52 protein-coding genes (1 of these 52 running past the window's edge) are annotated in these 57,671 nt (G+C 62.9%); 26 read left to right on the forward strand and 26 right to left on the reverse strand.

Translation table 11 applies throughout. The features are described from left to right. Positions 1 to 17: 17 nt before the first annotated feature. Positions 18 to 1,166 carry a porin gene (locus M653_RS0113945; RefSeq protein ID WP_027143901.1) on the forward strand — a complete coding sequence of 383 codons (1,149 nt, stop codon included), beginning with the start codon at positions 18 to 20 and terminating at the stop codon, positions 1,164 to 1,166. A 755-nt stretch (positions 1,167 to 1,921) separates the two neighbouring features. Here the strand turns inward: M653_RS0113945 and M653_RS0113950 are convergent. After that, positions 1,922 to 3,589 carry a sulfotransferase gene (locus M653_RS0113950; protein WP_027143902.1) on the reverse strand — a complete coding sequence of 556 codons (1,668 nt, stop codon included), beginning with the start codon at positions 3,587 to 3,589 and terminating at the stop codon, positions 1,922 to 1,924. Between the two features lie 117 nt (positions 3,590 to 3,706). On the opposite strand from M653_RS0113950, the gene M653_RS0113955 reads away from it, so the two are divergent. Next, a complete protein-coding gene (locus M653_RS0113955) occupies positions 3,707 to 4,819 on the forward strand; it encodes a pyridoxal phosphate-dependent aminotransferase (protein WP_027143903.1) in 1,113 nt (370 codons plus the stop codon). Here the strand turns inward: M653_RS0113955 and M653_RS1000000134410 are convergent. Beyond that, positions 4,816 to 5,340 (reverse strand): MarR family winged helix-turn-helix transcriptional regulator, encoded by a 525-nt coding sequence (locus M653_RS1000000134410; RefSeq protein WP_245262135.1) that lies wholly within the window; start codon positions 5,338 to 5,340, stop codon positions 4,816 to 4,818. The genes M653_RS0113955 and M653_RS1000000134410 overlap by 4 nt on opposite strands. A 184-nt stretch (positions 5,341 to 5,524) precedes the next feature. Here M653_RS1000000134410 and M653_RS0113965 point away from each other — a divergent pair, with 184 nt between their 5' ends. From M653_RS0113965 to M653_RS0113990, 6 genes are all read left to right on the forward strand, one after another. Then, entirely contained in the window at positions 5,525 to 5,809 is a 285-nt protein-coding gene (locus M653_RS0113965; RefSeq protein WP_027143904.1) for an acylphosphatase, read from the forward strand. Positions 5,810 to 5,873: 64 nt separating this feature from the next. Beyond that, entirely contained in the window at positions 5,874 to 6,521 is a 648-nt protein-coding gene (locus tag M653_RS0113970; protein ID WP_027143905.1) for a TetR/AcrR family transcriptional regulator, read from the forward strand. A 75-nt stretch (positions 6,522 to 6,596) separates the two neighbouring features. Then, positions 6,597 to 7,760 (forward strand): isovaleryl-CoA dehydrogenase, encoded by a 1,164-nt coding sequence (locus tag M653_RS0113975; protein WP_027143906.1) that lies wholly within the window; start codon positions 6,597 to 6,599, stop codon positions 7,758 to 7,760. A gap of 1 nt (position 7,761) precedes the next feature. Continuing rightward, on the forward strand, positions 7,762 to 9,369 hold the full coding sequence (locus tag M653_RS0113980; RefSeq protein WP_027143907.1) for a carboxyl transferase domain-containing protein: 1,608 nt from the start codon (positions 7,762 to 7,764) through the stop codon (positions 9,367 to 9,369). Positions 9,370 to 9,371: 2 nt separating this feature from the next. After that, complete coding sequence (locus M653_RS0113985; protein ID WP_027143908.1) at positions 9,372 to 9,902, forward strand: O-acetyl-ADP-ribose deacetylase; 531 nt, start codon at positions 9,372 to 9,374, stop codon at positions 9,900 to 9,902. Positions 9,903 to 9,954: 52 nt separating this feature from the next. After that, the gene (locus M653_RS0113990) at positions 9,955 to 11,937 is read left to right on the forward strand and encodes an acetyl/propionyl/methylcrotonyl-CoA carboxylase subunit alpha (protein WP_027143909.1); all 1,983 of its coding nucleotides are present in this window, start codon (positions 9,955 to 9,957) and stop codon (positions 11,935 to 11,937) included. Between the two features lie 75 nt (positions 11,938 to 12,012). On the opposite strand, the gene M653_RS0113995 is transcribed toward M653_RS0113990, so the two are convergent. Beyond that, complete coding sequence (locus tag M653_RS0113995) at positions 12,013 to 13,134, reverse strand: branched-chain amino acid ABC transporter substrate-binding protein (RefSeq protein ID WP_027143910.1); 1,122 nt, start codon at positions 13,132 to 13,134, stop codon at positions 12,013 to 12,015. A gap of 434 nt (positions 13,135 to 13,568) precedes the next feature. Next, a complete protein-coding gene (locus M653_RS0114000; protein WP_010915070.1) occupies positions 13,569 to 13,835 on the reverse strand; it encodes a sel1 repeat family protein in 267 nt (88 codons plus the stop codon). Positions 13,836 to 14,272: 437 nt separating this feature from the next. On the opposite strand from M653_RS0114000, the gene M653_RS0114005 reads away from it, so the two are divergent. From M653_RS0114005 to M653_RS0114025, 5 genes are all read left to right on the forward strand, one after another. Then, the gene (locus M653_RS0114005) at positions 14,273 to 14,614 is read left to right on the forward strand and encodes a DUF2147 domain-containing protein (protein ID WP_027143911.1); all 342 of its coding nucleotides are present in this window, start codon (positions 14,273 to 14,275) and stop codon (positions 14,612 to 14,614) included. Between the two features lie 210 nt (positions 14,615 to 14,824). Beyond that, complete coding sequence (locus M653_RS1000000137290) at positions 14,825 to 14,980, forward strand: hypothetical protein (protein WP_181169782.1); 156 nt, start codon at positions 14,825 to 14,827, stop codon at positions 14,978 to 14,980. Between the two features lie 41 nt (positions 14,981 to 15,021). Further along, on the forward strand, positions 15,022 to 15,216 hold the full coding sequence (locus M653_RS0114015) for a hypothetical protein (protein ID WP_027143912.1): 195 nt from the start codon (positions 15,022 to 15,024) through the stop codon (positions 15,214 to 15,216). Positions 15,217 to 15,334: 118 nt separating this feature from the next. Further along, positions 15,335 to 16,795, forward strand: a complete 1,461-nt coding sequence (locus M653_RS0114020) for an AMP nucleosidase (protein WP_245262136.1) — start codon at positions 15,335 to 15,337, stop codon at positions 16,793 to 16,795. Between the two features lie 110 nt (positions 16,796 to 16,905). Further along, positions 16,906 to 17,937 (forward strand): endonuclease/exonuclease/phosphatase family protein, encoded by a 1,032-nt coding sequence (locus tag M653_RS0114025; protein ID WP_027143914.1) that lies wholly within the window; start codon positions 16,906 to 16,908, stop codon positions 17,935 to 17,937. A gap of 174 nt (positions 17,938 to 18,111) precedes the next feature. Here M653_RS0114025 and M653_RS0114030 read toward each other — a convergent pair whose 3' ends face one another. Next, positions 18,112 to 18,708 carry a DUF922 domain-containing protein gene (locus M653_RS0114030; protein ID WP_027143915.1) on the reverse strand — a complete coding sequence of 199 codons (597 nt, stop codon included), beginning with the start codon at positions 18,706 to 18,708 and terminating at the stop codon, positions 18,112 to 18,114. A 104-nt stretch (positions 18,709 to 18,812) separates the two neighbouring features. Beyond that, a complete protein-coding gene (locus tag M653_RS0114035) occupies positions 18,813 to 20,492 on the reverse strand; it encodes an electron transfer flavoprotein-ubiquinone oxidoreductase (protein WP_027143916.1) in 1,680 nt (559 codons plus the stop codon). Positions 20,493 to 20,712: 220 nt separating this feature from the next. Here M653_RS0114035 and M653_RS0114040 point away from each other — a divergent pair, with 220 nt between their 5' ends. From M653_RS0114040 to M653_RS0114050, 3 genes are all read left to right on the forward strand, one after another. Next, entirely contained in the window at positions 20,713 to 21,357 is a 645-nt protein-coding gene (locus M653_RS0114040; RefSeq protein WP_027143917.1) for a hypothetical protein, read from the forward strand. 88 nt (positions 21,358 to 21,445) lie between these two features. Further along, entirely contained in the window at positions 21,446 to 22,318 is an 873-nt protein-coding gene (locus M653_RS0114045; RefSeq protein ID WP_027143918.1) for a uracil-DNA glycosylase, read from the forward strand. A gap of 54 nt (positions 22,319 to 22,372) precedes the next feature. Further along, positions 22,373 to 23,185: a helix-turn-helix transcriptional regulator gene (locus M653_RS0114050; RefSeq protein WP_027143919.1), complete on the forward strand. Its 813-nt coding sequence runs from the start codon at positions 22,373 to 22,375 to the stop codon at positions 23,183 to 23,185. Here the strand turns inward: M653_RS0114050 and M653_RS0114055 are convergent, their stop codons facing one another. Beyond that, positions 23,186 to 24,151 carry a DMT family transporter gene (locus tag M653_RS0114055; RefSeq protein ID WP_027143920.1) on the reverse strand — a complete coding sequence of 322 codons (966 nt, stop codon included), beginning with the start codon at positions 24,149 to 24,151 and terminating at the stop codon, positions 23,186 to 23,188. A gap of 271 nt (positions 24,152 to 24,422) precedes the next feature. Between M653_RS0114055 and pepN the strand changes: the two genes are divergently transcribed. Beyond that, positions 24,423 to 27,068, forward strand: coding sequence for an aminopeptidase N (pepN, locus tag M653_RS0114060; RefSeq protein ID WP_027143921.1), 2,646 nt, complete (start codon positions 24,423 to 24,425; stop codon positions 27,066 to 27,068). Between the two features lie 205 nt (positions 27,069 to 27,273). Next, positions 27,274 to 29,595, forward strand: coding sequence for a PAS domain-containing sensor histidine kinase (locus M653_RS0114065; RefSeq protein WP_027143922.1), 2,322 nt, complete (start codon positions 27,274 to 27,276; stop codon positions 29,593 to 29,595). Between the two features lie 44 nt (positions 29,596 to 29,639). Here M653_RS0114065 and M653_RS0114070 read toward each other — a convergent pair whose 3' ends face one another. From M653_RS0114070 to M653_RS0114140, 14 genes are all read right to left on the reverse strand, one after another. Further along, positions 29,640 to 30,113 carry a hypothetical protein gene (locus tag M653_RS0114070; RefSeq protein ID WP_032935320.1) on the reverse strand — a complete coding sequence of 158 codons (474 nt, stop codon included), beginning with the start codon at positions 30,111 to 30,113 and terminating at the stop codon, positions 29,640 to 29,642. Between the two features lie 50 nt (positions 30,114 to 30,163). Continuing rightward, entirely contained in the window at positions 30,164 to 33,124 is a 2,961-nt protein-coding gene (locus M653_RS0114075) for a bifunctional [glutamine synthetase] adenylyltransferase/[glutamine synthetase]-adenylyl-L-tyrosine phosphorylase (protein WP_027143924.1), read from the reverse strand. After that, a complete protein-coding gene (locus M653_RS0114080) occupies positions 33,124 to 34,605 on the reverse strand; it encodes an ATP-binding protein (RefSeq protein WP_027143925.1) in 1,482 nt (493 codons plus the stop codon). The genes M653_RS0114075 and M653_RS0114080 overlap by 1 nt, the downstream gene beginning before the upstream one ends. 8 nt (positions 34,606 to 34,613) lie before the next feature. Further along, positions 34,614 to 35,288, reverse strand: a complete 675-nt coding sequence (locus tag M653_RS0114085) for a response regulator transcription factor (protein ID WP_023771592.1) — start codon at positions 35,286 to 35,288, stop codon at positions 34,614 to 34,616. A gap of 352 nt (positions 35,289 to 35,640) precedes the next feature. After that, positions 35,641 to 37,197 (reverse strand): Do family serine endopeptidase, encoded by a 1,557-nt coding sequence (locus tag M653_RS0114095; protein WP_027143926.1) that lies wholly within the window; start codon positions 37,195 to 37,197, stop codon positions 35,641 to 35,643. A gap of 131 nt (positions 37,198 to 37,328) precedes the next feature. Continuing rightward, the gene (locus M653_RS0114100; protein ID WP_027143927.1) at positions 37,329 to 37,796 is read right to left on the reverse strand and encodes a cytochrome c-type biogenesis protein; all 468 of its coding nucleotides are present in this window, start codon (positions 37,794 to 37,796) and stop codon (positions 37,329 to 37,331) included. Beyond that, on the reverse strand, positions 37,793 to 39,778 hold the full coding sequence (locus M653_RS0114105; protein WP_027143928.1) for a heme lyase CcmF/NrfE family subunit: 1,986 nt from the start codon (positions 39,776 to 39,778) through the stop codon (positions 37,793 to 37,795). Before M653_RS0114105 ends, M653_RS0114100 begins: the two co-directional genes overlap by 4 nt. Before the next feature lie 32 nt (positions 39,779 to 39,810). Beyond that, entirely contained in the window at positions 39,811 to 40,254 is a 444-nt protein-coding gene (gene ccmE / locus M653_RS0114110; RefSeq protein WP_027143929.1) for a cytochrome c maturation protein CcmE, read from the reverse strand. Between the two features lie 7 nt (positions 40,255 to 40,261). Next, positions 40,262 to 41,401 (reverse strand): c-type cytochrome biogenesis protein CcmI, encoded by a 1,140-nt coding sequence (gene ccmI, locus M653_RS0114115; protein WP_027143930.1) that lies wholly within the window; start codon positions 41,399 to 41,401, stop codon positions 40,262 to 40,264. Between the two features lie 124 nt (positions 41,402 to 41,525). Continuing rightward, entirely contained in the window at positions 41,526 to 41,966 is a 441-nt protein-coding gene (locus M653_RS0114120; protein WP_027143931.1) for a hypothetical protein, read from the reverse strand. 184 nt (positions 41,967 to 42,150) lie between these two features. Continuing rightward, complete coding sequence (locus tag M653_RS0114125; RefSeq protein WP_051442678.1) at positions 42,151 to 43,539, reverse strand: ATP-binding protein; 1,389 nt, start codon at positions 43,537 to 43,539, stop codon at positions 42,151 to 42,153. Between the two features lie 28 nt (positions 43,540 to 43,567). Beyond that, entirely contained in the window at positions 43,568 to 44,233 is a 666-nt protein-coding gene (locus M653_RS0114130; RefSeq protein WP_027143933.1) for a response regulator transcription factor, read from the reverse strand. Positions 44,234 to 44,319: 86 nt separating this feature from the next. Beyond that, positions 44,320 to 44,619, reverse strand: a complete 300-nt coding sequence (locus tag M653_RS0114135; protein WP_027143934.1) for a hypothetical protein — start codon at positions 44,617 to 44,619, stop codon at positions 44,320 to 44,322. 170 nt (positions 44,620 to 44,789) lie between these two features. Then, positions 44,790 to 45,197: a DUF3168 domain-containing protein gene (locus M653_RS0114140; RefSeq protein ID WP_027143935.1), complete on the reverse strand. Its 408-nt coding sequence runs from the start codon at positions 45,195 to 45,197 to the stop codon at positions 44,790 to 44,792. Positions 45,198 to 45,503: 306 nt separating this feature from the next. On the opposite strand from M653_RS0114140, the gene M653_RS0114145 reads away from it, so the two are divergent. Beyond that, positions 45,504 to 46,292, forward strand: coding sequence for a fumarylacetoacetate hydrolase family protein (locus M653_RS0114145; protein ID WP_027143936.1), 789 nt, complete (start codon positions 45,504 to 45,506; stop codon positions 46,290 to 46,292). Here the strand turns inward: M653_RS0114145 and M653_RS0114150 are convergent. The 5 genes from M653_RS0114150 to M653_RS0114170 form a co-directional block, all read right to left on the reverse strand. Continuing rightward, the gene (locus M653_RS0114150; RefSeq protein ID WP_027143937.1) at positions 46,289 to 47,104 is read right to left on the reverse strand and encodes an ABC transporter permease; all 816 of its coding nucleotides are present in this window, start codon (positions 47,102 to 47,104) and stop codon (positions 46,289 to 46,291) included. The genes M653_RS0114145 and M653_RS0114150 overlap by 4 nt on opposite strands. Then, a complete protein-coding gene (locus M653_RS0114155; RefSeq protein WP_027143938.1) occupies positions 47,104 to 47,937 on the reverse strand; it encodes an ABC transporter permease in 834 nt (277 codons plus the stop codon). The genes M653_RS0114150 and M653_RS0114155 overlap by 1 nt, the downstream gene beginning before the upstream one ends. A gap of 22 nt (positions 47,938 to 47,959) precedes the next feature. Next, positions 47,960 to 49,072, reverse strand: coding sequence for an ABC transporter substrate-binding protein (locus tag M653_RS0114160; RefSeq protein WP_027143939.1), 1,113 nt, complete (start codon positions 49,070 to 49,072; stop codon positions 47,960 to 47,962). A 76-nt stretch (positions 49,073 to 49,148) separates the two neighbouring features. Continuing rightward, positions 49,149 to 50,243, reverse strand: coding sequence for an ABC transporter ATP-binding protein (locus M653_RS0114165; protein WP_027143940.1), 1,095 nt, complete (start codon positions 50,241 to 50,243; stop codon positions 49,149 to 49,151). A gap of 115 nt (positions 50,244 to 50,358) precedes the next feature. Next, a complete protein-coding gene (locus tag M653_RS0114170) occupies positions 50,359 to 51,255 on the reverse strand; it encodes a LysR substrate-binding domain-containing protein (protein ID WP_027143941.1) in 897 nt (298 codons plus the stop codon). Positions 51,256 to 51,330: 75 nt separating this feature from the next. Between M653_RS0114170 and M653_RS0114175 the strand changes: the two genes are divergently transcribed. The 7 genes from M653_RS0114175 to M653_RS0114205 form a co-directional block, all read left to right on the forward strand. Further along, positions 51,331 to 52,932, forward strand: coding sequence for a peptidase M20 (locus M653_RS0114175; protein WP_027143942.1), 1,602 nt, complete (start codon positions 51,331 to 51,333; stop codon positions 52,930 to 52,932). Between the two features lie 23 nt (positions 52,933 to 52,955). Further along, positions 52,956 to 53,888 (forward strand): dimethylarginine dimethylaminohydrolase family protein, encoded by a 933-nt coding sequence (locus tag M653_RS0114180; protein ID WP_027143943.1) that lies wholly within the window; start codon positions 52,956 to 52,958, stop codon positions 53,886 to 53,888. A gap of 161 nt (positions 53,889 to 54,049) precedes the next feature. Further along, complete coding sequence (locus M653_RS0114185; protein WP_027143944.1) at positions 54,050 to 54,667, forward strand: cupin domain-containing protein; 618 nt, start codon at positions 54,050 to 54,052, stop codon at positions 54,665 to 54,667. Between the two features lie 128 nt (positions 54,668 to 54,795). Continuing rightward, the gene (locus M653_RS0114190) at positions 54,796 to 55,737 is read left to right on the forward strand and encodes a substrate-binding domain-containing protein (protein WP_027143945.1); all 942 of its coding nucleotides are present in this window, start codon (positions 54,796 to 54,798) and stop codon (positions 55,735 to 55,737) included. Between the two features lie 96 nt (positions 55,738 to 55,833). Beyond that, on the forward strand, positions 55,834 to 56,631 hold the full coding sequence (locus M653_RS0114195; protein ID WP_027143946.1) for an ATP-binding cassette domain-containing protein: 798 nt from the start codon (positions 55,834 to 55,836) through the stop codon (positions 56,629 to 56,631). Continuing rightward, positions 56,628 to 57,647 (forward strand): ABC transporter permease, encoded by a 1,020-nt coding sequence (locus M653_RS0114200; RefSeq protein ID WP_027143947.1) that lies wholly within the window; start codon positions 56,628 to 56,630, stop codon positions 57,645 to 57,647. The genes M653_RS0114195 and M653_RS0114200 overlap by 4 nt, the downstream gene beginning before the upstream one ends. A 1-nt stretch (position 57,648) precedes the next feature. Further along, positions 57,649 to 57,671, forward strand: partial view of a phosphotriesterase gene (locus tag M653_RS0114205; RefSeq protein ID WP_027143948.1) — the beginning only. 1,066 nt of this gene lie beyond the right edge of the window; 23 of the gene's 1,089 nt are visible here — the first part of the coding sequence; the start codon lies at positions 57,649 to 57,651; its stop codon lies beyond the right edge, outside the window.

A 57,671-nucleotide genomic window follows, 5' to 3' on the forward strand; every position in this document is an offset into this window, starting at 1 on the left:
TGACTGGAGGTCAGAAAATGAACATCAAGAGCCTTCTTCTCGGCTCCGCTGCGGCCCTGATCGCAGTTTCCGGTGCGCGCGCCGCCGACGCCGTCGTCGTCGCCGAGCCGGAACCCGCTGAATACGTCAAGATTTGCGACGTCTATGGCGCTGGCTACTTCTACATCCCCGGCACCGAAACCTGCCTGCGCATCGGCGGCTATGTCCGCTATGACATCGGCGTGGGCGACCATGGCACCAACGATGGCGTCAACAACGTTCCGGACCACATGGGTGACGGCAATCACGACACCTACTACAAGCAGGCTCGCTTCACGCTGAAGACCTGGACCGGCCAGGAAACCGAGCTCGGCACCTTGAAGACCTACACCGAGACCCGCTTTAATTTCGGCAACAACCCCGGCGACTATACCTACAACCCGAGCGGCAACTGGCAGGGCCACAACAAAGGCACCAGCCTCAACTTCGCCTGGATCCAGCTTGGTGGTCTCCGTGTCGGTAAGGACGAATCGGCTTTCGATACGTTCATCGGCTACGCCGGCAACGTCATCCAGGATACGATTGTCCCTTACGGCGGCTTCGACACCAACGTCGTCCAGTACTACTTCGACGCCGGCAACGGCTTCTCGGCCGTGGTCTCGCTCGAAGAAGGTTACGGCGCCTACTCGATCGACAGCTATGTCCCGCACGTCGTCGGCGGCGTGAAGTGGACGCAGGGCTGGGGCGCGATCACCGGCGTCATCGCCTATGACAGCAACTACGAAGAAGTCTCCGGCAAGGTTCGCCTGGACGTCAACGTCACCAACGAACTGTCGCTGTGGGTCATGGGCGGCTATGGGTCGGACGACAACATTGGCGACTCTCCGACGACCGGGTTCGCTGGTGGCCGCGCCATGTACAAGCAGTGGGGCGGCAACTGGGCAGTGTGGGGCGGTGGCACCTACAAGTTCAACGAGAAGACCTCGTTCAACGCCCAGGTTTCGTATGACGACTGGAAGAACCTCGGCATCGCGGCGAACATTGCCTATGACGTCGTTCCTGGCTTCACGGTCACGGCCGAAGTCGACTACCAGAACGTCGGCAGCGACGACCTTGCAAAGGGTTGGTTCGGCGCTGACAAGAAGAGCAACGTCGGCGGTATCCTCCGCTTCCAGCGCTCGTTCTAATAAGTTTCGACTTGTAGAAATAGAAACCCGGCGGGCAACCGCCGGGTTTTTCATGGGCTGGTCAAAACGCAGCCCGCGCCTAAGCCTGTTCTTTTTTGAAGGTTGCGAGGCCAGATGGGCCAACAAAGCCGATAGGCGCTGCTCTGACAGTTCTGTCTGCTCCAGGACTGCGTGTCTAACTCCACCATAGGCTGCGCAAGCTGGGTTGGGCCCAGCGCATGCAGAGCCGGATGGAAGACCAAGCCCCGGCCAGATCGCCCAGGCATCGATCAGCGGCTGGAGTGTGCAGCCAAAGTTCTTACAGCGACTGACGGACGACGTGGTTGTCGAACCTGCCAACCGCTGAACCTGTTCACCGAACCGCCCTTGTCAAAGAATCGCAGGCAGGGCGTCGCCCTATGGCACTCAGATGGTCGATCAAGCGGCGCGATTGGGCTTCCTGGACCATGCGGGCGGCAGTCAATTGTTCATCGCGTCTGGCCAGACTACAGCATGTCGCGGCGAACTGGATGCGCCGACCTGCTGTAAGCTTCTGATTTTAGGCGTTGTCCCGGAACCGGGTACACTTCCGGGCGACATGCATTAAGAGCGGTTCAGCGTTTGATAGAATTGCCGACCCGCTCCAACTCTCTGTTTCTAGGCGATTCCGGACGGAAAACCGTTCAGCAATTTTCCTGCGATTGCCAAAAATAAAGCCAGTCGGATCCACAAAATCCGGCCTTGTCGGTAGCTATCCGGCGCTGTGCTCCTGACTTTCAAATGTCCGCCAGATCGCCCAACCCCTCGATCAGGGGCTGGATCTCCGTCTCATAATTCTTCCAGCGCTTGACCGACGATTTGTAGATCGGTTGACGCACCTGCCAGCGGCTGGGCGTGTTAACCGAACCATCCCTGTCGAAAAAGCGCAGGCACGCGTCATCCCAAGGCAGCCCAAGATAGTCTATGAGCCGGCGTGACTGTGCTTCCTGATCGTCAACGAGCGTTTCGTACCGATTTTCAAAGATCAAGCCTGGAAAAATCTTGTTCCAATGCTGCATCAGCCGGTCATATTCGCGGTAGTACAGGCCAAGCGTCCTCAGATCGGTGTTGTAGCTGTGCCCCTCCCCGAATCTCAAGACAAAGCAAGAGACGCAATTGTCGATGGCGTCGCGACGGCAATGAATGATCCGCGCATTGGGGAAGAGAAGACCGATCAACCCGATCAGTTCAAAATTGTGTGGCATTTTATCCACGATCCGAGCTGCGTCAGGTGCTCGCTCGCTCAGATAAGCCAGGTGCTCTTGCGCCAATGTTGCCGACAGGTTTTTTGTGATCGACGCGATTGCCTGATTCAAGCTTCCGGCCGACGACTTTCTGAGTCCGATCGCATTCGCGACCCGCCGAAGCTTCATCAGTTCGCCCGCGCCATGAACACTTGGATGACTTGCGCAAATCTGTTCCGTAAGCGTCGTTCCCGAGCGAGGCATGCCGACCACGAACACAGGAACTTCGGAAGGATTGCCAAAGTCGCTCCTGGCAGCCAGCATCTCGGGCGTGAAAGTCTCGATCAGCGCGTCGACCCAGCGACGATATAGGTCGATATTGAAGTTGCGGCCCGAGGCCTGTTTCGACTTCTTGAAATGATCGAACGCCTCCTGATAGCGCTTAAGGTCGTTGAGCACCTTGCCTGCCGCCAGATGGAGCTTCTCCGCGCCATCGGCGTCAAGCTTCGAATTTCCAAGTTCGCCAAGGATGGATTTGAGTTCCTTTGGTTCTTCGGTGAACTTTTGCGTCTGCACAAGGTCGTGGTAAGCCGTCGGCACCGCGATGCGACGTTCGATTGCCTCATGGAGGTAAATGGCGGCTTCATCCATGCGTCCCACACTGGTGAGCGCGCGAGCCAATCCGACCCGCACCTTTGGATGATCCCTGTTGATTTTCAGTGCCTTCTCGTACAACGGCAAGGCCATTTCGGGTTTGTCAAAATCAAGATAAGCATCACCCAATTCGCCAAGTGCCTCGATAAGGTCTGGCTGCAATTCCAAAGCATGCTGTATATGTTTGATTGCTGGCGAATATTCGCTCACCTTCACATAAGCCGAGGCCAGGCCAAGATGGTAGTAAGGGTTGTTAGGCTCCTCGCCGACCGCGCGCGCGAAATATCGTAAGGCCGCCTCATCCTCGTAGCCCAGACAGATGGTCCCCAGGATATAAAGAGCGAGGGGGTGGTTTGGCGTGCGCGACAGGACTTGAAGGCACAGGTCCTGAGCCTCGTTGAGGCGTTTGGCTTGCTGAAGGGCATATGCCTGTTTCAGCAGCGCCTCGTCGGCCTGCGCACGTGAAAGCGAATTCGCCGTCTGCGGATTGGCTTGTGGCGATCTTGGCTTCGGCGCGGGGCCAGGCTTGACGTGTTTGGACCAGGCGGGCGGGAGACGATTGTTCATGGAGCCTCGCTATCAAAAAAGAGCGAAGGAATCCAGTGTCGCGGTGCGGACGTGGCGACCTTGCGCCAACCATCCGGTCACGCTAGCAAGAAGGCTCCTTCCAAGCGAGCTTTCGACATGCCAACGCGCCCTGCCCTCTCGCCGCTCATCGCCGCACTCCCGTCGACGGTGCCATTTGTCGGCCCCGAAGCGCAGGAACGTGAGCGCGGGCGCGCTTTCCGTGCCCGCATCGGTGCCAATGAAAGCAGCTTTGGCCCCTCGCCGCGCGTCATCGCCCGCATGGAGAGTGTCGCGCGCGACCAGTGGATGTATTGTGACCCGGACAATTACGATTTGAAAGTCGCGGCGGCCGCTCATCACAATGTGGCGGTCGAGAACGTCGTTGTCGGCGAAGGCATCGACGGCCTGCTCAGCCTGGTGGCGCGCATGTATGTGGCGCCTGGCGATGCCGTGGTCACCTCGCTCGGTGCCTATCCGACCTTCAACTTCCACATTGCCGGTGTCGGCGGCCGGCTGGTGACCGTCCCTTACGAGAACGATCGCGAAAGCCTGGACGGTCTGCTTGCGGCGGTCATCAGGGAGAAAGCGCCGCTGGTCTATCTGTCCAACCCGGACAATCCGATGGGCAGCTGGTGGGAAGCGGACGAGGTCACCGGCTTCATACAAGCCTTGCCGGAAACCACCATGCTGGTGCTCGACGAGGCCTATGGCGAACTGGGACCGGCCTCGGCCCTGCCGCCGATCGACATCTCGCGGCCAAACGTCATCCGCATGCGAACCTTTTCGAAGGCCTACGGACTTGCCGGCATACGGTGCGGCTATGCGTTGGCCGAGACGCAAGTGATCAGCGACTTCGAGAAGATCCGCAACCACTACGGCGTCAGCCGCATGGCGCAGATCGCCGGCGTCGAGGCGCTCGCCGATCAGGCCTATCTCGAGACGGTGGTGGCCCGGGTGGCCGCCGGACGGCGGCGCATCGCTGATATTGCCGAACAGAATGGGTTGAAGCCGCTCACCTCGGCGACCAATTTCGTCACCATCGATTGCGGCCATGACGGCGCTTTCGCTCTGAAAGTGCTGCAGGGATTGTTGTCGCGCGACGTCTTCATCCGCAAGCCGATGGCGCCAGGGCTCGACCGCTGCATCCGCGTCAGTGTCGGTCTCGACCACGAACTGGATATCTTCGCCGAGGAATTGCCCGGCGCATTGGCAGCGGTGCGCGGAAACTAGGGCGCTTCACGGCGCTCGGGAGGCATTGCTGCGCCGAGCAGATGCCTGACACGCGTCAGCACATCAGACAACTCCGCGGCTTCCCTGTCATTCAGCCCCGCGGTCAGGCGGGCAAGATCACGATCCGTGGCCGCATGAAGGGCTGCAAGCGCGGTCTGGCCGCGCGCGGTGAGCGATAGGACGCGCGGCCGCAGGGGCGCGGGACCGGTGCACATTTCAGTCAGGCCGACGGCAGAGAATTTGCGAAGGATTCTCGCGACATAGGCAGGATCCACCTGGAGGTCCCGGGCGACCGCGGAGGCCACCGGTTCGACATCGAGCCGAAACGCTCGCGCCAGAAAACCTGTCTTGCCGTCGGGATTGGTGGCGCTATGGCGAGGGCGGTGGCCGAGCTCGAACAGCACCCGCGCCTCGGTCAGGGTATAGGCGCTGTGCATCAACGTCTCGGCGAGCAACCCGATCAGGCCGGTATAGAACCGGTGAAGTGGCGGATATCGCGGACCAAGCCATTCCGATCGCACATGCCAGCTGCCTCCCGTTAAATTACCAGGCCACAGAGATGATCGCTATCAAATTGACTTAGTCAACTATTTACTAGATCTAGTCATCCATTTTCCGCAAAGAATCCAGGTTCTCGACTGGATAGACCTCAAGCCAGTTGCCTTCGTTCGGCGCTGCGCCAGACTCTATGCAAGGGAGCGAGCCATGAGTGACCGGAAAAGGGCAGTGCAGGCGCGCGTATATGGGAAGGTCCAAGGCGTCGGCTACAGGATCTGGGCGCGAGGCGAAGCGACAAGGCTCGAGCTGCTGGGCTGGGTGCGCAACGAAAGAGACGGCTCGGTTACGGCATGGCTTACCGGCGCCGACACGGCTGTCGCGGCCATGATCGAACGGCTTCGGCAAGGCCCGCCCGGCGCCGCGGTCTCACGGATCGATCTGGACGAGTTGGAGACCTGGACCCCGCCTGGAGATTTCAGCATCATGACGTAGACGGATTTCTCCGCCCTTGAATTAATTGAACGTTCGTTTTATTATTGCCGTCAACGAGGCGATGGTGGCACGCACCACAGGATCAGACGGCGAGCGAACCGAAGCGGCAGTCCGCGAGGCGGCGGTCAACCTGATTGCGCGCTGTGGCTATGAGGCAATGTCGATGCGCCAATTGGCCGCCGAGGTCGGCGTGCAGGCAGCCGCGCTCTACCGCTATTTCCCGACCAAGGAAGACCTGCTGTTCACGCTGATGCGCGACCATATGCAAGGGCTTCGCGAAGCGTGGGAGCACTCCAGGCCGGCCGGCGCGGATCCGGCGCGGCAGCTTGCCGCCTACGTGCGCAACCACATCGCCTTTCATATCGGGCGCCGCCACGCCACGCATGTGTCGAACATGGAATTGCGCAGCCTGTCGCCCGACAGACTGACACAGATCCTGCGCATGCGCACGGCCTACGAAAAGGAACTGCGTTCGATCCTGCGCGATGGCGCAGAGGCTGGTATTTTCAGCATCGAGGATACCGGCCTGACAGCCATGGCGCTGATCCAGATGATGACCGGCGTCATTGTCTGGTTCCGGCCCGGCGAGCGATTGTCCATCGCCGAGGTCACCGAGACATACCTTTCGATGACAATGCGCCTGGTCGGCGCGAGGATGGCTACCGATACTACAGCGCCGCGCGTCCCTTCGGATGCGCAAAGTATGCTGTAGCACTTTAATTTCGCGCATGATCCTTGCCGAAAGTCGAAGTCGATTTTCGGGGGGGCATGCGGCAGGAGGAACGGCATGTACACGAACACGCTCAGCTTCGGACATGACGAGGACGTCGAGGCCCTGCGCGACCTTGTCCGGCGCTTCGCGCAGGACAGGATCGCGCCGATCGCCGCCGACATCGACCGGGAGAACGAATTCCCGGCGCATCTGTGGCGAGAACTCGGCGCGCTCGGCCTGCTCGGCATAACCGCCGATCCCGATTTCGGCGGCAGCGGCATGGGCTATCTCGCCCATGTGATCGCGGTCGAGGAAATTTCGCGGGCCTCGGCATCGGTCGGCCTCTCCTATGGCGCCCACTCCAATCTCTGCGTCAACCAGATCAACCGCTGGGCAACGCCGGCACAGAAGGAAAAATACCTCCCGCCGCTGTGTTCGGGCGAGCACGTCGGCGCGCTCGCCATGTCGGAGCCCGGCGCCGGCTCCGACGTGGTGTCGCTCAAATTGCGCGCCGAAAAGCGCAATGACCGCTATGTGCTCAACGGCACCAAGATGTGGATCACCAACGGCCCGGACGCCGAAACGCTGGTTGTCTACACCAAGACCGACCCGGAAAGGGAATCGCGCGGCATCACCGCCTTCATCGTCGAAAAGGCGATGCCGGGATTTTCGGTGGCGCAGAAACTCGACAAGCTCGGCATGCGGGGATCCAACACCGGCGAACTGGTTTTCTCGGATGTCGAGGTGCCGTTCGACAATGTGCTGCACGAGGAAGGACGCGGCGTCGAGGTGCTGATGTCTGGCCTCGACTATGAACGCACCGTGCTTGCCGGCGGCCCGATCGGCTTGATGGCGGCGTGCCTCGACGTGGCGATCCCCTATGTTCACGAGCGCAAGCAGTTCGGGCAGCCGATTGGGGAATTCCAACTGGTACAAGGCAAGCTTGCCGACATGTATACGGCGCTGAATGCCGCGCGCGCCTACGTCTACGCCGTCGCCGCCGCTTGCGACCGCGGCCAGACCACCCGCAAGGATGCCGCCGGCTGCGTGCTGTTTGCCGCCGAGAGAGCGACGCAGATGGCGCTCGACGCCATCCAACTGCTTGGTGGCAACGGCTATATCAACGACTATCCGACCGGCCGGCTTTTGCGCGACGCCAAGCTGTACGAGATCGGCGCCGGCACCAGCGAAATCCGCCGCTGGCTGATCGGCCGCGAGATCATGGCGGAGGGGGTGTAGCGTGGCTGTCCTCCAGACCCAGATTTCGCCCTCCTCCGAAACCTTCCGCGCCAATGCCGAGCGCATGCGGGCGCTGGTTGCCGACATCGCTGAAAAGGCCGCGGCCGTCGAGCGCGGCGGCTCGGACGAGGCGCGCGAGCGCCATATCGGTCGTGGCAAGCTGCTGCCGCGCGAACGCCTGGCGCAATTGCTCGACACCGGCTCGCCCTTCCTCGAGATCGGCCAGTTCGCGGCGTGGTCCATGTATGGCGAGGAGATTTCGTCGGCCGGCCTGATCGCCGGCATCGGCCGTGTCGAGGGCACAGAGGTGATGGTCGTCGTCAACGACGCCACGGTGAAGGGGGGCACCTATTATCCGCTGACGGTGAAAAAGCATCTGCGCGCGCAGGAGATCGCGCTGCAGAACAACCTGCCTTGCGTCTATCTGGTCGACAGCGGCGGCGCCAATCTGCCCAACCAGGACGAAGTCTTTCCCGACCGCGAGCATTTCGGCCGCATCTTTTACAACCAGGCCAACATGTCGGCTGCCGGCATCCCGCAGATCGCCTGCGTCATGGGTTCCTGCACGGCTGGCGGCGCCTATGTGCCGGCGATGTCGGATGAGACGATCATGGTGCACAACCAGGCGACCATCTTCCTCGGCGGACCGCCGCTGGTGAAGGCGGCCACCGGCGAGGACGTCAGCGCCGAAGAGTTGGGCGGCGCGGATGTTCACACCAGGCTTTCCGGTGTCGCCGATCACTACGCGCTGGACGACGAACACGCGCTCGCCATTTGCCGGCGCATCATCAAGAACCTGAATCGGAACAAGGCTGTAAGCCTGAACTTACAGAAAGCTCATCCGCCGCTTCATCCGGCAGATGAGCTCTACGGCATCGTCCCGACCGATCTGCGCCAACCCTATGACGCGCGCGAAGTGATCGCGCGCGTTGTCGACGGCTCCGAATTCGATGAGTTCAAGCAGAACTACGGCACGACGCTGATCACCGGCTTTGCCCATCTCCACGGCATGCCGGTCGGCATCATCGCCAACAATGGCGTGCTGTTTTCCGAGAGCGCGCTGAAAGGCGCGCACTTCATCGAATTGTGCTGCCAGCGCAAGATCCCGCTGGTCTTCCTGCAGAACATCACCGGCTTCATGGTCGGCAGGAAATACGAGGCCGGCGGCATCGCCAAGGACGGCGCCAAGCTGGTGATGGCGGTGGCGACAGCCAGGGTGCCCAAGGTGACCGTCATCATCGGCGGTTCGTTCGGGGCCGGCAATTACGGCATGTGCGGCCGCGCCTACTCACCTCGCTTCCTGTGGATGTGGCCCAACGCCCGCATCTCGGTGATGGGCGGCGAGCAGGCGGCAACCGTACTCGCCATGGTCAAGCGCGAGGGCATCGAGCGCAAGGGCGGGGAATGGAGCGCCGAGGAGGAGGCGAAATTCAAGAAGCCGATCCTGATGAAATACGAGCATGAAGGCCATCCGCTCTATTCCTCGGCAAGGCTCTGGGATGACGGCATCATCGATCCGGCCAGGACACGCGAGGTGCTGGCGCTCAGCCTGTCGGCCGCGCTCAACGCCGAGATCGAGGAGACACGCTTCGGCGTGTTCAGGATGTGATGATGAGCGCCATGGGCGACCGGATCAGCGTTCACACCGGCGACATCACCAAGCTGGCGGTCGATGCCATCGTTAATGCTGCCAACTCCTCGCTGCTCGGTGGCGGCGGGGTCGACGGAGCCATTCACCGCGCCGCTGGGCCGGAGCTCGAATTCGAATGTCGCATGCTCAATGGCTGCAAGACCGGCGATGCCAAGATCACCAAGGGTTATAAACTGCCGGCTCGACACATCATCCATACTGTCGGGCCCGTCTGGCAGGGCGGCGGCAAGGGCGAAGCCGAATTGCTGGCCTCCTGTTACCGGCGTTCGCTTGAACTAGCAGTCGCCAATGACTGCCGCTCGGTGGCATTCCCGGCCATTTCGACCGGTGTGTACCACTATCCGAAAGATGAAGCGACCAATGTCGCCGCTACTGAGGTCAATGACTTCATCAAGCAGAACGCACTTCCCGAAACTGTCGTTTTCTGCTGCTTCGACGAAGCCATGGCGGAATTATACCGACGTATTCTTGCAACATTGGGTGAAGAATGAATTTCAGGTGCCTGCCGGAATGGCGCCGCCCGACCCTAATCCGGGAGGCTCCATGTTCACGAAAATCCTGATCGCCAATCGGGGCGAGATCGCTTGCCGTGTCATCCGCACAGCGCGCAAGCTCGGCGTGCACACCGTCGCAGTCTATTCGGATGCCGATGCGAGATCCCTGCATGTCGAGATGGCCGACGAGGCGGTCCATATCGGCCCCTCGCCCGTCGGCGAGAGTTATCTGCGCGGTGACAGGATCGTTGCGGCGGCTCTTGCAACGGGCGCGCAGGCCATCCATCCCGGTTACGGATTCCTGTCGGAAAACCCCGATTTCGTCGACCAGGTGGTGACTGCCGGCCTCATTTTCATCGGCCCGTCGGCGGCCTCGATCCGCGCCATGGGGCTGAAGGACGCCGCCAAGCGGCTGATGGAGAAGGCCGGCGTTCCGGTCGTTCCGGGTTATCATGGCGAGGCGCAGGAAATCGTGCTGCTGGCCTCAAAGGCCCGCGAGATCGGCTATCCCGTGCTGATCAAGGCGCGTGCCGGCGGCGGCGGCAAGGGTATGCGGCGCGTCGAGCATCCCGATGACTTTTCCGAGGCGCTGTCCAGCGCCCGGCGCGAGGCCAAGGCCGCCTTCGGCGACGACCGTGTGCTGGTCGAAAAATATGTCGACAAGCCACGGCATATCGAAGTGCAGGTGTTCGGCGACAATTTCGGCGACGCGGTGCATCTCTACGAACGCGACTGCTCGGCGCAACGCCGCCACCAGAAGGTGATCGAGGAGGCCCCCGCCCCCGGCATGACGCCGGCTTTGCGCAAGGCGATGACGGAAGCGGCGGTGAAGGCGGCCAAGGCAATCAACTATTCCGGCGCCGGCACCATCGAGTTCATCGTCGACGCCTCGCAAGGCCTCAAGGCCGACCGCTTCTGGTTCATGGAAATGAACACCCGCCTGCAGGTCGAGCATCCAGTCACCGAGATGGTCACCGGCACCGATCTGGTCGAGTGGCAGTTGCGGGTCGCCAGCGGCGAAAAACTGCCGAAGACACAAAGCGAGATCGCGCTTTCCGGTCATGCTTTCGAGGCGCGCCTCTATGCCGAGGACGCGGCCAAGGGCTTTCTGCCGGCGACGGGCACGCTGCACCACCTGAAATTCCCGGGCGTTGCCCCAGAAGGAGCCGCGATGCGCATTGAAACCGGCGTGCGGGCTGGCGATGCCATCTCGCCCTATTACGACCCCATGATCGCGAAGCTGGTCGTCCATGCCGGGGACAGACAGGCGGCGCTGGAAGCGCTCCGCACAGCGCTCGCGCAAACCGAGATTGCCGGCTCCACCGTCAACACCGCTTTTCTTGCCGCTCTTGCGGCCGATCCGGATTTTGCAGCCGGCGACGTCGATACCGGCCTGATCGGCCGACACCAGGAAGCGCTGACGGCGGTCGCGCCGCCGACCGGCGAAATCATCTCGGCCGCCGTCCTGGCGGCCTCGGGTGCCGGAGCATTGCCGTCGTCGGACGACCCGTGGTCGTCGCTTGCCGGCTATGCGCATTTCCACGGCGTGGTGCGGCGCATGCGGCTGAAGTTCGGCGACGAGCAAATTCAGGGAAAGGTTTCAATGCGGCCGGACGGACGCTTTCAGGTGGCGCTCGATGCGCCTTACGACAGCACCAATTCGCATGATCTTCGCGCCGTTCCCCGCCTCGCCCGCTGGCCCGGCCACATCACGGTGTTCGAAGGCGCTGCCGGATATGCTTTCACCGTGCCGGATCCCCTGGCCAGGAGCGATGAAGCAGCTGCCGCCTCCGGCAGCCTGCGCGCGCCGATGCCGGGTCTCGTCAAGCTTGTGCGCGTGGCGAAAGGCGACGCTGTGATCAAGGGGCAAATTCTGCTGATCCTCGAAGCGATGAAGATGGAGCACACCATCGCCGCCCCGCATGATGGCGTGATCGCCGAGATCGCCGGGGAAGGGGCGCAGGTCACTGACGGGACGGTGCTGGTGCGGTTCGTCGAGGAACAGAGCGCGTCGAACTCAGCCACCCGCTGATAGCCGGAGCGCATCGCGGGCCGCAAACAGAAATGGCCGGGACGAACCCGGCCATTTCCTGGGCTATCAGAGCGACTACTGCGCGATCGGCGCGTACTTGCCGTCGTGCCACTGGTTGATGTCGTAGCTGGCATTCTTGAGGTCGCCCTTCTCGTCGAAGGTGACGTCGCCGACAACGGTGCTGATCGGCGTGCCGTTCTTCAACGCTTCGGCAACCTTGGCCGGATCGTCGCCGCCGGCACGCTTGATGCCTTCGGCGAAAGCCTGGACCACGGCGTAGGAGAACAGCGTGAAGCCTTCCGGCACGAAGCCGCCCGCCTTAATCTTCTCGACGGCCGCCTTGGCTTCCGGCTTTGCCTGCGGATCCGACGGGAACACGAACATGGTGCCCTCGCCGGCCGGGCCGGCAACCTGCCAGAACTCCGGCGAGGCGATCGAATCCGGCATGATCAGCTGGAACTTCAGGTTCTGCTCCGCCGACTGACGCAGGATCAGGCCGGCCTCAGGATGGTAGCCGCCGAAATAGACGACATCGGCCTTGAGATCCTTCAGCTTGGTGACTAGCGCCGAATAGTCCTTCTCGCCGGGGTTGATGGCGTCATAGTAGACTTCCTTGAGGCCACCAGTATTCATGGTTGCCCTGACGGCGTCAGCCACGCCCTGACCGTAGGCGCTCTTGTCGTGCAGGATGACGACTTTCTTGCCGGCATACTTCTTGGCGATCCAGGGGCCGATGAAGGCGCCCTGCGCGTCGTCACGCGTATAGAGACGCATGATGGTCGGCCAGCCGGCCTTGGCCGCGGCATCGGTCAGCACCGGGTTCGAGGACGCCGGGCTCATCATCAGCGCACCGGCTTCGGCGTAGACCGCCGAGGCCGGGATGCTCGACCCCGAGCAGGCATGACCGTCGATGAACTTGACGCCGTTGGCAACGATGCGGTTGGCGACCGACACGGCCTGCTTTGGATCGCACTGGTCGTCCTCGATATCGAGCTTGATCATCGAGCCGTTGACGCCGCCCGCGGCGTTGATGGCATCGGCGGCGGCCTGTGCGCCCTGCTTGAACTGGTCGCCGATGGTCGCGAGCTGTCCGGTCATCGGGCCGACCACCGAGACGGTGATGTCGTCGGCGAATGCGACCGGCGCGCTCATCATTAGGCCGAAAATGGCCGCGCTCAAAATGCTCATTTTTTTCATGACAATAGAACTCCTCCACTCACGCGCGGCCGCCCCGGCCGCGCTTCTTCCAGAGAGGCGGGACAATTTCATCCTTCATCGGACCTGTCTAGGCGCATTGGCGCCACTCGATTGGGCCTGCCTGGCCTCATCCAAGCAAAAAAGCCACGCCAGCCTTGTTCCGGCTGGTCGTGGCTTTTTTTGCCTGTCAGGCCGTTTCCCCGGCGCCCCCGCGCTGTGAACCCAACCCACCTTCCCTGTCTTCCTGTTGGCCATGATCTTGCCGAAGCCCCGATTCCACTTTTCGGGATCATGGTCCGTCGCGCGACTTGGACCTGTCGGCCTGCCGCATCCTTTTTGTTGTTGGCCTGTGGCCTGGCTGTCTGCGCAGCCTATCCCTGTTGGCCCGACCGTCTTTCAGCGGTCTTGGCCGGAGCGTTCCCGTCTGGCGGAACTCAGTGCATAGTCATCCATTCGCGGGCTTCGCGCAGCGCCTTGGCGATCTCGACCTTCGACATGGCCGCCGAGAGTTCCGAGCGCAGCTCGGCGGCGCGGGCCGAACCCTTGATGGCGGCGATGTTGAACCATTTGTGGGCGGCAACGACGTCGGTCTCGCAATCGCGGCCGGTCGCATACATCATGCCCAGTTCGAAAAGAATGTCGGCCTGGGCAGTTGCCCCCATGGCGCCGAAGCCTGCTTCAAGCATTTCAAAACGTGCCATTTTAGTCCCCTGTCTGGCTCCCGAGAGCTGCCTCCGTTGTCTTGTCCGGGCCGCTCTTTCGATGCTTTCGAGAATGCCGCGCAGGCTTGAATCCGTCGTTAAATGGCGTGCTTAATTTGAGGAAAACAAAGCTAAAACAAGAGGTAAACACAGAAATTCGTTAAGGATACGGAGCCAGCAATTCGGCTGGTTTTCGCCAAATTTGACGAAAATTTTCACGGCCACAATCAACACTCCGCTAACCACGGGAAACAAACGCGACGAGCCGATCGTTCTCATTTCCGCGCCGACAGAGCGAATTCAGGCGCTTTCAAAATGCCAAAGTCTTCCGTGGCGGCACCGCTTTTGTTTTGACGGAAGCTGGATTAGCTTACGTTTGCGTAAGCGGCAGACCGGCGAGGCGGAGCATCCGGCCGGCTATCCAAAGGGAGGAAGACATGTTTCGAAAAGTGAGCCTGGCCCTGGCGGCCACTTTGATCCTGAGCGGCGCGGCGTGGGCGGATCCGATAGAGGGCAACTGGAAAACGCAGGCAGGCGACACGGCGGCCATTTCAGGCGGCGGTTCATTTTCCATCACGCTCAAGTCCGGCAAATATGCCGGCAAGACCATCGGCTCGCTCAAGGCGGCCGGCGACAACAAATATACCGGCAACATCACCGACCCGGCAAACGACAAGACCTATTCGGGCAAGGCGACATTGTCGGGCGCCTCGCTCAAGATGAGCGGCTGCGTGCTCGGCGGACTGATCTGCAAGAGCCAGACCTGGCATAAGCTCTGATCGACCATTTCCCAGTGATCTCAAAACGGGGCCCGGCGGGCCCCGTTTTCGTTTTACCGATGCGCTGACTGTGGCACCCGATCGCCGTCCGGGGCCGGTGACCCAGCCAACGTCGCGTCAATCAATTTGAACCGCAGATGAACGCCGGCATCAGAGCCGGTTCAGCGGCGTCAGGGCATTCTCATGCGTGTTGAAGGAGACACGGACCCAATGCTTGCTCGCCGTTTCACCATCGTCTGCCTGCTGATGAGCCTGTTTGGGATGTTCTTCGCCATCCTCGTCGCTGAAGCGGGCCGTTCCCCCCGCTCCTGGGACGAAGCCACCAGGCTCTGCCATCTCGCCTGCCCGACCAACCTTCGCCACTGAAACCAAATAGCCCGGACCTCGAAAAGAAAAGCACAGACATCATGAACCGCATCGCCGCCAACACTCTCAAGACCCTCCGGCTCCTGCCGCGGGCGGCGCTTATCCTGATCGTTCTGGCCGCCCCGGTCCTGGCGGTGCCGATGATGCGCGCCGATGCCGGCTCGACGATCGAGGCACCGGCGCTCAGAAAGTCTGGCGTCGGGTTCGTTCTGCTGGTCAGCCTGCAGCGGGGTTGAAGAAAAAAGGGGCGCTTTGGGCGCCTTCGGCGGCGACACCCCTCCCAACCGGCCGCCCAAGTCTCTATATTGGGCCATGGAAAAGCGAATCTATCCCCAAGCCATCGAATCTGTCGTCATGCCCGAGCCTTTTGGCCGGCAGAGCTTCGACAACGCCGAAAAGGCCGTTGCCGCGCTGCAGGTGCTCTACGACCGCAACACCAAGTTCCTGCGCGATTCCTTCGCGGCCCTTGCCGCCGGCGGCGACAGCAGCAAGCGCTACCGGGCCTTCTACCCCGAGATTGGCGTCACCACGAGTTCGTTCACCCAGGTCGACTCTCGCCAGGCCTATGGCCACATGCCGACGCCCGGTCATTTCGCTACCACGGTTACCCAGCCGGACCTGTTCGAGACCTACCTCATCGAGCAGCTTCGGCTGATCATGCGCAATCACGGCGTGTCGGTGACCGTCTCGGAATCGACCACGCCGATCCCGCTGCATTTCGCTTTCCTGGAAGGCACCTATGTCGACGGCGCTGATGCCGAACGTATCAAGCGGCCGATCCGCGACCTGTTCGACGTGCCGGATCTCGACGGCACCGACGATCAGATCGCCAACGGTACGTTCGAGGTCGCCTTCGGCGAGCCCCGGCCGCTGGCGCCGTTCACGGCGCAGCGCATCGACTATTCACTGCACCGCATGACGCACTACACCGCAACCAGCCCGCAGCATTTCCAGAATTTCGTGCTGTTCACCAACTATCAGTTCTATATCGACGAGTTCGTCGCCCGCGCCCGCGCCCTGATGGAAAACGGTGGTGAAGGCTACACGGAATTTGTCGAACCTGGCAACGTCATCACCCGGTCCGGGCAGAGCGCTCCCAGTGAAGGCGTAGCGCCACAGCGCCTGCCGCAGATGCCGGCCTACCATCTGAAGAAGCCGAACCATGGTGGCATCACCATGGTCAATATCGGCGTGGGTCCTTCCAACGCCAAGACCATCACCGACCATATCGCGGTGCTTCGGCCACATGCCTGGGTGATGCTTGGTCACTGCGCCGGGCTGCGCAACACCCAGGCGCTGGGCGATTATGTGCTCGCGCATGCCTATGTGCGCGAAGACCACGTGCTGGACGACGATCTGCCGGTGTGGGTGCCGATCCCGCCGTTGGCCGAGATCCAGGTTGCGCTACAGGAAGCAGTAGCCGAGGTTACCGGCCTGTCGGGCTATGATCTGAAGCGCATCATGCGCACTGGCACCGTCGCCACCATCGACAACCGCAACTGGGAACTGCGCGACCAGCGCGGACCCGTGCAGCGCCTGTCGCAGTCGCGCGCTATCGCCCTCGATATGGAATCGGCGACGATCGCCGCCAATGGCTTCCGCTTCCGCGTCCCCTACGGCACGCTGCTGTGCGTTTCCGACAAGCCGCTGCATGGCGAGTTGAAATTGCCTGGTATGGCGACAGAGTTCTACAAGCGTCAGGTGGCGCAACACCTGACCATCGGCATCAGGGCGATGGAAAAGCTGGCCGAGATGCCGATGGAGCGGCTGCATTCGCGCAAGCTCCGGAGCTTTTCGGAGACAGCATTCCAGTAGGCGGTCGCTTGAAGGCTCGGCGAGGCAATTCGTCGTCTTGCTCGGCCGCAATTTGGCCGATAAGCAATCGAACGGATCGTCAGGCGGCATTCGGCAGACACGACCCAATGATGACAGGCGCGCGCTTGAACATGATGGCTGGGCTGGCATTCCTGGCAATGACGGCATTGTCGGCCGCTTTGTTGGCCGGGTTTTTCGGCGCGTTGCATCCCGCTTTCGATTCCTTTTCGCATTTTCGCATTCACCTCAGCGTGCTGATGGTGCTTTTGGCGCTGCCACTGCTTGCGAGTTCCTACCGGCTGCAGGCGGCCGCGGCACTGCTCTTCGCCGTCGCCTGCCTGGCCACGACGGCAAGCGCATTGCCAAGGCTGTGGCCGCAGCCGGCGGTTGCCAAGCCCGCCGACCAGATCGTCTACAGCCTGCTGCAGATGAACCTTCGCTTCAACAATCCAACGCCGAAGAAAGTGCTCTCACTGATCGGCCGCACCAATCCGGACGTGATCACGCTCGACGAGGTGTCGGCGATGTGGACGACCGAGCTTGGCTACATCGCCAGCGCCTATCCCTACCGGATCCTCTGCCCTTACCCGAACCGCATGTTCGGCGTGGCGCTGCTGTCGCGCCGGCCGTTTGTCGCCGACACCGCGCCGCGTTGCGAGCCGCGCGGCGCGATGGCGACCGCCACTATCGACTTTGGCGGGAGCGATGTCGATGTCGCCGCGATCCATTTGACATGGCCCTGGCCGAAGGAGCAATACTGGCAGATCGGCGAACTGGCGCAGCCACTGGCCGCGCTCGGCGAGACAGCGATCCTGGCCGGGGATTGCAACGCCGTGCCTTGGAGTGCCGCGGTGCGGCGGGTCGCGGCTCTCGGCGGGCTGATACTCATGCCTTCAGCCGGCCCGACCTGGATTCACCGGACACTGCCCGATTTCCTGCGCCGCTATGCAGGCCTGCCGATCGACCAGGTGTTCAGCAAGGGCGGGCTGACCATTCTGTCTTCGACGCGGCTGGAGGATACCGGCTCCGACCATCTGCCGGTGCTGGTCGAGTTCTCCGTCCGCACGGGCGACAAGCAACCCCATGACGAGCACGAGAGCGCGCTCGCGGCACACGATCTCCAAGACAAACCGCGCGGCTGATGCTTCGCCGTCCCAAGACGGGGCACCATCGCGAATGCGCAAGCGCGGTTCAGTGTTTGTTAGAATCACCGAACCGCTCTAACCCTTTATTTCGACGCACTTCCCAAGGGAAAGCGCTGCGCGCTTTGCCCGGGAAAACCGCCACGCACTTTGCTCTAGACGCCAACGACGCCTTCAAGGTTTGGTCAGCGCGTCGACCAGGTGCTCGACGCGGCCGCCATCACGATGCTCGCGGGCATCGAACGCATTCTGCCTGGCTTCGTATTCGGCATAGATGGCGTTAATGCGCCGCCTTGCTTCGATGTGCGTGCCCATGCAGAACCAGTTGTCGGGGCGCTTCAGCCCGACAAGCGCGGTCTCGGTGGCCCGCATCATCCGCGCCGCAATGCGGCCGTGCGTATGCTCATGCTTGCGGACGCCGGCCATGAAACGGTCCCAGCGCTCGCGCAGTCTTGTATCTGTTGGCGAGAGCCGCCGTGGGAAGGTGTAGGTTACGTCGAGCGTCCCGTTGGCCTGACGCAGGCGACAGGTCCCATCCTGACGGGCGATATCGAGATCCCAGTGCGTGGTGTAGCCGGTTTCGGCGATGGCGCGCGCCATATAGCCGTGCTTGGGTCCCAATCGGTCCATCGCCACGACAAGAGCGGCGCCGGTCCTGCCGGCAACGTCATAGCTGCGGATATGCACGGTGAGCTTTGTGTCGGCCGAAGCAGCCGATGCGCAGACCAGCATGCCGGCCGCGGCGATCATAGTCAGGGTCCTCGAGCGCATGTCCGCCTCCTCTCCGGAAGCCATGAGACCATACTCCGGGCGGCGCTTCAACGGGCTTGGTTGAAACGGCCGCCCCTGCGGCGACAGACGAGGTCCGCCGCCGCTCACATACCCTGGTAGACCGGTCCTTCACCGCCCTGCGGCGGCACCCAGTTGATGTTCTGGTTCGGGTCCTTGATGTCGCAGGTCTTGCAGTGGACGCAGTTCTGCGCGTTGATGACGAAGCGCACGTCCTTGGCCTGCGGATCGGCGGCGGCGTTGCCATCCTTGTCCACCCACTCATAGACGCCCGCCGGACAATAGCGCGTGGAAGGTCCGGCGAAAACATCGTGCTCGGACCGTTGCTGCAGCGCCATGTCGCCGACGATGAGGTGCACCGGCTCGTTTTCCTCGTGATTGGTATTGGACAGGAACACCGAGGAGAGGCGGTCGAAGGTGAGCACGCCATCCGGCTTCGGATAAGCGATCTTCTTGTGCTGGGCGGCAGGCTCGAGCGTGGCATAGTCGGCCTTGCCATGCTTCAGCGTGCCGAAGGGCGAGACGCCGAACAGCGTGTTCAGCCACATATCGAGGCCGCCGAGGCTGACGCCTATGACGGTGCCGAAGCGCGACCATAGCGGCTTGACGTTGCGCACCTTCTTCAGGTCCTTGCCGATGTCGGTCGCGCGCCAGGCTTCTTCGTAGGCGGAAAGCTCGTCATTGGCACGGCCGGCGCCGATCGCCTCGGCGACATGATCGGCCGCCAGCATGCCGGACAGCACGGCATTGTGCGAACCCTTGATGCGCGGCACATTGACGAAGCCCGCCGCGCATCCCATCAGCGCGCCGCCCGGGAACGACAATTTCGGCACCGACTGCCAACCACCCTCCGTTATGGCGCGCGCACCGTAGCCCAGGCGCTTGGCGCCCTCGAACGTGCCTGCGATCGCCGGATGGGTCTTGAAGCGCTGGAATTCCTCGAAGGACGACAGATAAGGATTTTTGTAATTGAGGTGGAGGACGAAGCCGACAGCCACCTGGTTGTCCTCCAGATGATAGAGGAACGAACCGCCTCCGGTCTTCATGTCGAGCGGCCAGCCGAAGGAATGCTGCACCAGACCGGGCCGATGGTTCTCCGGCTTGACCTGCCAGAGTTCCTTGAGGCCGATGCCGTATTTGCCCGGCTCGCGGCCATCGGAGAGTTTGTATCTGGCGATCAACTGCTTGGCGAGCGAACCGCGCGCGCCCTCGCCGATCAGCACGTACTTGCCCATCAGCGCCATGCCCGGCGCGAAGCCCGGACCGTGCGTGCCGTCCTTCTCGACACCCATGTCTCCGGTAACGACGCCGGTGACGGCACCTTCTTCATTGTAGAGCAGGCCGGTCGCGGCAAAGCCTGGATAGATCTCGACGCCAAGCGCTTCGGCCTTGCCGGCCAGCCAACGGCAGACGTTCCCCAGCGAGACGATATAGTTGCCGTGGTTGTTCATCAGCGGCGGCATGAGGATGTTGGGCAGGCGGAACGAGCCGGCGGGGCCGAGCACAAGGAAATGGTCCGCCGTGACCGGCGTCTTGAAGGGATGACCATCCTCCTCGCGCCAGCCGGGCAATAGCCGGTCGATGCCGATCGGATCGACGACGGCACCCGATAGGATATGGGCGCCGACCTCGCCGCCCTTTTCCAGCACGACGACCGAGAGCTCGGGATTGACCTGCTTGAGGCGGATGGCCGCGGCAAGGCCGGCCGGTCCGGCACCGACGATGACCACGTCGAATTCCATGCTTTCGCGTTCGATATCGCTCATCAACCCCTCCGCACTGGCTTGCCGCCGTTGGCGTATCTTGCTGGCTCTTGCGCTGCATAGCGCATCATTTGGCGACAGGAAACCGGCGCATACGTGACAATGCGGATTTGGCCAAAAAGTCGCGCATCCCGCGGCAGGCAAGCCGCTTCCACGCGGCGCGACCCGCCAAACTTGCGTTTTTTATTGTTCGACGGCTTGCTTATCGGCCATACTTCCCGCCATGCGCATTCCCGGGCCAGGCGGCTTCTCTTCGACGCGCTTTCCATCAACGCCCGGCCGGGCCTGCCGGGCGATTACTTTGGCCCTTTTGGTTTTGGCGCCGGGTCATGCCGTCGCCGATGAAGTGAAGGTCTGGTCGACAGGCGCGTACTCATTCTCCGACGAGCTTGGCGGTTTCCGCATCACCGGAGCCTCCGGCATTGGAAGCAAGGACGATCCGCTTGTCATCACCGAAGAGCTGAATTCGGCGACACCCGTGACGCTGACCATCCGCACCACAAAGCCGATCCAGACATTCGGCAAGGCGGGTGAGTTCGCCAACGGCATCATGTATATGCGCATAGAAGTGCTCAACAACAGCGGCCAGGGCTGGATTGAATTCCAGTTCGAGCTGCAGGAAATACTGGACCAGCCAAGCGTGTTCGGAGACGGGCTTTCGTTCGACCAGCGCAACAAGACACCTGACAATATCTGGTCGAGCAATTTCGCCGATTTCGATCGCGAGTTCGAACCCTATGATCGGCTGCTGTTCAAAAACGGCAAGGTCGATCCGCTGAAGACCGCCCGCTTCGAATTCCTGATGACCGACTACACGCCGCGTTGGACCTTCTATCTCGTGCAGGATCCACGCATACCCACCGGCTAGACCGCGACGTCTCCTTGGCAGCGGGATTGGCTGCCGCCACGGCCTTCCCGAGGTTGCAAATTGGCGCCGCCCGGACGATGGTGCGGCCATGACTGCCGCCTCTCCCAATCATCCGGTCGATTTCGCCGATCTGCTCGCCTTCTATGCCAGCGCGGGTGTTGACGAGGCTTTGGAGGATGCGCCGGTAAACCGGTTCGCGGAGGCCGCGCCGAAGCCGGCGGAGCGCATGCCGACGGCGACGCCACGCGAAAGCAGCGCACCAGAGCAGCCGCCCGCGGCTCCGCCGCGCCTCGATGGGCGCGCCGTGCCAGATGCTCCGGCCCCGCGCCCGCCGACCTCGGCCGTGCCCGACGAGGCGCAGGCGGCGCTGGCTCGCCAACTGGCGACCGCGGCGGCGTCCCTGGACGAGCTGCGCCAGCACATGGCCGCTTTCGAGGGCTGCAATCTCAAGGGCACCGCCAAGAACCTGGTATTCGCCGACGGCAACCCGCAAGCCGCTGTCATGCTGGTCGGTGAAGCCCCCGGCCGCGACGAGGACATTGAAGGATTGCCCTTCGTCGGCCGCTCGGGCCGCCTGCTCGACCGCATGCTGGCCGCGATCGGCCTCGACCGCGGCTCGGTCTACATAGCCAATGTCATTCCCTGGCGGCCGCCCGGCAACCGCACGCCGACGCCCCACGAGACAGAGATCTGCCGGCCGTTCATCGAGCGTCAGATCGAGCTGGTCAATCCCAAGGTGCTGATCAATCTCGGCGGTCCGTCGGCCAAGACCTTGCTCAACACCTCGGAAGGTATCCTGCGGCTGCGCGGCACCTGGCGCGTCCACACCACGGCGTCCGGCGTTGCCATTCCGGCCATGCCGACGCTGCATCCGGCCTATCTCTTGCGGACGCCCGCACACAAGAAGCTCGCGTGGCGGGATTTTCTGGAGGTGAAGGCGAAGCTGCGGGCGCTCTCCTAGCGATGACCTCGCGGGTAATTGAAATGCTTTGGCCCGCGGCTTAACCATTCTCCCATGACAACGCCTCAAACCTCCGCCGGCAGTCTCATACGCGAATGGCGCACGCGCCGCCGCATGAGCCAGCTCGACCTCGCCATGGAAGCCGAAATTTCGCAACGGCATCTCTCTTTCGTCGAAAGCGGTCGCGCCGCACCTTCGCGCGACATGGTGCTGCATCTGGCCGAGCAGCTTGCGATCCCACTGCGGCAACGCAATCAATTGCTGCTGGCCGCGGGCTTCGCGCCGAGCTTCAGCGAACGGCCGCTCACCGATAGGACGCTGGCACCCGCGATGGCGGCGGTCGAGATGGTGCTCAAGGGGCATGAGCCGTTTCCGGCATTGGCGGTGGACCGGCATTGGAACCTGGTTAAGGCCAACGCGGCAATCGGGCCATTCCTGGCCGATGTTTCCGAGCCCTCATTGCTCCAGCCACCCGTCAATGTGCTGCGGCTCAGCCTCCACCCGGGTGGTGTCGCGCCGCGTATCGTGAATCTCCAGGAATGGCGCATCCACCTGCTCGAACGGCTGAAGCATCAGAACGATGCCGCCGGCGACCCGGAGCTGATCGCATTGGAGCAAGAGCTTCGCGGCTACCCCTCCGGCCTGAAGAGCAGCCGGCCGGCGCCGGTCGAGCCGAATGCCATCGTGCACCCGCTCAGGCTTGCCCACGGCGACACGGTGCTTTCCTTCATCAGCACCATTACCGTGTTCGGTACACCGCTGGATGTGACGCTTTCTGAACTGGCGATCGAGTCGTTCTTCCCGGCCGACGAACAGACAAGAGCGGTGCTGGTGCGGTTGGCGAAAGAGCGGACGGAACGGTCGTGATCATCCCTGCGGCAGGGCCGCCTTGCGGGTGCGGGTGCGCTCCAGACCCAGTTGCCGTTCGCGCCAGATGATGAAGATGCCGGCGGCCACCACGATCACACCACCGACCAGCGTGCCGGACGAGGTCACGTCGCCGAAAACGAAATAGCCGACGACGACGCCAAGGATCATCGAAGTGTATTCGAAAGGCGCCACTACCGAGGCTTCGGCATGGCGATAGGCCGCGGTCATCAGAATCTGGCCGAGGCCGCCACAGAAGCCGGCCATGATGAGCAGTGCTGCTTGCGCCGGCGTCAGCGATTGCCAGCCGAAGGGCAGCGTCAGCAGCGAGAGCACGCTCGCCGTTGACGAGAACCACAGCACGATGGTGGCCGTCTTCTCTGTCTGGACGAGATTGCGCACGAGCAACATGGCGACAGCCGAGATTGCCGCGGCCGCCAGCGCGGCCATGACGCCCAGGACCTCCTGGTCGTCCAGCCCTTGATCCGAATTGAGCAGCGTCAGTTCCGGCCAGGAAATGATGAGCACGCCAATGAGGCCGATCGCGACGGCACTCCAGCGATAAACACGGATCGTCTCGCCAAGGAACACCGAGGAGAACACCACGACCAGCAGCGGCTGTGCATAGTTCAGGGTGATCGCCTCCGGCAACGGCAACCTGGTGAGCGCGAAAAAGCCGAGCCCCATGGCACCGACGCCGACGACGCCACGCGCGACATGGTTGAAGGGACGTTTCGTGACGAATGCCGTGGCCAGATGTCCTTTCAATGCCAGGAAGGCAATGATCGGGAAGATGGCGAAGAAGGAACGGAAGAAGACGATCTGCCCGGCAGGCACGTCGCCCGCCGCCTTGATACAGGTTTGCATGCCGACAAAAACCGCCACGGAGACGATCTTCAGCACGATGCCCCTGAGCGTATCGTGGCCGCCGGTGGTTTCTGGTTGCGCCTCCGCCCCGGATGTCACTTTGGCAATGCGTCTCTGCCCGCCGCCGAGGGCACGTTGCGGGTCTCGAAATGGCAGAACGGGAAATTATCGGGGCGCCGAACGAAAGCGCCCATCCCGAATTTCGGTGTGACGGCGGTCATGACTGCCCTCGCGATGATGAAAGGAAGGCCTGAATTAGGCTCTGCCGCAGTTTTGTCGAGGGTGTGTTTCGTGTAAAGAGCGCGGACTTTGAATTTTTTGGACCAGCCAAAACATGTCCGGTCCCGGAAAAGACAGGAAAAGCCAGGGAATGCGCACCGACACAGGCCAGGTCTTCAAACTCGAGGACTATCGCCCCAGCGACTACCTCATTCCGGAAACCAAGCTTGACTTCCGTCTTTCGCCACAGGCCACCGTCGTCACCGCGATACTGACCGTAGAGCGCCGCGAGGGGATATCGAAATCGGCTCCGCTGGTGCTCGACGGCGATGGGTTGACGCTCAAGCGCGTCGAGATCGACGGCAAGATGGTGAGACCGGCTGATCTGCTGGCGAGCCCGGACCAACTGACCCTGCTCAAGCCGCCGGCCACACGTCGTTTCCAACTGCGGATCGAAACCGAACTGGCGCCGGCCAGCAATGAGGCTCTTATGGGCCTTTACCGTTCGAACAATGTTTACTGCACGCAGTGCGAGGCGGAGGGTTTTCGCCGCATCACCTACTTCCTGGATCGCCCCGATATCCTGTCCGTCTACACGGTGCGGATCGAGGCGCGGCGCGACGAGGCGCCGCTGCTCCTGTCCAACGGCAATCCGGTCGAGAACGGCGATCTCGCCGATGGCTGGCACTACGCCAGCTGGCACGACCCCTTCCCCAAGCCGTCCTACCTGTTCGCGCTGGTGGCCGGGAATCTCGGGCAGGTCGCCGACAGTTTCGTGACCATGTCCGGCCGCAAGGTCGAGCTCGGTATCCATGTCGAGCCCGGCAAGGAGGCGCTCGCCGGCTACGCGATGGATGCACTGAAGCGGTCCATGCGATGGGACGAGGAGGCGTTTGGCCGCGAGTACGACCTCGACGTCTTCAACATCGTCGCCGTGTCTGACTTCAACATGGGCGCGATGGAGAACAAGGGCCTCAACATCTTCAACGACAAATACGTGCTGGCCGACCAGGAGACGGCGACGGACGCCGATTTCGCCAATATAGAGGCCATCATCGCCCATGAGTATTTCCACAATTGGACAGGCAATAGAATCACTTGCCGCGACTGGTTCCAGCTTTGCCTGAAGGAAGGGCTGACGGTCTTCCGCGATCATGAATTCTCCGCCGACCAGCGCTCGCGCGCGGTCAAGCGCATCGCCGAAGTGCGCACGTTGCGTGCCCACCAATTTCCCGAGGACCAGGGACCGCTGGCGCATCCCGTGCGGCCGCGCCGCTACCGCGAGATCAACAATTTCTATACGGCGACGGTCTACGAAAAAGGCTCCGAGGTGGTGCGCATGATCCGCACCATTCTCGGCGCCGAGGTCTTTCGCGCCGGCATGGACCTCTATTTCGAACGCCACGACGGCGAAGCCGCGACCATCGAGGACTTCATCAAAGTGTTCGAGGAGGCGTCCGGCCGCGATCTTTCGCAATTCGCGCTCTGGTATCACCAGGCTGGCACGCCCAACCTGACGGTAAGTTCGACGCACAATCCGGCCGCACAGGAATTCACGCTCGAGATCGAGCAGTCGGTGCCGCCGACTCCGTCGGAAAGCCGCAAGCGGCTGATGCATATCCCGCTCGCCTTCGGCCTGATCGGCGCCGGCGGCAAGCCGGTGGAGTATGACCGCGTCGAGGGCGCCAGCGTCGAGGACGGCGTCATCCATATCCGCAAGCGCCGTCACATGGTGCATTTTTCCGGCGTTGCCGAACGACCGGCGGTGTCGCTCAACCGCGGCTTTTCGGCGCCGGTGACGCTGTCGGTCGAGCAGAAGGCCGCCGACCAGTTCTTCCTCGCCCGCCATGACAGCGACGCCTTCTCGCGCTGGCAGGCCTTCAACACGCTGCTCACCGATGCGCTGATCGCTGCCTTCCGCCAGATCCTCGGCGGCAAACAGCCGGACTTCGCCTCACGGCTGACCGAGCTAGCCGGCGTCATCGCCAGCGACGAGACACTCGAGCCAGCCTATCGGGCCCTTGCCCTGGCGCTGCCTGGCGACGCCGACATCGCGCGTGACATCGGCAAGAACATCGATCCCGACGCCATCCATACCGCCCGCCACGCGCTTGCGCTGGCGATCGGCACGGCCAATGGCGAGGCATTTTCCGGCCTCTACGACAGCCTTGCCGACAAGAACGCCTTCAGCCCCGACGCGGCGAGCGCGGGACGACGCGCCTTGCGCAACATTCTGCTGGATTATCTCTCGCTGCTGCCTGGTGGAGCGGCATTGGCGGCCGGGCATTTCCAGTCCGCGACCAACATGACCGACCGCGCGGCCGCATTGGCCGTTCTCGCGCATCGTCACCACGGATCGCCAGAGGCGAAAAAGGCGCTGGCGGCTTTCGAAAAGATATATGCATCCGACCCGCTGGTCATGGACAAATGGTTCCAGATCCAGGCCAGCGTGCCGGGGCCGCAGGCTGTCGACGCGGTTCGGTCCCTGACCGCTCATCCGGGGTTTTCGATGGGCAACCCGAACCGGGTGCGCTCGCTGATCGGCACATTCTCAAGCGCCAACCAGACCGGCTTCCATCGCCCCGACGGCGAAGGTTACCGTTTCTTAGCGCAGACGGTGCTCGAGGTCGAAAAGCGCAACCCGCAAGTGGCGGCTAGGCTGGCGACGGCGCTCAGGTCCTGGCGTTCGCTCGAACCGGGCCGGCAAGCCAAGGCCAGGGAAGCACTGGTTTCGATCGCCAATACCGAAAACCTGTCGGCGGACCTGCGCGACATTGTCGAGCGCACGCTGGCATAGGCGCCCCCTGCCTTGTCCCGTACGAGAGAGGCCAAGCCGCCTCACCTCCAAAGTCCGTTATTTTAGTCGATTTTTAATCTTTTTTCGCCGGAGCACTGGACAAGGCGAATCACCTTTGATTCTTTAATGGCGATTCGGAAGTGCGGTGTTGCCGGATCACCAGCACATAGAAATGCGGCATACTGGAAATCGGGGAGTGCCATTTATGGCGAAGGCGGACGCGTGGGGCGCGCCCGGAGGGATGGCTTTTGCGCGTCGCGAGACGCGCAGCGACGGCCTTGCCGGGAATACGCGGCTCATCGCCGAACCAGCCTACAAGCGTCTTCTTGCGGCTGAACCGCTTTTGCGCCGGTCGATACCAGCCCTCATCGTCATCTTCCTCCTCGTCATCGCGGCGCTGCGCGTGCTCTCGCTCATGAACGAGCGCGACGACATCGAGCGCGATGCCAAGGCGATCCTGACGCTGGGCGCCGCGCAGCTCGCCAGCTCGCTCGCCACGACATCGGACACGCTGCCGGGCGCCACCCAGGACCTGCTGGAGACCACCAGCCGCCAAGGCGCGATGGGCCGCAGCCATGTGCTCGTCATCACCGACAGTGCCTTCAAGATCACCGCGGTGACACCACGTTCCGTGCCCTGGCAAGGCCATTCGCTCGACGGCCTCGTCCAGGGCGGCCAACCCCTATTCATGTTCGGGGATCGCGCCGGTGTCATGGAGGTCAACATCGGCGGTGAGGACTGGTACGCGGCGGTCAGCCTGTCCAAGGACAGGAAGGGAGCCGCCGCGGCGCTTGTGCCGCAGGAAGCGGTCTTCGACACGTGGCGCAAGACCGTCTCGCTCAACGTTACCCTGTTCGTGCTGACGGCCGGCGTGCTGATCATCATCCTCTATGCCTATTTCGGACAGGCGGCGCGCGCGCAGGCTGCCGACCGCATCTATCTCGAAGCGCATCAACGTATCGACATGGCGCTGGTTCGCGGCCGCTGCGGCCTGTGGGACTGGGACATGGTGCGCGGCAAGATGTACTGGTCACGCTCGATGTACGACATGCTCGGCTACGAACCCTGCGAGACGATGCTTTCGTTCGGCGAGGTCGACGAGATCATTCATCCCGAGGACGGCGACCTGTTCGAGCTCGCCAACAGGATCGTCGCACGCGAGATCGATCACATCGACCAGGTGTTCCGGATGCGTCATGCCGATGGCCAGTGGGTGTGGATGCGCGCCCGGGCCCAAGTCATGGATCCGGAAGCGCCGGAGATCCAGTTGATCGGCATCGCGGTCGACGTCACCGAGCAACGGCATCTGGCGCTCCGCTCCGAAGCGGCAGATCTTCGCCTCAGGACCGCGATCGAGAACATCAATGAATCCTTCGTGTTGTGGGATTCGGCTCAGAACCTGATCATGTGCAATTCCAAATACCAGCAGGACAACGGGCTCTCTGATCGCGACGTAATGCCAGGCGTGACGCGCGCATCCCTGGAAGAGCGGATGCTGGCCTTTGCTTCGGAGCGCCGGCTTGCCAACACCAATGGTCCGCAGGGCGGCGCCACGTTCGAGCGGCAGCTGTCCGACGGCCGCTGGCTGCAGGTCAACGAACTCAGGACCAGGGACGGCGGCATCGTCTCGGTCGGGTCCGACATCACCCAGATCAAGCTGCATCAGGAAAAGCTGGTCGACAGCGAGCGCCGGCTGATGGCGACGATCCATGATCTCAGCCTCGCACGGCGGGCCGAAGAGGAACGGTCGCGCGAACTGGTCGACCTCAACCGCAAATACATGAAGGAAACCGAGCGCGCCGAAGCGGCGAACCGGGCCAAATCCGAATTCCTGGCCAACATGTCGCATGAACTGCGCACGCCGCTCAACGCCATCATCGGCTTCTCCGAACTGATGGAACAAAGGTTGTTCGGCCGGCTGGGGTCGGAGCGCTACGAGGAGTACGCCACCGACATCAACAGCAGCGGCAAATACCTGCTCGGCGTCATCAACGACATTCTCGATATGTCCAAGATCGAGGCGGGCCAGTTCTCGCTGGACCAGGAACAGATCGACCTCGGTCCGCTGATCAGCGAAACCGTGCGTGTCGTGTCGCTGCAGGCGGCGCAGAAGGCGATCACCGTGGAAACGCGTATCGCCGACGCGCTGACGCTGTTCGCCGATCGCCGGGCAATCAAGCAGATCGTCATCAACCTCCTGTCCAACGCGGTGAAATTCACCGGCCAGGGCGGCCACATATCGGTCAGGGCCCGCAACACCTCAGGCGCGCTGGTGCTGACGATCGAGGACAATGGCTGCGGTATCCCGAAGGAAGCGCTTGGCAAGCTCGGGCGCCCCTTCGAGCAGGTGCAGAACCAGTTTTCCAAGAACCATGCCGGCTCCGGACTTGGCCTTGCCATTTCCCGCTCGCTGGCCGAGTTGCAAGGCGGCGCACTGAAGATCCGTTCCACCGAAGGCGTCGGCACGATCGTGTCGGTGCGCATTCCGGTGAAGAAGGCTCCGCCTGCGGTCAAAGCCGCGGCCTGAGCGGCAGGCTCCGGCTGACGGCCCGGAGCCTGCGTCAGCCAGCCTCACTGCATGCCGTTTTCGTCGTCGCCTCCTTGACGATGACGGCCAAAGCGCCCGCCCTTCGGCAGCTCGCGGTTCTCGATCTTTCCGTCATTGTTCTTGTCGAGTATCGCGAAAAGCTTCTTTTCGCGGCCGCTGATGTCATCTGATGTCAGCGTGCCGTCGCCCTTGCTGTCGTAACGGGCGATGATGCGCCTTGCCATACGTTCGAAGCGCGCCTTCTCCAGTGCGTCGGCGAGTTGAGCGACAGTCAGTTTGCCGCCATTGTCAGCCACGAGCTTCTTGAGCCGCGCGTCCATCACATCGGAGAACTGGTCGAAGGTGATAGTGCCGTTATTGTCCTTCATCGCCTTGTCGAGCCGCATCATGGTGCGCTCACGCATGGTTACGCTGTCGACATTCTCGGCATAGGCGCCGCCGCCGACAGCTCCGGCCAGGGCGATGAAGGCAATTGCGAGCTTGTTTGTCTTTCTCATGGTTTTCTCCTGTTGCATCGTCACCCCCGATGCAGCCGAACGCTCGTTGATCACGAACCCCCGGCACGAAGCAAAAGGTCGAAATCCTTCCTGACCTTTTGCGACGTCTCCTTGAGGTGTGCCTCCAGCACACCGAAATCCGGCAGGTCAGTGACCGCCAGAAGCAGATCCGAAAGCCCCGGCGGAACGTCGTCACGTTCGAAGGGTCCGGTAAGGCACAGCCGCGTCATCTGGGTCAGCGCCAGATAGAGGGCGTAAGCATCGCCAAGGTCCTGCCTGATCCCGGCATTGGCGAAACGTGGCGTCAGGCGAGACAGGATCTCGGCCGTACCGGTGGCGCGCGGCCCGGCCTCGACCTGCCTGATGATGACAGCCACCTGGGCGATGAATTCGAGATCGATCAGACCACCCGGGATCAGCTTGATGTCCCAGAGGTCGCGTGGCGCCTTCTCCTGCTCGATCATGGCACGCATGTCCGACGCCTCCGCCCTCACCTTCGCCGCATCGCGCGGCTGGCTGAGCAACGTGACAACTTCCGCCTCGACCTCGCCGCATAGGCGGGGGTCACCAGCAATCGGCCGCGCCCGCGACAGGGCCATGTGCTCCCAGGTCCAAGCCTCCTGGCGCTGGTATTTCTTGAAGGCATCGATGTGGGTGGCGACCGGTCCCTTGTTGCCGGACGGCCGCAAACGCAGGTCGAGCTCGTAGAGCACCCCTTCCGCCGTCGGCGCCGATACAGCCGATATCAGCCGCTGCGTCATGCGGGTGTAGTAGTGCGAAGGCGCCAGCGGTTTTTCACCGTCGGAGTCCTCGGCATTCGCATCGTGGTCGTAAAGCAGAATAAGATCGACATCCGATCCGGCGGTCAATTCGCGGCTGCCGAGCTTGCCCATGCCGAGCAGCGAAACCACGCCACCGGCGATCGTGCCGTGGCGCACCGCGAATTCTGCGGTCACCGCTTGCAACGCAGCCGCGATGGTCAGGTCCGCCAGATCGGAGAAGGCGCGGCCGGCGCGGGCCGGATCGATCGAACCGGCGAGCAGCCTCACACCGATCAGGAATTTCTGCTCGGAAGCAAATATGCGCAGCCGGTCGAGCACGTCCTCATAGGCCCTGTCGCCTTCGAGGAAGGCGGACAACCGCGCCGAGAGATAGACGCGGTCGGGAAGCTCGGTCAGCAATGCCGGGTCGAGCAAGCCGTCGAAGACATGCGGCCAGCGGGTGATGATCGCCGCCAGCCGGGGTGCCGCGCCCATGATCGTCGCCATCAGCCTGAGCAAGGCGGGGTTCGACTGCAACAACGAGAACAATTGGATGCCGGCCGGCAGGCCGGCGAGGAATTCGTCGAAACGGACCAGCGCCTCATCGGCCCGGCGCGTCTGGCCAAAGGCCTTGAGCAGTGCCGGTGTCAGTTCCGTCAGCCGCTCGCGCGCCTCCGCCGACCGGGTGACGCGATAGCGCCCGAAATGCCAGCCGCGGATGACACGGCAGATATCGCTTGGCCTCTGAAAACCGAGGCCGTGCAAGGTCCGCAGCGTGTCCGGGTCGTCGACGTCACCGGTGAAGACCAGGTTGCCGATGCCGGCCGAAAGCTCGGGTGCTGTTTCGAACAGCGCGGCATAGTGGCGCTCGACCTGCTGCAGCGAGGCACGGAACGCCCCGGCAAACACGACCGCGTCGGCAAAGCCCAGCATGCGGGCGATGCGCTCCAGCCCTTCATCGTCTTCCGGCAGCGTGTGCGTCTGCTCGTCGGCCACCATCTGGATAGCGTGTTCGACGCGACGCAGGAACCAGTACTGGCGCGCGAGCGCGTCACGCGCATCTGATGTGATCCAGCCCCGAGCCGCGAGCTGACCGAGCATCGGCACGGTTTCGCGGCCGCGCAGCTCCGGGAAGCGGCCGCCGGCGATGAGCTGCTGGGTCTGGACGAAGAACTCGATCTCGCGAATGCCGCCGCGCCCAAGCTTGACGTTGTGTCCTTTCACGGCGATCTCGCCATGACCCTTATGGGCATGAATCTGGCGCTTGATCGAATGGACGTCGGCAATAGCCGCATAGTCCATGTATTTGCGCCAGATATAGGGCTGGAGCTCCTTGAGAAAGGCATCGCCCGCCGCGAGATCGCCGGCGACCGGGCGCGCCTTGATCATCGCGGCGCGTTCCCAGTTCTGGCCGCGCGCTTCGTAGTAGCGCAGCGCGGCTTCAACCGGAATTGCCAGCGGGGTCGAGCCGGGATCGGGACGCAATCTCAGATCGGTGCGGAAGACATAGCCGTGCTCGGTGCGATCCTGCAGGATGCGCACCAGCCGCCGCGTCAGGCGTGAAAACAGGTCGGTGGCGTCGAGTGGATCGACCACTGCGGGCGCTTCCGGATCGAAGAACACGACGAGGTCGATGTCGGAGGAGAAATTCAGCTCATGCGCGCCGAGCTTGCCCATGCCGAGCAGGATCCATCCCGATCGATGCGACGGACTGTCGAGGTCGGGCAGTTTGAGCTTGCCCTGGCCATGCGCGTCACGCAGCAGGAAATCGACGGCCGCGCGGGTGCAGGCGTCTGCGAGATCGCTCAACCGCCTTACAGTCAGCGAGGTTTCAGCCTCGCCCGAAAGATCGGCGAGTGCGATCAGGAAATGCGCCTCGGCCTTATGCCGGCGCAGCTCCATCATCAGGCCGGATTCCGAGACCGTTTCCGCCAGCGGCGCCTGCTCGATCGCGGCGGTGATCGCCTTCAGGCGGGTCTCGACCGGCAGGTCGAAGAGGCCGTCCAGGATTTGCGGCCGGCGGCGCGCCGTATCGCGCAGGAACGGCGAAAAGTCAAAGACGGCGGCCAGGAAATCCTGCGCCGTCCCCTTGCCGGCCAGGAATTTGGCTGCCCGTGTCAGCCCTTCTTCGCGCGCTGCGTCCGCGATTTCGAACAATTCCTGCCGTGCCCGGCTCTCGTCGAGCGGAGCAAGCGAGGTTTCCAGGCTCAGCAACCAGTCTGTCTTGCTCCGCTTGGCAACGGCCGCCATCAGTGGTCCTCCCGCGCGGGGAAACTCATGACCACGGATAGTCCCGGATTGCCAGGCAACAGGTCAAGCCGGCCGTAATGGAATGTCATGACGGCCTTGGCGAGACTGAGGCCAAGGCCGGAACCGGGCTGCGAACGGCTCTTCTCCAGCCGTACGAATCGTTCGGTCGCCCGGGCGCGATCGGCTTCGTCGGGAATGCCCTGGCCGTTGTCGGCGACGGAAAGCCTGATCTCGCCATGCGTGCGTTCGAGCGCCACACGGACCGCCGGCCTGGATGTGGAATCGGTTGAGTACTTGATCGCATTGTCGACGATGTTGGAAAGCGCCTGGCCGATCAGTTCGCGGTTGCCGTCAACGACAAAAGCACCGTTCACCTCGGCGTCCAGCGCAACGCCAGCCTCCTCGGCCACGGGCTCGTAGAGTTCGACCACATCACGCACGGCCGCCGCCAGATCGACGCGGTTGGTGTGCTCGGAAGAATACCCAGCTTCCAGCCGGGAGATCATCAGGATGGCGTTGAAGGTTTTTATCAGCTGGTCAGACTCGGCTATGGTGCCTTCCAGCGCCTGCCGATAGTCCGATGTTTTCTGCTTGCCGGAAAGCGTCGCTTCGGCCCGGTTGCGCAGCCGGGTCAGCGGCGTCTTCAGGTCATGCGCGATGTTGTCGGATACCTGCTTCAGGCCTTCGTTGAGCGTGGAGATCCTGGCCAGCATGACATTGAGGTTTTCCGATAGCCGGTCGAACTCGTCACCGGCGCCGGTCACCGGCAACCGGCCACTGAGATCACCGCCCATAATGCGCCGGCTTGCCTCGGAAACCCCGTCGATACGCTTCAATGCCGCGCGGCCAACAAAGAACCAGATCAGGATGCCGCCCACCCCCATCATGCCGAGCGCCAGCACCAGCGAACGGCGGATGACGGCACGGAACCGCTCGGGTTCGCCGAGATCGCGGCCGACCAGCATGATCATCTGGTTCGGCAGCCGCAGCACCAGGGCAATGGCGTTGTGACCCTTTTCGCCTTCGGCCTGCGGCGGCGCATTATCGCCAGTCGAAGGAGGCGTCGCCTGGTCCGACGTTCCGCTGCGCAGGCGATCAAGCTCACCCTCGCCGAAGCGCTTGTAGGAGAACGGCTCGGTCGTCCAGCCCTCGGTGTCGATCACCCCAGGTTCAAGACTCTGCACATTGCCTGTCAGGATCTGGCCGTTGGCATCGGCGATCAGATAGAGGTTGGCGCCGGGCTGGCGCGAGCGGGCCTCGACCACGCGGACCAATACCGGCAGACCTCCGCGCTGATAGGCGCGGGCAAGGCCGAGCACTTCGTCGTTGATGGTCTCCTGCGTCTGCGCCGTCAACATGCGCGCCGAGAGCGAAGTCATGTAGAGGACGAGCAGCACCGCGCAGAGTGCAAAGAGCAGGAGATACAGCGCCGAAAGCCGTGCGGCCGTCGTCTTCATGATGGCGGGCACGGAAAGCGCCATGCTGCCGCCTAGCCGCCCTTCAGCATGTAGCCGGCGCCGCGAACCGTGTGCAGGATGGGCTTGTCGAAACCCTTTTCGATCTTGCCGCGTAGCCGCGAGACGTGGACATCGATGACATTGGTCTGCGGATCGAAATGATAATCCCAGACATTTTCGAGCAGCATGGTGCGCGTCACCACCTGGCCGGCATGGCGCATAAGATATTCGAGCAGACGGAATTCGCGTGGCTGCAGCGTGATCTCGCGCGCCGCCCGGCGGACGGAATGCGATAGCCTGTCGAGTTCAAGGTCGCCAACCCGGTAGACGGTCTCGGCCTCCTTGGCGCTGGCGCGTCGATTCAGCACCTCGACGCGCGCCAGAAGTTCGGAAAAGGCATAGGGCTTGGTGAGATAGTCGTCGCCGCCGGCGCGCAGGCCAGTGACCCGGTCATCGACCTCGCCCAGCGCCGACAGGATGAGCACCGGCGTCGTGTTGCCCCTGGAGCGGAGAGCGGCAATGACGGATAGGCCGTCGCGGCGCGGCATCATCCGATCGATGACCATCACGTCATAGTCACCCGCATCGGCAAGCGCGAAGCCGGTCTCGCCGTCACCCGCGACATGCGCGGTATGACCCGCTTCCGTGAAGGCTTTCTGCAGATAATCCGCAGCCTCGCGATCGTCTTCTATGACGAGAATCTTCATAGGGCCGTTATACGCGATTTCGCTGGAAGGTTGAGTAGCCGGCATCTGCATTTTAGCCTTTGCCAAAGCACATCGCGATCAAGAGGATCGAGAGCGCGCGCGATAAAATCTTTGTTCCGTGGCGTCGTTACGCCCGACATGCCGGTTCCCGGTCATGTCGTTACCCGCAACCACCGACCAATCGGCTTCGGGCACGAGGGCGTGATGGGCAGTCATATGCGGGCGCGGCAGCGGGCGATGGGAAGCCCGCTGCCGCTGAAGAAGAGCGCGATGACTGACTAACGGGCTCTCCTTCTTGCTTTCCCATGCGGCGACTCGGGGGTGCTGAAACCGCCGCATTGGAAAAGTCGTCTCAGCCCTTGGCCACCGGCAGCGCGACGAAGCGGTTGTTGTCGTCGCGGGAGATCTGCATCAGCACCGACTTGCGTCCGGATTTGACCGCATCGGCCATGGCCTTGGTGACGTCTTCTGTGCCGTTGACCTCCGCCGAGTTGACCGCGGTGATGACGTCGCCCGGCTGGATGCCGCGATCGGCGGCGGCGCTGTCTGGGTCGACGTCGGTCACCACCAGACCCTTGCCGTTTTCGGACTTAGTGACGGTGAGGCCGAGATCTGCCAGCGTGTCCGGCTTTGCCGGAGCGGCGGGTTGCTGCTGCTGGTCGCCCGACGCCTGCTTGTCGCTGGCGGGCAGCTTGCCGAGATCGACCTTGACCGTCTGGCCCTTGCCGTCACGCCACACGGTGACGTCAACCGACTTGCCCGGCGAATAGGCGCCGATCAGGCGGGCGAGTTCCTTCGGCGAGGCAACGTCCTTGCCATCGACCTGGGTGATGACATCACCTGCGGTAATGCCGGCCTTTTTGCCGGGGCCATCATCCTGGGCGCTCGAAACCAGGGCGCCATTGTTGGACTTCAGACCGAGCGATTCGGCAATATCGGAGGTGACCGGCTGGATTTCGACACCGAGCCAGCCGCGCTGGACCGCGCCATTCTTCATCAGGTCTCCGACGACCTGCTTGGCGGTCGAGGCAGGAATGTCGAAGGCGATGCCGACGCTGCCGCCCGAGGGCGAGAAGATGGCGGTGTTGATGCCGACCACCTGGCCGTTGAGATTGAAGGTCGGGCCGCCCGAATTGCCGCGGTTGACCGAGGCATCGATCTGGAGGAAATCGTCATAGGGGCCGGCGCCGATATCGCGGCCGCGCGCCGAAACGATGCCGGCGGTAACGGTGCCGCCGAGGCCGAACGGGTTGCCGACAGCCACGACCCAGTCGCCGACGCGAACCTTGGATTCGTCGGCGAAGTCGACATAGGTGAATTTGCCGCCGCCGTCGACCTTGAGCACGGCGAGGTCGGTGCGCGGATCGGTGCCGACCAGCTTGGCGTCGAGTTCCTTACCGTCATTGGTCACCACGGTGAAGGCGGTGCCTTCTTCAACGACGTGGTTGTTGGTGACGAGATAACCGTCTTCGGAAATGAAGAAGCCGGAGCCCTGCGCCACCGGGCGCGGCTGATCGTTGTTGCGGTCGCGGTGGCCGAAGCGGCGGTGACCTTCGTCGTTCTGACCACCCTGGTCCTGGTCACCAAAGCCACGGAATTCCTTGAAGAAGCGGCGCAGCTGCGGATTGTTGGGAAGATTGTCGAAACCGCCCTGATCGTCGGAACCGTCATCGGCTGTCGGTTGCAGCTTGGCCTTGACCTTGACACTGACCACGGCTGGCGAAACGCGCTCAACGACATCGGCGAAGCTCGGGACCTGCGGAGCCTCGACACGCACGGCGTCAGCCAGAACGGGGCTGGTTCCACTGGTCAGCGCGCCAAATCCGATCGCGCCGGCGACAGCGACGGACGCGACGGCAGCCAGAAGACGCTTGCGGGTGAGGGAATATGAATTGGGGGCAATATTCATGGATCTCTTATCCTCTTTCAAACGGACGCGCCTTGATCGGCATCCTCAAGAAACGAGAATTAGAGCGGCGCACATTACGACGCCATTTCCGGCACATGAAACTTTGGTAATGTTAGCGCGCGACTGGGCTGTCAGTCGCGGTGCAGGATCGCGTCCAATGTCGCCTGCTCGTCGGCTGACAGGGATTTCGTCGCCAGCGTCCGGCGCGATCGCGCGCTTAGAGCGATAAATACGCCTCCCACCAGCAGCAACAGAACCGGCGTGCCCCACAGCAACGCGTTGCGCAGGTCGAAGCGCGGCTTCAGCAGCACGAACTCGCCGTAGCGGGAAACCACGTAGTCCATCACCTGCTGGTCGGTATCGCCGGCGACGAGGCGCTGGCGCACCAGGATACGCAGGTCGCGAGCAAGGTCGGCGTCGGATTCGTCGATCGACTGATTCTGGCAGACCATGCAGCGCAAGCCTTCCGACAGCGCCCGGGCTCTCGCCTCGAGTGCTGTGTCGGCCAGCATCTCGTCGGGCTTCACCGCCAGCGCCGTGCCGACGAAGAGCAACGCCAGCAGCAGGACAATCGATGTCAGTGAAAACCTCGCCCTCATGGCAGGCCCGCCGGCGCCACCGCCTGCTTGCGACGGCGCGATGGCGCGCCGACACGCAGGCGTCTGTCCATCAGCGACATGGCCGCACCCGCCATCATCACCAGGCCGCCGCCCCAGATCAGCGTCACCAGCGGCTTCCACCACAGACGCACCACGACCGAGCCGTCCTTGCCCTCGTCGCCGAGCGAAAGGTAGAGCTGGGAGAGGCCGATGGTCTTGATGCCGGACTCCGTCGTCGTCATCTGTCGCACGGGATAGAAACGCTTGGCGGAGCTGATTTCGCCGATTGGGCTGCCGCTGACGCCGATCAGCTCGAAGCGGCCGCGATCCTCGCTGTAGTTCGGTCCCTGCGCAGGGTAGAGCCCGACGAAACGCACCGTGCGGCCGGAGATTTCGACGATTTCACCGGCATGCATGGACAGTATCTTCTCCGTGCCGAAGCAGAGCGTGCCGACGATGCCGAGCACGGTCAGGCCGAGGCCAAGATGCGCGAAAGCGGTCCCGAAGACCGAGCGCGGCAAACCAACCAGGCGCCTGACCATGATCGGCGCGGCGGCATTGCCTAACCCCGCCTTGACGGCGAGGTCGGTCAGCGCGCCAAGGATCAGCCAGACGGCAAGGCCGACGCCAAGCGCGGCAAGCACCGAAGCGCCGTCGATGAACAAGGCCGTGACCAGCGTTGCCAGAAGGGCGGCCGCAAACGCCACCATCAGACGCTGCGCGACGCCAAAGACATCGCCGCGTTTCCAGGCCAGCAGCGGCCCAAAGGGAACCATCACCAGCAGCGGCACCATGAGCGGGGCGAAGGTGAGGTTGAAGAACGGCGCTCCGACCGAAATCTTGTCGGCCGAAAAAGCCTCGACCGCCAACGGATAGAGCGTGCCGACCAGCACGGTGGCGGTCGCCGTGGTCAGAAACAGATTGTTGAGGACGAGCGCCCCTTCGCGCGAAATCGGATGGAACAGGCCGCCTGCCGTCAATTTCGAGGCGCGCAGCGCAAACAGTGCCAGCGAGCCGCCGATGAACAACGTCAGGATGCACAGGATGAAGACGCCGCGCGTCGGATCGGTGGCAAAGGCGTGGACGGAAGTCAGGACGCCCGAACGCACCAGGAAGGTGCCAAGCAGCGACAGCGAGAAGGTCAAAATGGCAAGCAGCAGCGTCCAGATCTTCAACGCTGAGCGCTTTTCCATGACGATGGCCGAATGCAGCAGCGCGGTGCCCGCCAGCCACGGCATGAAGGAAGCGTTTTCGACCGGATCCCAGAACCAGAAACCGCCCCAGCCGAGCTCGTAATAGGCCCAGTACGATCCCATCGCGATGCCGCCGGTCAGAAACATCCAGGCGACCAGCGTCCATGGCCGCACCCAGCGCGCCCAGGAGGCATCGATGCGCCCCTCGATGAGGGCCGCGACCGAGAAGGAAAAGCAGATCGAGAAGCCGACATAGCCGAGATAAAGCAGCGGCGGATGAATGGCGAGGCCAAGATCCTGCAGGATCGGGTTGAGATCGCGGCCTTCGATGGGCGGCGGATTGAGCCGGATGAAAGGATTGGACGTCGCCAGGATGAACAGGAAAAAGGTAGCGCCAATGGCGCCCTGCACCGCAAGCACGTTGGCGCGCAGCGTCGCCGGCAGGTTGGAGCCGAAAGCGGCGACAAGCGCGCCGAAGAAGGTCAGGATCAGCACCCAGAGCAGCATCGAGCCCTCATGGTTGCCCCAGGTTCCGGTGATCTTGTAGATCAGCGGCTGCAGCGAATGCGAGTTCTCCCAGACGGTCGCCAGCGAGAAATCGGAGCTTGCATAAGCGCTCGCAAGTGCGGCGAAGGACAGCGCCGTCAGGGCAAAACCGGTCACCGCGACCGGACCGCCGACTGCCATCAGGCGCTGGTTATTCAGCCGCGCGCCAAACAGCGGCACGACGGTCTGCACCAGCGAAAGCGCGAACGCCAGAACCAGGGCGAAATGTCCGGTTTCAACCATTCCCGCAACTCACGCTTGCTCTCCTGCCAGAGTTACTCACTCTTGCTCTCCTGCCAGACACCCTTGGCCTTCAGCCCGTCGGCAACTTCCTTGGGCATGTAGCGCTCATCATGCTTGGCCAGTACGCTGTCGGCGACAAAGACACCGTCGGTGCCGAAGGTGCCCTCGGTGATGACGCCCTGCTCTTCGCGGAAAAGATCGGGCAGGATGCCGGTATAGGTCACCTTGACCGATTTGTGGGTATCGGTGACCGAAAAGGCAACCGTCGCGCCCTGGCCACGCTGGATGGTGCCTTTTTCGACCAAACCGCCGAGCCTGATGCGCTGGCCGGGCTGCACACTGGCCGTGGTCAGGTCGGCCGGCATGTAGAAATAGGACGCTTTCTGGCCAAGCGCGTAGAACGTTAGGCTGGTGGCGGCGGCGAGGAAAGCCAAGCCGCCCACAATCACCGACAATCGTTTCTGCTTGCGCGTCATGTCAGTTCTACTCCGTCGCCGTCAAGCCGAGCGAGGCGGCAAAGGCGGTGAATTTCCTGGCTTCGTCACTGTCGGCCCCAAAGACCGCAATGGCGCGGCCCAGCGCATCGCGTGCCTGATCGGTCTTGCCCAACACGACATAGGAACGAACCAGCCGCATCCATCCTTCCGGGTCGCGCGGATTTTGACGAAGTTTGTCGTCGAGGCCGGCAACCATGGTGTTGATCATGGCTTCCGTGTCCTGCGGCGACATGGAAGATGCCGCGTCGACATCGGCGGCATCGGGGCCTTTCGCGGCCGCGCCGGAAGCGACTTCGGGGCCGCCGGATTTGGCCAATGCCTGTTCGACGGCGCCGCGCCATGGCGAATCCGGCGGCAGCGTACCAAGCATCGCCTGCCAGGCCGCGGCCGCTTCCTTGCCGCGGCCCTCCTGCGCCAACGCCATGGCCAGATAGAAGCTGGCTTTCGCATTGGCCGGGTCAAGCTTCAAGGCCGCCTCGAAGGCATCCTGGGCATCGGCCGAAACAATACCGCCCGCGGCACCGGCGATCGCCTCGCCGAGGCCGGCCTGGCGGACGGCGCTGTCGCCGTCGAGGCGTATGGCGTTGCGGTAGGCCGCCGCGGCGTCGGCAAAGCGCTGCATGCGCAGATAGACCGGCGCCAGCACGTCCCAGCCTCTCCCATCGGAAGGATTGGCAGCAAGATGGGCTTCGGCGCGCGCTACCAGCTCATCGACCGAACTGTCGGCGGGGTTCTTGGCAAGCCGGTCGCTGAGCGGCTGCGACGGCAGGTCAGGCGAGCCGATCTGGCTGTAGAGCCCCCAACTGACCAACGGCACCGCCAGCACGGCGACGGTCGCAACAAGTCGTGCCGTGACCGATGCCGACCTGCCGGACGTCTCGCCGGCCGGATCAGCATTGCCCAGGCGAAGGATGCGGCGGGCGATCTCGGCGCGCGCCTCGGCCGCTTCAGCGGGCCCGATCAGGCCACGTGCGGCGTCGCGGTCGAGTTCGGCCAATTGATCGCGATAGACTTCCAGATCGTGATCGCCGCTCGATGGCGCGCCCTTGGAGGCCCCGGCCAGCGGCAAAAGCACCGCCAGGCTGGCGCCCAGCGTGAGAATTGCGGCTATGACCCAGAACAGCATGGTTCTTCCAATAACGGCAGAGCCCTGCCCTGCCAACACAGGCATCCTGCGACGCTTTGACGGCAGGCACGCCGAATGTCCTTGATCGACATCAACTGGCCGGATCGCAACCGGACCCGGTTGGCTAGGTCAATGGCGTCCAACTGCCGTCGGCATTGCGGCAGGCCGTTCCGTGCGCCGTGACACTGGCGCTGCCGGTGAATACCGTCTGCGTGTACTGGCGGCAATCCTGCGAACCAACACGGTAAGGCTGGGCTGGAACCACCTCGCCATGGCGCGACGCCTGATCGCCCTTCCACGCCACCTTCTGGCCGCTCGTCGTATATTCAAGCGCCTTGTATTCGGCCTCGAGCGCGCTGCGCTTTTCCGTATCGCTCAGGCCATTGCCGATCGACCCGCCAATGAGACCACCGCCCATGGCGGAAATGATGGACTTGGTGACAACCTTGCCGCTGGCCGGAGGCGTCGAGGCCGGTGTCGCCGGCACGGTCGGGCCCTTGCCGCTCAAGGTGGTGCAGCCCGATACGGCCAGCAAGGCGGAAACAAGCGCGACGCGAATCTTCATGCCAACAACCGGTATTCCTGAGTTGGAGCCTGCCATGGATGCGCGGGGAGCATCATCTGAGAAGTGGGCGTGGCCATAGTGTTGATATTTGCCGGAAATTTGGCCGCCGCCGGCCAGTCCGAGGTCAATCGATATGCCGCCATAGCATGCGCCGCCCGTCGGTGTCGATTGGCCTGGGGAAACGTCACTGAAGGCTCCGCAATCGCACCACTGCCTTTAATCCACCCATGCCGGACCGTTCCAGCACCAGCCCGCCTCCATATTCGTTGACCAGGTCGGCGACGATGGCGAGGCCCAGACCCGTTCCAGGCTTTGTCTCGTCCAGGCGGCGTCCACGCTTCATGGCTTCGCGCGCCTTGTCTTCGGGAATGCCAGGGCCGTCGTCGTCGATGCTGATCTCGAACAGGTTGTCACCGCTGCTGGCCAAAGGCGCAACCGTAACCGACACCGCGCTCTTTGCCCACTTCATCGCGTTTTCGAGAAGGTTGCCAAGCAGTTCCTCGAGGTCCTCGCGTTCGCCGGCAAAGATGAGCTCGGCCGCGGGCAACGACAGCGACAGACTGGTCTGCGGGTTGAGCTTCTGCAAAACGCGCACCATGCGCTGCACCAGCGGTGCCACCGGCGTGCGGTAGACGACGCTGTCGCGCTGCGCCGCGACGCGGGCGCGCTGCAAATAATGGTCGATCTGCTTTTGCATGGACGCGGCCTGCTCGGCGATCAACTGTCCCTTGGCGCCGCCAAGCGCCCGGCCCTCGTTGAGCAGAACGGCAAGCGGTGTCTTCAGCGAATGGGCGAGATTGCCGACCTGCGTCCGCGAGCGCTCGACAATGCGTTTGTTGTTTTCAATCAACGCGTTGGTTTCGTTGGCTAATGGTTCGATCTCGGCCGGGAAGCGGCCGTCGAGCCTCTGCGCGGTGCCCTCGCGCACCATGGCAAGTGCGTTCCGGACCCTGCGCAGCGGCTGCAGCCCGAGCAGGATGGCGATGGCGTTGATGGCGATCATGCCGATGCCGAACAGGCTGAGATAGGTCAGCAAGCGGCGCTGGAAGGTTCCTATTTCCTGCTCCAGTTCGGTCTTGTTGCCCATGACGCGGAAGCGCGCGGCGCGGTTCTTGGCATCGAGAACGAATTCGCTCTCGAACACGACCAGTTCCTCGCCATTAATGCCTTGCGCGGCATAGCTGCGCTGGAAATTGGCGTTGAAGGGAACATCCGCCACGTCGGGCGACGGGATGGTCCGGGTCATGGACGAAGAATGAAGATCGCCATGCACGCCTTCCGAGGCGGGCTCGACGGACCAGTACCAGCCCGAATTCGGTTCCGAGAAACGGAGGTCGCCAAGATCGGGGGAACCGGTTAGCGCACCGCTGTCGGAAATGCCGATGGAGCCGATCAGGTTGAACAAATGCGCCGACAGCAAACTGTCGAAGCCTCGCTCACTGGCCTGTCGGTAGAGCGTGGTGATCAGGGTGAAGATGACGACCAGGGTCAGGATCGCCCACACGGTGGAGAAGGCGATGACGCGGAACGTCAGCGAACGCGGCCAAGCGCGCAGCGAAAGCCGTCTGCCCACGGTTGAGTTGGTAGCGAGCGGTTCCGCCTTACGCCTCCGGCTCACGCATGCGGTAGCCCATACCGCGCACGGTTTCGATCATGTCGATGCCCATCTTTTTGCGCAGCCGCCCGACAAAGACCTCGATCGTGTTGGAATCGCGATCGAAATCCTGGTCGTAGAGATGCTCGACCAGTTCGGTCCGCGAAACGACCTCGCCCATGTGGTGCATCAGATAGGCAAGCAGCCGGAATTCGTGCGAGGTCAATTTCAGCGGCACGCCGGCGACATCGGCCTTCGAAGCCTTGGTGTCGAGACGCAGCGGCCCACAGGTCAGTTCCGACGAGGCGTGGCCGGCGGCGCGGCGGATCAAGGCCCTGACCCGCGCCAGCACCTCCTCGATGTGGAACGGCTTAGTGACGTAATCGTCGGCACCGGCATCGATGCCGGACACCTTGTCGCTCCAGCGGTCACGTGCGGTCAGGATCAGCACCGGCATCTTGCGGCCGCCGCGACGCCAGCGCTCGACCACGCTGATGCCGTCCATCTGCGGCAGGCCGATGTCGAGGACGACGGCATCGTAAGGCTCTGTGTCGCCGAGGAAATGGCCTTCCTCGCCATCGAAGGCACGGTCGACGACATAGCCGGCATCGACCAGCGCATCCGAAATCTGGCGGTTGAGATCCTTGTCATCCTCGACAACGAGTACGCGCATGCGGGGACCAATGCCTGTTGAGGTTTCAGATATAGGCCGATTCCGCCGGCCTGGGAAACGGAGCCCTGTAGGAAGGGAAGACTGCGTCAGTTCTGTGGAACGACGATTTCGGAGCGGCGCGGACGCTGCCCGTCCTTGCCGGGCACGAGCACGACGATAACGCAGACCGGCTGGCCGCCACGCGTCGACGCCGAGGCCTTGGCTAGTGTTCCGCCATTCTGCTGGGCCACCTGCTGACCGATCGCATAGCAGTCGGATGCGGCCAGGACGATCGGGCTGGGCTGGTCGGGTGCGATCACCGGTATCGCCATTGCCTGCGACGCAAACAGCCCAGCGGCACCAAGCGCCAGGGTCGCGGTTCGGAAATGGGAGCGAAGCGTTTTCATGACCGGCGTTCTAACGCGTCGGTGCTGAACGTGAAATGAACGGTGAACGGCCCTGAAACCATGCTCGCCACACCCCTGCAACGCGAGACAGACAATCTGGATTTCACCGCCCCACCAGTGAAACCCGCGAGAGCCAGTTTAGACTCCGTTTCGATGATATTGAAAGCGCGTCAGGCGTTTTCCTGCGTCAGCGCTCGGAATCGCAGCAGACCATGATGGACAAGCAGTTCCTCATCATAACGCGCCTCGCTGAATTCCAGCGACAGCCGCGTCTGGCCACGCGGGCCGATCACCAGCACCGCGTCGGCAAGGCGTGCCTCGATGGCGGCCATGATGGCAAGCGTTTCGGCTTCACCATGGGCTTTCGACCAGACATGCAGCGTGATCAGCTGGTCATCGTTGTTCTCGGCCCCAGTATGCCAGTCGAAGGCAGAAGTCTGGCCTGAAGTCACATAGGGAAAGGCGACGTTGTCGGTTGGCCGCTCGAGCAGTCCGGCGCCCCCCAGCAGCGCCGACAGCGAAGCATCGCTTTTCAACCTGAGAAACAGGGCCTGCTGCAAATCACCGGGCGCGGTCATCGTCCATTTCCTCAAGCCGTTGCGCGACTGGCAATGCTTTCCAAAGCCTGTCCATGTCCGCATCCCTTCGCAGATATAGCGGTTCGCCACGCGAAGACGATGGCGATTCGTCATCGGAATGATGAACGCCCATGATCTCGAAAATACGACTTGCCGACAATCTCGTCAGCCGGCGCGGTAGAGCCTCGCAAATGAACCATGAGCGTGGTCACGTGGTCTTGCCGTATATAGGCTGGTCCTCCGATGAAATGTTCCTTGCAGGCTTGGCCGGACAAAGGGCATGTTCCCGATTTTCGGGAGCTGACCATGCTCGATCCAGAACAAGCCAGGGCCGCGTCGCATCTGCTGGTAAGTCATTGGGACAACGGCACCCATGTCGACACGATACCTGAGGAGTTGCGGCCGACGACGCGGACCGAAGGCTATGCCATCCAGGCCTATGTCATGGATCGTTCGGCGGCCCCGCTTTTCGGCTGGAAGATCGCGGCAACCAGCCTTGCCGGTCAAAGGCATATCAATGTCGACGGCCCTATGGCCGGGCGCCTGCTGGCAGAGAAAGCGATCGAGGTTGGCGGGACCGTCTCGCTGGCGACAAGCAAGATGCGGGTCGCCGAGGTCGAATTCGCTTTCCGTTTCGGCCGCCAGGTCCCACCTCGCCCGGCACCTTATGAAATCGCTGAAGTGATGGACGCCGTGGCGAGCTTGCATCCGGCGATCGAAATACCGGATTCACGCTATGACGATTTCTGCGCCGTCGGCGCGCCGCAGCTGATAGCGGACAATGCCTGCGCCAATCTCTTTGTTATCGGCCAGCCCACGCAAGACGAATGGCGCGACGTGAATCTCGCGGAGTACCCGGTGACCGGTCTTGTTTCGGGCAAGTCGCGGCACGACGGAACCGGCGCGGCTGTCCTCGGCGATCCCCGTATTGCGCTCACATGGCTGGTCAATGAGCTGTCGGGTCTAGGTATAGCGCTTCAGCCGGGACAGGTGGTGATCACCGGCACTTGCTTGACGCCGATACGCGTCGAGGCCGGTGACGAAGTCATTGGCGATTTGGGCAGATTTGGCAAAGTCTCGGTGCGGTTCGTCTAGACCGGCCTGCTCCCCCGGTTCAGCCGGACCACGACGCTTCTCACCGCCAGAACCAGCACCGTGATGATGATCAAAATCACCGAAAGCGCCGCGATCGCCGGGTCGATGTTGTCGCGCAGGCCCATCCACATCAGGCGCGGCAGTGTGATGGCGTTGACCGAGGTGATGAACAGGGTGACGCCGATCTCTTCCCAGGAGAGCACGAAGGAGAGCAGTGCCGCGGTGACGATGCCGAACTTTATGTTAGGCATGATGATGCGCGTGGCGCGTTCCCACACGCTTGCGCCAAGGCCGCGCGCGGCAAGGTCGATGCGGCGGTCGAGCTGGCTGAGCGAGACCAGGATCAGCACGGTCGCGAACGGCACCGTCATCACCGAATGCGCCATGGCAACGCCGAGCCAGGTGTCGTAGCCGAAGAAGGAACTGACGCCTGAGATCGAGGTGAGCAGGAAGTAGAGCGTGATCGCCGAAACCACGGGCGGCACCACCATCGGCAACAGCACAAAGCCGACCAGGGCTGCCGTAAAGCGCGGCTGGAACATCCACACACCAAGGCTGAAACAAAGCGCCAGTACAGTCGAAATGGCGCTGCTGACAATGCCGATGCGGATCGAAAGCAGAATCGACTCGAGCCAGCGCGGATCCTCAATCAACGACCGATAGTGCCGCAGCGACAATTCACCCGTCGGCATCGCCAGCATGCGGCTAGGCGTCAGCGATACCGGAATGACGGCGAGCAGCGGCATAAGCAGGAACAGCGCCACCAGGGCGGCGATAACCAGCGAGACAGGACCGGGGCGATAAGTCGGCATCAGATAAGCTGCTTCGGTCTGACATAACGGAACAAGAGCGCCATCAGCGCGCCGACGAACAGCACCAGCACTACGCTGATCGCAGCTCCCAGCCCCCAGTCCGGGCTCTGGAATATCCTGAGATAGATCAATTCGGCGATCATGACGCTGCGGCCGCCACCGAGAATCGCCGGCGTTACGAAGAAGCCGAGCGAGAAGACGAACACGATCATCGCGGAGCCGATAATACCGGAGCGCGTCATCGGCACGAACACCGTCCAGAAGGTGCGCATGCGGCTGGAGCCGAGGCCGCGCGCTGCCAGCAGCACACGGTCGTCCAGGCTGCGCATGGCCGAAGCCAGCGGAAAGACGGCGAACGGAATGAGGAAATGGGTCATACCGACAATGACGCCGAACTCGTTGCGCACCAAAGTCAGCGGTTCGGAGATGAAACCGATCGACTGCAGCCAGGTGTTGATCAGGCCGCGATTGGACAGCAGCGCCACCCAGCCGAAGGCTCGCGTCAGCACCGAGATCCAGAACGGCACCAGGATGCAGAATTCGGCGATGAGGCGCTGCGCCGGGCTGCCGCGCACCCAGACCACCGTGATGGCATAGGCGGCGGCGACTGACACAACTGTGACAATGGCGGCGATGCGCAGCGTGCGGATGAACACCGACTGCACCAGATCGTCGGTGAGCAACGCCTTGTATTGGCCAAGCCCGGGCGTCGGCAAGGTGAAGCTCCACTTCACCACGCCGAGAAACGGCCAGGCATAGGCAAGGCCGAGAAACAGGAGCAGCGGCGCCATCAACAGCGCCGCGCCCATCCTGTCGGAGAGAACGCCTCTCATGTCAGTTCAGCATCGCCGCCGGTCAGGCGGAGATGATCTTGGTGTATTCGTCGAGTGCCGCACCGTAGTTCTTCGCGTACCAATCCATGTCGAGTGCGATCTGCTTCTTCATGTTCTCGGGATCGACGGGGTTGATGCGCTTCTTGTCGGCAGGGATCAGCGCATCGGCCGCCGGATTGGCCGGACCCTGGCCGAGCTTGTCGAACATCACCAACTGCTTTTCCGGATCCTGGGCACTGGCGATGAACTTCATCGCAGCATCCTTGCCGCCGGGGTTGTTCTTGAGCACGGCCAGCGCGCCGGGCGAGATCAGGCCCTGGTCCCAGATGAACTTGATCTTGCCGCCGGAATCCTGCTCGATCAGCGAGGCGCGCGTCGACCAGACGATCGCCATCGAGGCTTCGCCATTGAGCAGCACGCTCTGGCTCTCGGCGCCGCCGCCCCAATAGGCGACGACGTTTTCCTTGAAGGCTGATATCTTGTCGTGCGCCCGTTTCAAGTCGAGCGGATAGAGCGAAGCCGGCGCGATACCGTCGGCCAAAAGGGCCGCTTCCCAGCTCGACACGCCCCATTTGTAGAGGGAACGCTTGCCCGGGAATTTCTTCACATCGAAGAAATCGGCCATGCCGGTCGGTGCATCCTTGCCGTATTTCTCGGAATCGTAGGCGATGACATAGGAGAAGAAATAGGTCGAGGCGGCATAGTCCCAGCCGAAGCCCGGCCGCATCTTCTTCTTGTCGACGATATTGTAGTCGATCGGCTCGAGCATGCCTTGCGCGCCGAGCGTAATGGCCGAGAACGGGTCGACGTCGACCAGGTCCCAGGTCGGGGCGCCGCTTTTAAACTGCGCGGCGATCGCGCCTTCAGTCGGGCCCGAGCCGTCCATCTTGACGGTGATGCCGGTGTCCTTGGTGAAAGCCTGGCCATAGGCCGCGTCATAAGCCGTGATGGCGTCGCCGCCCCAGTTGACCAGCACAAGTTCCTTCGCAGCGGCGAATGCGCCGCTCGAACGCAGCAGCATCGGCGTGCCGGCGAGCACGAGCGCCGCTAGCTGCGTGAACTGGCGGCGCGAAATCTCGCCGCGTATCGTCCTTTCGGACAGCGTTTCGATGGCCTGTTTTTTGGTGTCGTTCATGTTCATGTCAGTTCCCCTTTGTTTTTGTTGATTTTAACTACGGAAGCCGGTGCGGCGGATCAGGCTTCACCGGCGCTCATTGTCCTCCGTCCGGAAGGAGGAAACCCTTTTCCGCCGGCCATGTCAGCCAGACGGAATTGCCCTTGCTGAGAGCAGCCGCCGCGATCTCGTTGGGCACCGAGACGGTTACTTTGGCACCCTGGCGTGTGGTGAGGTCGAGCTTGGTTGCCGCCCCCAGATAGGTCGAGGCGATCGCCGTCGCGGCAATGCCGTTCTCTCCGGCGGCGGCCTCGCGCGTTATCGACATGTGTTCGGGCCGGATCGCCAGGATGGCGTTGGCACCGACAGTCGCCGGATTGCCGCGCAGGCTGACGGCGCGGTCCTCGCAAAGGCCGGTGGCCCCGTCATCGGCGCTGCGCACGCCTTTCAGCGGCAGCATGTTGATCTCGCCCAGGAATTCGGCGACGAAGCGATTGGCCGGCCGATCGTAGACCTCGTCCGGCGCCCCGACCTGCAGCAGTTTGCCATGGTTGAAGATGGCGACGCGCGAGGACAGCGCCAAGGCCTCGCTCTGGTCGTGGGTGACGAAGACGAAGGTGGTGCCGGTCTCCTGGTGCAGGCGCTTCATCTCGGCCTGCATCTGGCCGCGCAGGCTCTTATCCAGCGCTGAAAACGGTTCGTCGAGCAAAAGCACGCCCGGCTCGAACACCAGCGCGCGGGCAAGTGCGACGCGCTGCTGCTGGCCGCCGGAAAGCTGCGACGGCAATTTCTTCTCGTGGCCGATCAGACCGACACGCTCGATCATCTCACCGACGCGCTTCTTGATCTCGGTGGCCGATTTCTTGCGAACCTTGAGCGGGAAGGCGATGTTTGCCTCGACGCTCATATGCGGGAACAATGCATAGCCCTGGAACACCATGCCGGCGGCACGCTGCTCGGCCGGGCGGTCGGTGATATCGGCGCCGTCGCTGAAAAGCCTGCCCTCGGTCGGCTGCACGAAGCCGGCCAGGATCATCAGGAAGGTGGTCTTGCCGGATCCGGAAGGGCCAAGCAGCGTCAGGAACTCGCCGCGGCCAATATCGAGCGTCAGATTGTCCAGTGCACGGAACGAGCCGAAGCTCTTGCCGATCCCGATTGCCTTGATCTCTGCGGCCCGGCCGGGTTGCTGCATCCTGCCTCTATCCTTACCGTTAAGCCAAATCGTAGGCAGGGCCGAAGCTCACCGCAACCGAATAGTTTTCGCCTGATCGGCAAATTTCATTCATCTATGGCGGGCCCCCTGCCCCTCAATGAGGCTGAATGCGGCTCTCGGAGAGCGTCGACCTCAGCCATCCCGCGAACGCTTCCAGGACCGGGTGCGAGGCCTTGGCGTGTTCGGAGACCAGGAAATAGGAGCGCGGCGACTTGATCGCGATGTCGAACGGCCTGACCAGACGGCCTTCGCTCAGCGCGCGGCGGCTGGTCAGTTCGTCACCCATGGCAATCCCCTGGCCGGCGATCGCCGCGGAGAAGACGAGATTCATGTCGGAAAAGAAGATACCGCCTTCGGTGTCCGGGTTTTCGACCTTGGACAGCGCCAGCCAGCGTGCCCAGTCCTCGGTGTCGTCGAGATGCAGCAGATTGGCGCGCAGCACGTCCGCCGGCCGGGAAAAGCCGCCGACCTTGTTGAGCAGCGTCGGGCTGCAAAGCGGCGTGAACGAGATTTCGCACAACAGTTCGGCCATGCGGTTCGGCCAGTTGCCGACGCCAAAGGCGATGAAGGCGTCGGCATCGGCATTGCTGACATCGTCGAGCCGCCTGGGCGTCAGGATGCGCAGCGCCACATCGGGATACATCTGCCGGAACTCGCCGATATGGGTGCACAAGAACAGCGAGGCGAAGCCTGGCGTGCAAGAGACGGCGAACGAGCCGCCGACGCCGGTGCCGGCATCGCGCGTGACCGCGTCGCCCAGCACGGTCAGCGCCTTGCGCACGTCGCTGGCATAGCGCTGGCCACGCGGGGTGAGCGCCACGCCCTTGCCGATACGCTCCAGCAGATCGAAGCCAAGGTCGCGCTCCAGCAGCCGCAGCTGATGGCTCACCGCGCTGCGGGTCAGGTGCAGTTCGTCGGCGGCGCGCCAGACGCTGCCATGCCTGGCGAAACTGTCGAGGGCGCGTAGCGCCTGTGTGGATGGAATTCTCAAGAGGTGAACCGAATTTGCACGAACCGGGAAAACATATCACTTTTTGGCGAGCCGCTTCACTGCTTTCTTTTAGGCATGGACAAACCGGTGACGACATCGGCGCAAGAGACCGCGCTTGCCTGCCTCGACGGCATCCAGCCCCTGCTGTCGGCCTGGACACGCACCATCTTCGATTTCGGCGAGACCGCGTGGCGCGAGTACCAATCGGCCGCCTGGTATGTCGATCGGCTCAAGCGCGAGGGATTTTCGGTCGAGGAAGGCTCGGGCGGCATGCCGACCGCCTTCTGCGCCCACTGGACAAACGGCGCCGGACCGACCGTCGGCATGTATGCCGAGTATGACGCAGTGCCCGGCAACTGCCAGGACGCCGTGACGGTGAGGCAGCCGCGACCTGGCCTTGGCGACGAGGCCGGCGGCCATACCGATCCGCATTCGGGGCTTGGCATAGCAAGTCTCGGCGGGCTGCTCGCGACCAAGGCCGCCATGCAGCGCGACGGTATTCAAGGCACGCTGCGCTTCACCGGCGAACCGGCCGAAAAGGTGCGCGGCTCGAAGCCGATCCATGCCGCCAAAGGCTATTATGACGGCCTTGCCGGCATGATCTCCTTCCATCCCTTCTATATGCTGCCGCTCTGCAACACCGCGCGCTGGGACACGCATTGCGGTGCGGCCTACGCGATGATCTATCGCTTCGTCTGCGACGAACCCGAAAATTGGGTTCGCGCAGGCGACGGCGCACCGATCCCGCAGGCGCATTCGGCGGTCAGGGCACCGGGCGCCAACGATGCGCTGATGACCATGTTCATGGCCTCCAAGGCGTTGCGCGATTCCATGCTCCCGCACCAGGGCGGCTGGTCGATCAGCGAGGCGATCCTGACGGCTGGCCAGGCCACGGCCGACAATCTGCCGGCAGGCCTGGCCGAGATCCAGTACATGATCCGCGTGCCGACGCTTCGTATGGCCGAGCAGGTGACGGCGGTGCTCGACCGCAACGCCGCGGCCGCGGCCGCGATCAGCGGCTGCCGCTACGAACGGCACTGGGTGTCGAAGTCGCGGCCGGGGCTCGCCAACCACGCCATGGCCGGGATTGCCTACGAAGCCCTGTCAATTGTCGGACCACCTCGCTGGGACGAAGCCGCCAAGACGATCGCGCGAGAAATCCAGGTCAATGCCGGCGGCACCACGACCGAAAACCCCTTTATCGACGAACTGGAACGGCTGATTTCGCCGCAAGAGGCCGAGGCGATCTTGCGCCGCGACTTGCCGCCGTCGCAGGTGAATTCGACTTCCGACGACTACACCGACATGAGCTGGCACGCGCCGACCGCGCGCTTCTATGTCGCCCGCCCAGCGCTCCGCTCGGCAAACGGCCACGCTTTTCCGGCATGGGTGATGAATGCGCTGGGCGGCATTCCCGCGACGATCGATCCAATGGTCATCTGCGCGGCCAAGACGGTCGCGCTGGCGGCGCTGCGCCTGATCGAGGACAAAACCGCCCGCGAAGAGGCGATGAGCGAGTTCACCACCCGTACCGGCGGCGGCGTTGGCGGCTCCAACTGGATCGCCCCGCTCTGCGACTACGAGCCGCCGATCAATTTCCGCTGGCCGGAATATGTCACCACGCCGCGCGGGCGCGACTGGTGGATACCAAACAATGCGCGACCGACCAATTCTTGAGAACAAGCCACGAGGAGAACCGCATGACCGTTCATGACCGCATCATCGCCGAGCCGTTTTCGCTGCAGCGCCGCAATCCCTCCGGCGGCACCAAGCCGCTGACCGTCTGGGGCTTCGCCAACGAGACCGACGTGTTGACCGACGTGCTGCTCGGCTCGCCGAATTTCTTGCGTCACCTGTCGACCAGCTCGCTCTCGCGAAAACATCTGCGCGAGGCGCCCTGCAACGTCCAGATCGCGCAGGCGCAGCACAAGGATCTGGTCGCGGCTTACGAGCATTTCGGCGTTAACATCCATTGGCACGAGCCGACGCCGGAACTGCCGATGCAGGTCTATTCCCGTGATTCCAGCGTCATGACGCCTTATGGCGCGATCATCACTGCCATGGCCAATTGGTGGCGGCGCGGCGAGAACTACGCGGCCATCCGCACCTATGAAAAGCTCGGCATCCCGATCTACGACATGGTGACGGCAGGCACCTTCGAGGGCGGCGACTTCAACGTCATCGAGGACGGCGTGGTGCTGATCGGCTGCGGCGGCGCGCGCACGCAGGAGGAAGGCGCCCGCCAGGTGCAGGCCTGGTTCGAGAAGGAAGGCTGGGAAACGCGCATTGCCTTCATCGACGAATACTACGTTCACATCGACCTGATGGTGGTGCCGATCGCCGAAAAGCTCACCGCCGTCTGCCTCGCCTGCACCGAGCCCGGCATCGTCGACTGGCTGAAGGGCAAGGGTCACGAGATCATCGACGTCCCCTTCCAGGACACGATGGCGCTCGGCTGCAACTTCATGTCGCTGGGCAAGGACCGGGTGATCGCGCCGACATCCAGCAAGACATTGATCGAGAAACTCAAGGCGCGCGGCTTTGAGGTGGCGGCCGTCGACATGAGCGAAATCTCCAAGACCGGCGGCGGAATCCATTGCATGGCGCAGGCGCTGAAGCGCGAAGCGGCATAGGGGACCGCCGCTCTCGCGCGCGCTTGAAGAGGCGGGCGCGGCGGCGGCCCTGGATGGGTCATTGACCTGATCCGACGCGTTGTCCGTTTTTCGCAGGATGGACAACGCCCGGGATCGGTTTTACGAGTCAGCCCAACCAGCGGAGATGTTCGCGCCCCCCAATGAACAAGATCGATACCCATAACAGCAAGGGCGGCGACGAACGTTCGACCGCAACCAGCCTCTTGCGGCTCGGCACACGCTTAAAACTGTCCCGGCAGACGCGCGGCCTGACCCTGAAGGCGCTGGCCGCCGCCGCCAACTGTTCCGAGAGCCTGCTTTCCAAGGTCGAGAACGGCAAGATCTCGCCCTCGCTGCCCATGCTTCACCGGCTGGTCGAGGTGCTCGGCACCAATATCGGCTGGATGTTCGAGGAGTCCGACGGCGAGGAAGGCATAGTCTTTCGGGCCGGGGCGCGGCCGCTGATCGCTCTCGATCCGCTGCGGCGCGGCGAAGGCATTTCGCTCGAGCGCGTTATCCCCTATTCGCCCGGGCATCTCCTGCAGTGCAATATTCACCATATCGAAGCAGGCGGTGAAAGTGCCGGCCCGATCCAGCATGCCGGCGAGGAAGTCGGCTATCTCCTGGAAGGCGCGATCGATCTGATGGTCGGCGAAAAGACGTTTCGCCTGACGGCCGGAGATTCCTTCGTTTTCAACTCCGAATTGCCGCACTGGTATCGCAATGTCGGCGATGAACGCGCCAGCATTTTTTGGGTCAACACGCCGGCGACATTCTGACCCCGTTGCTTTCGGTGAAGCTAATTCAAGTGACTTGACAAGAAATCAAGCATCTTGAATTATGTCTGTGCGCTCAGCGCCAGGTGAGCCCGATCAAGGGCCTTTTCGCAAAACCAAGGGGAACCGGAATGCGTCTTACCAAGATCCTTTCAGGCTGCGCGGCAGCCATCGCCATGACCCTCGCCCTCGGCTCTGCCTCCGCCATGGCCGAGACCTACGCGCTGGTCACCATCAACCAGCAGGCCCTGTTCTTCAACCAGATCAATGACGGCGCGACGGCCGCGGCAAAGGCCGCCGGCGTCGACCTGGTCATTTTCAACGCCAACAACGTGCCGAGCGCGCAGAACGACGCGATCGAGAACTACATCACCCAGAAGGTCGACGGCATCATCCTCGTCGCCATCGATGTCAACGGTGTGAAGCCGGCGATCACAGCGGCCAAGGCCGCCGGCATTCCGGTCATCGCCATCGACGCGCAGATCCCGAACGGCGACAACGTCGCCTTCGTCGGCGTCGACAACACCAAGGCCGGCGAGGACATCGGCAAATTCTATGCCGACTACGTCAAGACCAAGCTGAACGGGACCGCGAAGATCGGCGTCGTCGGCGCGCTCAATTCGTTCATTCAGAACCAGCGCCTCGACGGCTTCAAGAAGGCCGTCACGGAGAGCGGCCAGAAGGTCACCTTCCTCGATACGGTCGACGGCCAGAACGTGCAGGACGTGGCACTGTCAGCCTCCGAAAACCTGATGACGGCCAATGCTGACATGACGACGCTCTATGCGACCGGCGAGCCGGCCCTGCTCGGGGCGGTTTCCGCTGTCACCAGCCAGGGCCGTACCGGCGACGTCAAGGTGTTCGGCTGGGATCTGACCAAGTCGGCGGTGCAGGGTCTCGAAGAGGGCTGGGTCATCGCCGTCGTCCAGCAGGATCCGGCCGGTGAAGGCAAGGCTGCCATCGAAGCCTTCGGCAAGCTCAAGAAGGGCGAGAAAATCGATCCGATCATCAATGTTCCGGTCACCATCGTGACCAAGGAAAATGTCGGCCAGTTCAAGGACATGTTCAAGTAGTATCCTCCCCAGACCGCCGGGCCGCGCATCGACCTGATGGTCGCTTGCGCAGCCCGGCGACCGATTGAACATGCCGCCTTGAGAAACGGAACCATGATGAGCGATGGCGAGACCTACCGCGTCAGGATGACCGGTATTTCCAAACGATACGGCCCCATCCAGACGCTGGACGATGTTTCGCTGCAGCTGAAGCCCGGCGAGGTGCTTGGCCTGGTCGGCGACAACGGCGCCGGCAAATCGACGTTGAGTAAAGTCCTGTCGGGGGCGGTCATTCCGGATTCCGGCACCATCGAGATCGACGGCAGGGCCGTCTCGTTTTCGTCGCCGGCCGATGCCCGCGCCGCACGGGTGGAGATGGTCTACCAGGACCTTTCGCTCTGCGACACGGTGGATGTGGCGGGCAATCTCTTCCTCGGTCGCGAACCGCGACGCCACGTTCTCGGCGTCCCCTTTCTCGACAACAAGCGCATGCACGATGAGACGCGTACCATGCTCGACCGGCTCGGCATCGTCATCGCCGACACAAGGCTCAAGGTCGAGAACCTCTCCGGCGGGCAGCGCCAGTCGATCGCCATCGGCCGCGCCGCCTCCTTCGATCCGTCGGTGCTGATCATGGACGAACCGACCGCGGCGCTTGCTGTGGCGGAAGTCGAAGCGGTGCTGGAGCTTATCCGCACGGTCAGCGCCCGTGGCGTCAGCGTGATCTTGATTACCCATCGGCTGCAGGACCTGTTCCTGGTCTGCGATCGCATCCAGGTGATGTATGAGGGTTGCAATGTCGCCGAACGCAGGATCGGCGAGACCAGCATCGAGGAGGTCGTCAACCTGATCGTCGGCCGGAAATTCAACGCGCGTTCGGCGCGCGCCGGCCGGGATGAGGCGGTACAGCCATGAACGCCACCGCACCGTCGACCGATATCGGCGCCTCGCCGTCCAAACGCACCCGCAAGAGTGGCTGGAAGGATGTCGCGCTGGCCAATGGCAGCGTCGTCTCCATCGCGCTGTTCTTTATCGTCGTCTGCATGGTCTTCTCGCTGATCACCGGCTCCTTCCTGACGACGCCCAATCTGCTCAACATCGTTCGCCAATCGGCGCCGCTGCTCATCGTCGCGGCCGCCATGACTTTCGTCATCACCACCGGCGGCATCGATCTGTCGGTGGGCTCCGTGCTGGCGCTGGCGGCGACGCTGTCGGCCGTCCTGCTGCAGGCCGGCCTGCCATGGCCGTTGGTCGTCATAGCCATGCTGGCGCTCGGGGCGGCGATCGGCGCCTTGCAGGGCTTCTTCATCGCCTATGAGCGCATCCCTGCCTTCATCGTCACGCTAGCCGGTCTGTCCGTCATCCGCGGCGTGGCACTGCTGATCACCGGCGGCTATTCGATCCCGGTCGAGCCGACGAGCTTCTTCGTCAGCATCGGCAGGGCCTGGTTCCTCGGCGTGCCAGTGCCGGCGCTGCTCGCCCTCCTCGTCCTGATCGTCGCCTACCTCGCCTTCAACCAGACGCCGTTCGGCCGCTACGTGACCGGCATCGGAGCCAATACCGAGGCGGTGCGCCGCGCCGGTGTCGATACACGCTTCATGACTCTGTTCGTCTACATCCTGTCGGGCATGGCGGCGGCGTCAGCGGGCATCATTCTCGCGGCGCGGCTCGGTTCCGGCTCGTCGAATTCCGGTCAGGGTTTCGAACTCGATGTTATCGCCGCCGTGGTGCTGGGCGGCACCAGCCTGTTCGGCGGGCGCGGTACGATCATCGGTACCGTGCTCGGCGCACTGACCGTCGCTGTCATCGGCAACGGCCTGATCCTGGCGCATATGTCGCCGTTCCTCACGCCGATTGTCACCGGTACGATCATCCTCGTTGCCATCTGGCTGAATTTCCGCCTGTTCAAGGGCGCAGTGCGGAGCCGCTGATATGGATCATCTATTCGACGACAA

Origin of the sequence: Mesorhizobium sp. WSM3626 (assembly GCF_000513935.1) — a bacterium.
Taxonomy (GTDB): Bacteria; Pseudomonadota; Alphaproteobacteria; order Rhizobiales; family Rhizobiaceae; genus Mesorhizobium; species Mesorhizobium salmacidum.

Bases quoted from the DNA above. Each gene is read 5' to 3' on its own strand.
- M653_RS0113945 (WP_027143901.1), top strand. From the start codon at position 18: ATGAACATCAAGAGCCTTCTTCTCGGCTCCGCTGCGGCCCTGATCGCA.
- M653_RS0113950 (WP_027143902.1), bottom strand. From the start codon at position 3,589: ATGAACAATCGTCTCCCGCCCGCCTGGTCCAAACACGTCAAGCCTGGC.
- M653_RS0113955 (WP_027143903.1), top strand. From the start codon at position 3,707: ATGCCAACGCGCCCTGCCCTCTCGCCGCTCATCGCCGCACTCCCGTCG.
- M653_RS0113965 (WP_027143904.1), top strand. From the start codon at position 5,525: ATGAGTGACCGGAAAAGGGCAGTGCAGGCGCGCGTATATGGGAAGGTC.
- M653_RS0113975 (WP_027143906.1), top strand. From the start codon at position 6,597: ATGTACACGAACACGCTCAGCTTCGGACATGACGAGGACGTCGAGGCC.
- M653_RS0113985 (WP_027143908.1), top strand. From the start codon at position 9,372: ATGAGCGCCATGGGCGACCGGATCAGCGTTCACACCGGCGACATCACC.
- M653_RS0113990 (WP_027143909.1), top strand. From the start codon at position 9,955: ATGTTCACGAAAATCCTGATCGCCAATCGGGGCGAGATCGCTTGCCGT.
- M653_RS0113995 (WP_027143910.1), bottom strand. From the start codon at position 13,134: ATGAAAAAAATGAGCATTTTGAGCGCGGCCATTTTCGGCCTAATGATG.
- M653_RS0114000 (WP_010915070.1), bottom strand. From the start codon at position 13,835: ATGGCACGTTTTGAAATGCTTGAAGCAGGCTTCGGCGCCATGGGGGCA.
- M653_RS0114005 (WP_027143911.1), top strand. From the start codon at position 14,273: ATGTTTCGAAAAGTGAGCCTGGCCCTGGCGGCCACTTTGATCCTGAGC.
- M653_RS1000000137290 (WP_181169782.1), top strand. From the start codon at position 14,825: ATGCTTGCTCGCCGTTTCACCATCGTCTGCCTGCTGATGAGCCTGTTT.
- M653_RS0114015 (WP_027143912.1), top strand. From the start codon at position 15,022: ATGAACCGCATCGCCGCCAACACTCTCAAGACCCTCCGGCTCCTGCCG.
- M653_RS0114020 (WP_245262136.1), top strand. From the start codon at position 15,335: ATGCCCGAGCCTTTTGGCCGGCAGAGCTTCGACAACGCCGAAAAGGCC.
- M653_RS0114025 (WP_027143914.1), top strand. From the start codon at position 16,906: ATGACAGGCGCGCGCTTGAACATGATGGCTGGGCTGGCATTCCTGGCA.
- M653_RS0114030 (WP_027143915.1), bottom strand. From the start codon at position 18,708: ATGCGCTCGAGGACCCTGACTATGATCGCCGCGGCCGGCATGCTGGTC.
- M653_RS0114035 (WP_027143916.1), bottom strand. From the start codon at position 20,492: ATGAGCGATATCGAACGCGAAAGCATGGAATTCGACGTGGTCATCGTC.
- M653_RS0114040 (WP_027143917.1), top strand. From the start codon at position 20,713: ATGCGCATTCCCGGGCCAGGCGGCTTCTCTTCGACGCGCTTTCCATCA.
- M653_RS0114045 (WP_027143918.1), top strand. From the start codon at position 21,446: ATGACTGCCGCCTCTCCCAATCATCCGGTCGATTTCGCCGATCTGCTC.
- M653_RS0114050 (WP_027143919.1), top strand. From the start codon at position 22,373: ATGACAACGCCTCAAACCTCCGCCGGCAGTCTCATACGCGAATGGCGC.
- pepN (WP_027143921.1), top strand. From the start codon at position 24,423: ATGCGCACCGACACAGGCCAGGTCTTCAAACTCGAGGACTATCGCCCC.
- M653_RS0114065 (WP_027143922.1), top strand. From the start codon at position 27,274: ATGGCGAAGGCGGACGCGTGGGGCGCGCCCGGAGGGATGGCTTTTGCG.
- M653_RS0114070 (WP_032935320.1), bottom strand. From the start codon at position 30,113: ATGAGAAAGACAAACAAGCTCGCAATTGCCTTCATCGCCCTGGCCGGA.
- M653_RS0114075 (WP_027143924.1), bottom strand. From the start codon at position 33,124: ATGGCGGCCGTTGCCAAGCGGAGCAAGACAGACTGGTTGCTGAGCCTG.
- M653_RS0114080 (WP_027143925.1), bottom strand. From the start codon at position 34,605: ATGGCGCTTTCCGTGCCCGCCATCATGAAGACGACGGCCGCACGGCTT.
- M653_RS0114085 (WP_023771592.1), bottom strand. From the start codon at position 35,288: ATGAAGATTCTCGTCATAGAAGACGATCGCGAGGCTGCGGATTATCTG.
- M653_RS0114095 (WP_027143926.1), bottom strand. From the start codon at position 37,197: ATGAATATTGCCCCCAATTCATATTCCCTCACCCGCAAGCGTCTTCTG.
- M653_RS0114100 (WP_027143927.1), bottom strand. From the start codon at position 37,796: ATGAGGGCGAGGTTTTCACTGACATCGATTGTCCTGCTGCTGGCGTTG.
- M653_RS0114105 (WP_027143928.1), bottom strand. From the start codon at position 39,778: ATGGTTGAAACCGGACATTTCGCCCTGGTTCTGGCGTTCGCGCTTTCG.
- ccmE (WP_027143929.1), bottom strand. From the start codon at position 40,254: ATGACGCGCAAGCAGAAACGATTGTCGGTGATTGTGGGCGGCTTGGCT.
- ccmI (WP_027143930.1), bottom strand. From the start codon at position 41,401: ATGCTGTTCTGGGTCATAGCCGCAATTCTCACGCTGGGCGCCAGCCTG.
- M653_RS0114120 (WP_027143931.1), bottom strand. From the start codon at position 41,966: ATGAAGATTCGCGTCGCGCTTGTTTCCGCCTTGCTGGCCGTATCGGGC.
- M653_RS0114130 (WP_027143933.1), bottom strand. From the start codon at position 44,233: ATGCGCGTACTCGTTGTCGAGGATGACAAGGATCTCAACCGCCAGATT.
- M653_RS0114135 (WP_027143934.1), bottom strand. From the start codon at position 44,619: ATGAAAACGCTTCGCTCCCATTTCCGAACCGCGACCCTGGCGCTTGGT.
- M653_RS0114140 (WP_027143935.1), bottom strand. From the start codon at position 45,197: ATGACCGCGCCCGGTGATTTGCAGCAGGCCCTGTTTCTCAGGTTGAAA.
- M653_RS0114145 (WP_027143936.1), top strand. From the start codon at position 45,504: ATGCTCGATCCAGAACAAGCCAGGGCCGCGTCGCATCTGCTGGTAAGT.
- M653_RS0114150 (WP_027143937.1), bottom strand. From the start codon at position 47,104: ATGCCGACTTATCGCCCCGGTCCTGTCTCGCTGGTTATCGCCGCCCTG.
- M653_RS0114155 (WP_027143938.1), bottom strand. From the start codon at position 47,937: ATGAGAGGCGTTCTCTCCGACAGGATGGGCGCGGCGCTGTTGATGGCG.
- M653_RS0114160 (WP_027143939.1), bottom strand. From the start codon at position 49,072: ATGAACGACACCAAAAAACAGGCCATCGAAACGCTGTCCGAAAGGACG.
- M653_RS0114165 (WP_027143940.1), bottom strand. From the start codon at position 50,243: ATGCAGCAACCCGGCCGGGCCGCAGAGATCAAGGCAATCGGGATCGGC.
- M653_RS0114175 (WP_027143942.1), top strand. From the start codon at position 51,331: ATGGACAAACCGGTGACGACATCGGCGCAAGAGACCGCGCTTGCCTGC.
- M653_RS0114180 (WP_027143943.1), top strand. From the start codon at position 52,956: ATGACCGTTCATGACCGCATCATCGCCGAGCCGTTTTCGCTGCAGCGC.
- M653_RS0114185 (WP_027143944.1), top strand. From the start codon at position 54,050: ATGAACAAGATCGATACCCATAACAGCAAGGGCGGCGACGAACGTTCG.
- M653_RS0114190 (WP_027143945.1), top strand. From the start codon at position 54,796: ATGCGTCTTACCAAGATCCTTTCAGGCTGCGCGGCAGCCATCGCCATG.
- M653_RS0114195 (WP_027143946.1), top strand. From the start codon at position 55,834: ATGAGCGATGGCGAGACCTACCGCGTCAGGATGACCGGTATTTCCAAA.
- M653_RS0114200 (WP_027143947.1), top strand. From the start codon at position 56,628: ATGAACGCCACCGCACCGTCGACCGATATCGGCGCCTCGCCGTCCAAA.